53 protein-coding genes and 1 pseudogene (1 of these 54 only partly in view) are annotated in these 57,671 nt (G+C 50.3%); 30 read left to right on the top strand and 24 right to left on the bottom strand.

The annotated features are described in order from the left end of the window. Positions 1-796 precede the first annotated feature (796 nt). Entirely contained in the window at positions 797-1,372 is a 576-nt protein-coding gene (locus BM202_RS29190; protein ID WP_093832882.1) for a hypothetical protein, read from the top strand. 323 nt (positions 1,373-1,695) lie between these two features. Here the strand turns inward: BM202_RS29190 and BM202_RS29195 are convergent, their stop codons facing one another. The 5 genes from BM202_RS29195 to BM202_RS37485 form a co-directional block, all read right to left on the bottom strand. After that, positions 1,696-2,892, bottom strand: a complete 1,197-nt coding sequence (locus tag BM202_RS29195; RefSeq protein WP_093832884.1) for an alpha/beta hydrolase-fold protein — start codon at positions 2,890-2,892, stop codon at positions 1,696-1,698. A gap of 388 nt (positions 2,893-3,280) precedes the next feature. Beyond that, a complete protein-coding gene (locus tag BM202_RS29200) occupies positions 3,281-3,586 on the bottom strand; it encodes a hypothetical protein (RefSeq protein ID WP_143100781.1) in 306 nt (101 codons plus the stop codon). A gap of 66 nt (positions 3,587-3,652) precedes the next feature. Beyond that, complete coding sequence (locus tag BM202_RS29205) at positions 3,653-5,515, bottom strand: putative Ig domain-containing protein (protein ID WP_093832888.1); 1,863 nt, start codon at positions 5,513-5,515, stop codon at positions 3,653-3,655. Continuing rightward, the gene (locus tag BM202_RS37480) at positions 5,433-5,684 is read right to left on the bottom strand and encodes a hypothetical protein (RefSeq protein WP_177236724.1); all 252 of its coding nucleotides are present in this window, start codon (positions 5,682-5,684) and stop codon (positions 5,433-5,435) included. The genes BM202_RS29205 and BM202_RS37480 overlap by 83 nt, the downstream gene beginning before the upstream one ends. Positions 5,685-5,803: 119 nt before the next feature. Beyond that, complete coding sequence (locus BM202_RS37485; protein ID WP_177236725.1) at positions 5,804-6,742, bottom strand: collagen-like triple helix repeat-containing protein; 939 nt, start codon at positions 6,740-6,742, stop codon at positions 5,804-5,806. 206 nt (positions 6,743-6,948) lie between these two features. Between BM202_RS37485 and BM202_RS29220 the strand changes: the two genes are divergently transcribed. Next, positions 6,949-7,191 (top strand): D-alanine--D-alanine ligase, encoded by a 243-nt coding sequence (locus BM202_RS29220; RefSeq protein WP_093832894.1) that lies wholly within the window; start codon positions 6,949-6,951, stop codon positions 7,189-7,191. Positions 7,192-7,493: 302 nt separating this feature from the next. Next, positions 7,494-7,958: a hypothetical protein gene (locus BM202_RS29225; protein WP_093832896.1), complete on the top strand. Its 465-nt coding sequence runs from the start codon at positions 7,494-7,496 to the stop codon at positions 7,956-7,958. 82 nt (positions 7,959-8,040) lie between these two features. Here BM202_RS29225 and BM202_RS29230 read toward each other — a convergent pair whose 3' ends face one another. Next, positions 8,041-12,219, bottom strand: a complete 4,179-nt coding sequence (locus BM202_RS29230) for a hybrid sensor histidine kinase/response regulator transcription factor (protein ID WP_093832898.1) — start codon at positions 12,217-12,219, stop codon at positions 8,041-8,043. A 168-nt stretch (positions 12,220-12,387) separates the two neighbouring features. Here BM202_RS29230 and BM202_RS29235 point away from each other — a divergent pair, with 168 nt between their 5' ends. The 4 genes from BM202_RS29235 (at position 12,388) to BM202_RS29250 (ending at position 22,341) form a co-directional block, all read left to right on the top strand. Continuing rightward, on the top strand, positions 12,388-15,585 hold the full coding sequence (locus tag BM202_RS29235; protein WP_093832900.1) for a polysaccharide lyase family 8 super-sandwich domain-containing protein: 3,198 nt from the start codon (positions 12,388-12,390) through the stop codon (positions 15,583-15,585). Between the two features lie 186 nt (positions 15,586-15,771). Then, positions 15,772-19,128 carry a SusC/RagA family TonB-linked outer membrane protein gene (locus BM202_RS29240; protein WP_093832902.1) on the top strand — a complete coding sequence of 1,119 codons (3,357 nt, stop codon included), beginning with the start codon at positions 15,772-15,774 and terminating at the stop codon, positions 19,126-19,128. 17 nt (positions 19,129-19,145) lie between these two features. Continuing rightward, positions 19,146-20,933: a RagB/SusD family nutrient uptake outer membrane protein gene (locus BM202_RS29245; protein ID WP_218160617.1), complete on the top strand. Its 1,788-nt coding sequence runs from the start codon at positions 19,146-19,148 to the stop codon at positions 20,931-20,933. A gap of 160 nt (positions 20,934-21,093) precedes the next feature. Further along, a complete protein-coding gene (locus BM202_RS29250; RefSeq protein WP_093832904.1) occupies positions 21,094-22,341 on the top strand; it encodes a glycoside hydrolase family 88 protein in 1,248 nt (415 codons plus the stop codon). Between the two features lie 325 nt (positions 22,342-22,666). On the opposite strand, the gene BM202_RS29255 is transcribed toward BM202_RS29250, so the two are convergent. Continuing rightward, a complete protein-coding gene (locus BM202_RS29255; RefSeq protein ID WP_093832906.1) occupies positions 22,667-23,113 on the bottom strand; it encodes a helix-turn-helix domain-containing protein in 447 nt (148 codons plus the stop codon). A gap of 1 nt (position 23,114) precedes the next feature. Beyond that, positions 23,115-23,447, bottom strand: a complete 333-nt coding sequence (locus tag BM202_RS29260) for a type II toxin-antitoxin system HigB family toxin (protein WP_093832908.1) — start codon at positions 23,445-23,447, stop codon at positions 23,115-23,117. 158 nt (positions 23,448-23,605) lie between these two features. Here BM202_RS29260 and BM202_RS29265 point away from each other — a divergent pair, with 158 nt between their 5' ends. The 7 genes from BM202_RS29265 (at position 23,606) to BM202_RS29295 (ending at position 28,869) form a co-directional block, all read left to right on the top strand. After that, positions 23,606-24,184, top strand: coding sequence for a Crp/Fnr family transcriptional regulator (locus tag BM202_RS29265; protein ID WP_093832910.1), 579 nt, complete (start codon positions 23,606-23,608; stop codon positions 24,182-24,184). Between the two features lie 154 nt (positions 24,185-24,338). Then, on the top strand, positions 24,339-25,016 hold the full coding sequence (locus tag BM202_RS29270) for an NADPH-dependent F420 reductase (protein ID WP_093832912.1): 678 nt from the start codon (positions 24,339-24,341) through the stop codon (positions 25,014-25,016). A 104-nt stretch (positions 25,017-25,120) separates the two neighbouring features. After that, positions 25,121-25,984 carry an alpha/beta fold hydrolase gene (locus BM202_RS29275; protein ID WP_093832914.1) on the top strand — a complete coding sequence of 288 codons (864 nt, stop codon included), beginning with the start codon at positions 25,121-25,123 and terminating at the stop codon, positions 25,982-25,984. Between the two features lie 53 nt (positions 25,985-26,037). Next, on the top strand, positions 26,038-26,394 hold the full coding sequence (locus BM202_RS29280) for a nuclear transport factor 2 family protein (RefSeq protein WP_093832916.1): 357 nt from the start codon (positions 26,038-26,040) through the stop codon (positions 26,392-26,394). 52 nt (positions 26,395-26,446) lie between these two features. Next, on the top strand, positions 26,447-27,022 hold the full coding sequence (locus BM202_RS29285) for a PPC domain-containing DNA-binding protein (protein WP_218160618.1): 576 nt from the start codon (positions 26,447-26,449) through the stop codon (positions 27,020-27,022). Between the two features lie 150 nt (positions 27,023-27,172). Next, positions 27,173-28,141, top strand: coding sequence for a zinc-binding alcohol dehydrogenase family protein (locus tag BM202_RS29290; RefSeq protein ID WP_093832918.1), 969 nt, complete (start codon positions 27,173-27,175; stop codon positions 28,139-28,141). A gap of 38 nt (positions 28,142-28,179) precedes the next feature. Further along, positions 28,180-28,869, top strand: coding sequence for a hypothetical protein (locus BM202_RS29295; RefSeq protein WP_093832920.1), 690 nt, complete (start codon positions 28,180-28,182; stop codon positions 28,867-28,869). A 41-nt stretch (positions 28,870-28,910) separates the two neighbouring features. Here BM202_RS29295 and BM202_RS29300 read toward each other — a convergent pair whose 3' ends face one another. The 3 genes from BM202_RS29300 to BM202_RS29310 form a co-directional block, all read right to left on the bottom strand. Further along, entirely contained in the window at positions 28,911-29,606 is a 696-nt protein-coding gene (locus BM202_RS29300; protein ID WP_093832922.1) for a LamG domain-containing protein, read from the bottom strand. Between the two features lie 222 nt (positions 29,607-29,828). Continuing rightward, the gene (locus tag BM202_RS29305) at positions 29,829-31,250 is read right to left on the bottom strand and encodes a Gfo/Idh/MocA family oxidoreductase (RefSeq protein ID WP_093832924.1); all 1,422 of its coding nucleotides are present in this window, start codon (positions 31,248-31,250) and stop codon (positions 29,829-29,831) included. 26 nt (positions 31,251-31,276) lie between these two features. Beyond that, complete coding sequence (locus tag BM202_RS29310; protein WP_093832926.1) at positions 31,277-32,233, bottom strand: TolB family protein; 957 nt, start codon at positions 32,231-32,233, stop codon at positions 31,277-31,279. A gap of 168 nt (positions 32,234-32,401) precedes the next feature. On the opposite strand from BM202_RS29310, the gene BM202_RS29315 reads away from it, so the two are divergent. The 3 genes from BM202_RS29315 (at position 32,402) to BM202_RS29325 (ending at position 33,757) form a co-directional block, all read left to right on the top strand. Next, the gene (locus tag BM202_RS29315) at positions 32,402-33,127 is read left to right on the top strand and encodes an NUDIX hydrolase (RefSeq protein WP_093832928.1); all 726 of its coding nucleotides are present in this window, start codon (positions 32,402-32,404) and stop codon (positions 33,125-33,127) included. 6 nt (positions 33,128-33,133) lie between these two features. Next, positions 33,134-33,445: a hypothetical protein gene (locus BM202_RS29320; RefSeq protein WP_143100782.1), complete on the top strand. Its 312-nt coding sequence runs from the start codon at positions 33,134-33,136 to the stop codon at positions 33,443-33,445. Positions 33,446-33,532: 87 nt separating this feature from the next. Continuing rightward, positions 33,533-33,757 (top strand): hypothetical protein, encoded by a 225-nt coding sequence (locus BM202_RS29325; RefSeq protein WP_093833048.1) that lies wholly within the window; start codon positions 33,533-33,535, stop codon positions 33,755-33,757. 48 nt (positions 33,758-33,805) lie between these two features. Here the strand turns inward: BM202_RS29325 and BM202_RS29330 are convergent, their stop codons facing one another. The 8 genes from BM202_RS29330 to BM202_RS38950 form a co-directional block, all read right to left on the bottom strand. After that, positions 33,806-35,824, bottom strand: a complete 2,019-nt coding sequence (locus BM202_RS29330) for a heavy metal translocating P-type ATPase (RefSeq protein ID WP_093832932.1) — start codon at positions 35,822-35,824, stop codon at positions 33,806-33,808. Positions 35,825-35,830: 6 nt separating this feature from the next. Then, a complete protein-coding gene (locus BM202_RS38940) occupies positions 35,831-35,998 on the bottom strand; it encodes a hypothetical protein (RefSeq protein ID WP_317039726.1) in 168 nt (55 codons plus the stop codon). Between the two features lie 40 nt (positions 35,999-36,038). Next, positions 36,039-36,440 carry a hypothetical protein gene (locus BM202_RS38945; protein ID WP_317039727.1) on the bottom strand — a complete coding sequence of 134 codons (402 nt, stop codon included), beginning with the start codon at positions 36,438-36,440 and terminating at the stop codon, positions 36,039-36,041. 124 nt (positions 36,441-36,564) lie between these two features. Further along, a complete protein-coding gene (locus tag BM202_RS37490) occupies positions 36,565-36,795 on the bottom strand; it encodes a hypothetical protein (RefSeq protein ID WP_177236726.1) in 231 nt (76 codons plus the stop codon). Between the two features lie 107 nt (positions 36,796-36,902). Then, positions 36,903-37,670 carry a ZIP family metal transporter gene (locus tag BM202_RS29345; RefSeq protein ID WP_093832936.1) on the bottom strand — a complete coding sequence of 256 codons (768 nt, stop codon included), beginning with the start codon at positions 37,668-37,670 and terminating at the stop codon, positions 36,903-36,905. 52 nt (positions 37,671-37,722) lie between these two features. Next, positions 37,723-39,021: an efflux RND transporter periplasmic adaptor subunit gene (locus BM202_RS29350; RefSeq protein WP_093832938.1), complete on the bottom strand. Its 1,299-nt coding sequence runs from the start codon at positions 39,019-39,021 to the stop codon at positions 37,723-37,725. Between the two features lie 10 nt (positions 39,022-39,031). Beyond that, entirely contained in the window at positions 39,032-43,462 is a 4,431-nt protein-coding gene (locus tag BM202_RS29355; protein WP_093832940.1) for a CusA/CzcA family heavy metal efflux RND transporter, read from the bottom strand. A 99-nt stretch (positions 43,463-43,561) separates the two neighbouring features. After that, the gene (locus BM202_RS38950; protein ID WP_093832942.1) at positions 43,562-43,900 is read right to left on the bottom strand and encodes a DUF6660 family protein; all 339 of its coding nucleotides are present in this window, start codon (positions 43,898-43,900) and stop codon (positions 43,562-43,564) included. 167 nt (positions 43,901-44,067) lie between these two features. Here BM202_RS38950 and BM202_RS29365 point away from each other — a divergent pair, with 167 nt between their 5' ends. The 3 genes from BM202_RS29365 (at position 44,068) to BM202_RS29375 (ending at position 46,192) form a co-directional block, all read left to right on the top strand. After that, a complete protein-coding gene (locus BM202_RS29365) occupies positions 44,068-45,264 on the top strand; it encodes an MFS transporter (protein WP_093832944.1) in 1,197 nt (398 codons plus the stop codon). 15 nt (positions 45,265-45,279) lie between these two features. Next, positions 45,280-45,864, top strand: coding sequence for a Crp/Fnr family transcriptional regulator (locus BM202_RS29370; protein WP_093832946.1), 585 nt, complete (start codon positions 45,280-45,282; stop codon positions 45,862-45,864). An 82-nt stretch (positions 45,865-45,946) separates the two neighbouring features. Next, positions 45,947-46,192 (top strand): hypothetical protein, encoded by a 246-nt coding sequence (locus BM202_RS29375; RefSeq protein WP_093832948.1) that lies wholly within the window; start codon positions 45,947-45,949, stop codon positions 46,190-46,192. A gap of 57 nt (positions 46,193-46,249) precedes the next feature. On the opposite strand, the gene BM202_RS29380 is transcribed toward BM202_RS29375, so the two are convergent. Continuing rightward, entirely contained in the window at positions 46,250-46,576 is a 327-nt protein-coding gene (locus BM202_RS29380; RefSeq protein ID WP_093832950.1) for a hypothetical protein, read from the bottom strand. A gap of 25 nt (positions 46,577-46,601) precedes the next feature. Further along, a pseudogene (locus BM202_RS38415) lies at positions 46,602-46,720 on the bottom strand (biopolymer transporter ExbD); the annotation flags it as partial. A gap of 61 nt (positions 46,721-46,781) precedes the next feature. Between BM202_RS38415 and BM202_RS38420 the strand changes: the two are divergent. From BM202_RS38420 to BM202_RS29425, 10 genes are all read left to right on the top strand, one after another. Next, a complete protein-coding gene (locus BM202_RS38420; RefSeq protein ID WP_245776838.1) occupies positions 46,782-47,255 on the top strand; it encodes a helix-turn-helix domain-containing protein in 474 nt (157 codons plus the stop codon). A gap of 52 nt (positions 47,256-47,307) precedes the next feature. Next, positions 47,308-47,514, top strand: a complete 207-nt coding sequence (locus tag BM202_RS38425) for a hypothetical protein (protein ID WP_245776839.1) — start codon at positions 47,308-47,310, stop codon at positions 47,512-47,514. Positions 47,515-47,526: 12 nt separating this feature from the next. Continuing rightward, positions 47,527-47,790 carry a transposase gene (locus BM202_RS39125; protein ID WP_394333811.1) on the top strand — a complete coding sequence of 88 codons (264 nt, stop codon included), beginning with the start codon at positions 47,527-47,529 and terminating at the stop codon, positions 47,788-47,790. After that, the gene (locus BM202_RS29395; RefSeq protein WP_177236727.1) at positions 47,771-48,115 is read left to right on the top strand and encodes an Lrp/AsnC family transcriptional regulator; all 345 of its coding nucleotides are present in this window, start codon (positions 47,771-47,773) and stop codon (positions 48,113-48,115) included. Before BM202_RS39125 ends, BM202_RS29395 begins: the two co-directional genes overlap by 20 nt. A 329-nt stretch (positions 48,116-48,444) precedes the next feature. After that, on the top strand, positions 48,445-48,888 hold the full coding sequence (locus BM202_RS29400) for a hypothetical protein (protein WP_093832954.1): 444 nt from the start codon (positions 48,445-48,447) through the stop codon (positions 48,886-48,888). Further along, positions 48,867-49,250 (top strand): hypothetical protein, encoded by a 384-nt coding sequence (locus BM202_RS29405; RefSeq protein ID WP_093832956.1) that lies wholly within the window; start codon positions 48,867-48,869, stop codon positions 49,248-49,250. The genes BM202_RS29400 and BM202_RS29405 overlap by 22 nt, the downstream gene beginning before the upstream one ends. A 220-nt stretch (positions 49,251-49,470) precedes the next feature. Next, the gene (locus BM202_RS29410; RefSeq protein ID WP_093832958.1) at positions 49,471-49,872 is read left to right on the top strand and encodes a hypothetical protein; all 402 of its coding nucleotides are present in this window, start codon (positions 49,471-49,473) and stop codon (positions 49,870-49,872) included. A 379-nt stretch (positions 49,873-50,251) separates the two neighbouring features. After that, entirely contained in the window at positions 50,252-50,950 is a 699-nt protein-coding gene (locus tag BM202_RS29415) for a carbon-nitrogen hydrolase family protein (RefSeq protein ID WP_093832960.1), read from the top strand. Positions 50,951-51,272: 322 nt separating this feature from the next. After that, positions 51,273-51,794 (top strand): hypothetical protein, encoded by a 522-nt coding sequence (locus BM202_RS29420; protein WP_093832962.1) that lies wholly within the window; start codon positions 51,273-51,275, stop codon positions 51,792-51,794. A gap of 358 nt (positions 51,795-52,152) precedes the next feature. Next, positions 52,153-53,100, top strand: a complete 948-nt coding sequence (locus BM202_RS29425; RefSeq protein WP_143100784.1) for a polysaccharide deacetylase family protein — start codon at positions 52,153-52,155, stop codon at positions 53,098-53,100. A 154-nt stretch (positions 53,101-53,254) separates the two neighbouring features. Here the strand turns inward: BM202_RS29425 and BM202_RS29430 are convergent, their stop codons facing one another. From BM202_RS29430 to BM202_RS29440, 3 genes are all read right to left on the bottom strand, one after another. After that, positions 53,255-55,627 carry an ABC transporter permease gene (locus tag BM202_RS29430; protein ID WP_093832966.1) on the bottom strand — a complete coding sequence of 791 codons (2,373 nt, stop codon included), beginning with the start codon at positions 55,625-55,627 and terminating at the stop codon, positions 53,255-53,257. Positions 55,628-56,045: 418 nt separating this feature from the next. Continuing rightward, the gene (locus BM202_RS29435; RefSeq protein ID WP_093832968.1) at positions 56,046-57,221 is read right to left on the bottom strand and encodes an FAD-dependent oxidoreductase; all 1,176 of its coding nucleotides are present in this window, start codon (positions 57,219-57,221) and stop codon (positions 56,046-56,048) included. Positions 57,222-57,298: 77 nt separating this feature from the next. After that, positions 57,299-57,671 carry the 3' end of a helix-turn-helix domain-containing protein gene (locus BM202_RS29440; protein ID WP_093832970.1) on the bottom strand. It continues 485 nt past the right edge of the window, so 373 of the gene's 858 nt are visible here — the last part of the coding sequence; its start codon lies beyond the right edge, outside the window; the stop codon is at positions 57,299-57,301.

A 57,671-nucleotide genomic window follows, 5' to 3' on the forward strand; every position in this document is an offset into this window, starting at 1 on the left:
ATATCAAGCATACCATGTATCACTGTGGTCAGCTTGGGCTCATCAAGCGAGTGGTGGATACACGCCATGATTTCGGTCTAAGATTAGCGAAGTAACCCATTTAAGAAGTAGATCTATGAGGTTTCCTCCGTCTCAAACGGGAGGGTTTGAAGAGACGGAGAAAAGATGAGTATTTAGCCTAAAGCCCTACTTTAGCTAACATCTAACTTTTATATACTAAAGCGTTCAGGGTAAAAATGGAAATCAACTCTAGTATAGTGAACGTAGTATTGATGCTGCTGCTAAACGGATCCTGCACAAAAAAAACGGCAAATACTACCCAGGCTGTTTTGCCCGTTAAAACTACTTCAACCCTTGTGGCTATTGATTCCATTCCCACCAGTCTTGATTCAAACTGTCACATTTCAGGTCCAGTAGTTCTTCACGTGAAGGATAAAGAAGGGTACGTAACTTATCGAGGTAATGTTCCTCTATACAGTATTGTGACCACTCCGCCTTACGATTCGGACAGCCAGACAATTGGCTATGTCTGTAACATGCCTGATAAATTTAAACGGGCTACGCTAAAAGTTAAATTTAGTGGTAGATTTTACCATGCTTACAAATTCATTAAACGAAAAACGGCTGGGGAGACGAATTTATATCTTCAATTGGACTCCATACGAATTGCACCGCTCTAACAATAGCCAGGTCTGGAGAGATGCGCCCATAACCTAATCGGAGTTGTAAAACGGGTTTTGAAAGGATACAATAATCTTTTTGCCAATAAGTTAGTACTTTATTGACCTAGAAAGATATGAGTTGTAAGGTGTGGTGGAGGATTACTAGTTTACTATTGGTGCCTTTTTTCTCTTGGGGGCAGACATTGAAAATAGCTCCTTTACCTTATAGAGTCTGTGAGTTCAAACCTGTTTATGTTGCCGAGAAAGACTCACTTAGAAAGCAGGTTGTCCTTGACTCTATAGCGGTTCTTTTACCGGGTCGCTGGCAACTCGTTGAAGCTGGTGCGGGGGCTTGTTTCACTCCACCCTATGCCCCAGATCAGTATACGGAAATGATCCTAGATGGCCAAGGCTATGGGGTTGTCTATCAGGGAGGCAAACTGCTGACAAGTTTTCAGCTTCGACTTAGTTTCTATCAGGGGCAAGTTCATTTCATTTTGGACGAGACGCGTAATCCGGCCTATTTTAAGTTTTTCCCCTCTTCGCTGGACAAAAAGGCAGGCTTACGTTACAGACCTACTATTCCCTTTGCCTATGCGTATAAGAATAATCTTCAAGTCTGTGAGGAGACCCTGCATTTATATGGGCCAAGAACAGGACTAAGCTTCGTTTTTAAACGTTTACCCACCCGTTACGGTCCTGAACCTTGACCAAAAAATACCATTTATTAACGTGAACTCGGGATTAGATTTGAACTAGTTTGACCTAGATATAAGGCTTGGTCCGTCTTCAAAGAAGGGCAGTAAAGTTTTGAGAAAGTCAACGGCGTTGAAACTTGCTGTGGTCACTGTTAAGTCCATAGGACAAAACTAGTGATCGGAGTGATTACATAAATTTTATTTAAACGAACGCCCCCTATAGGCTCTAACCATTTTAGAGTTTTTCATGAAAGCTCCCCGTCTCATATGGGAGCGTATTTTGAGAAAATTGCTTTCTACATGTCTATGTCCCTTATGTCGTCGTATGATACTAGCTAGGGTTTGTTCCTCTGTTGTTGGATCGCTTTGTTGATTTTCTCGACATTATTCCGGTAAGCGGCTAGGTTGGGACTGTTGGACTGCTTCCCTAACGCATATGCTTTCTCATAACTTCTCTTCGCTAAATTTAAGTGACCCGCTCCCTGATAAGCGTCGCCTAAACTATCGTACACATTACTAGAAAGTGGAAACTGCTCGGCATTGCGCTTAAAGACGACGACTGCGTTCTCGGCTTGCCCTTTGAACAACAACTCGTAGCCTAAACTATTCAACTGCTCTTCCGGAATGGTAATCCGGTAGCCATAGTGAGTGGACAAACGGACATAGTGACTATCGAGTTTGGCTAAGCTCTCAATCTGGGGAAGTGACCAATCTTTATAGAGTGTTTTTAAGGCAAAATACAAGCCCAGATGCACCACTGAATTGTGCGTTTCATCGGCGATGAAGCGATAATCCCAGCTTAGCCCATCCGTGGCTCTTTTGGCTAACAGATCAATTAAGCGCTGAGTGCTTTGCTGAAGCGTGGGCGAGTCATCAGGGCATAAGGTTAAGTAGAGAAAGGTATTTCTAATAATTGACTGCTTGAGGATCGAATCGGCTAGGGAGGGAATAGCTTGCCCATCCCACCACAAGGCCGGACTAACACCAATATAGGCATTGAACGAAGCGGGTTGAGTCAAAAAAGCGTTGATCGAACAAAGTCCACTTAACGATGTCCCGGCCAAGATTTTATAAGGCTCGGTTCGGAAATGCTTCTGGATAAACGGTTTTAGCTCCTGATTGATGAAGGCTAAAAATTGGCTTACTCCTCCAGCCGTGGGATAGTCTTTATCCACGCCTTGTCGAGGCTTTGAAGTCATGTCGCGTACCCGGTCCGAGTTGGTAATGCCCACAATAATCATTTTAGGCATCAAGCCTAAGGTAGCTAAATAACTGATCATACCCCCAGTGTGCATGATGTGGGCATCCCCATCCAACAAGTAGAGGACGGGATAGCGCGCTATGGTTTCGCTGTAGCCGTCGGGTTTGTAAATCAGGATGGTCCGGTCCTCATGGAGAATGTTCGAATGTAGTAGAGTTGATTCGCCTACCGTGATGGGCCGGGGTTTATCTTGGCTACTGGCGAATGAAGTGGTGAGTAGAACAGCCCAAAGGACATGGCTAGCTTTGGTGAGTAGGTTTTTGATGGGCATAAGGGGTTGGGTTTCGCGATGAAACTGCCCTGTAGCGGAAAGGTTACAGCTTAGCCGATAAATATCTTTTTATGGCTATTAGTAGGGCTTGTACAAAAAAGGGGACAGCACAAGGCGCGTATAAAAAGCGGGCCGCTTAAGGGAGTGAGAGCCTAAAAATTCAGCCAGACCTTATTAGAAACGTCTTGCGAAACGCCCGAATTACAAATACTTAAAACTTACAGCGTCTCAGTTAGGAGCATTTTACACGCCGATTATTTTTTAATGACTGTCAACTCCCGTAAGTAGCATACAGCTCAGCCCCTCCTACGCATGCCTTAACTAAAACGCATCCTACTCCGTAATAAACTAGCGCTGATCCCCTCCTGCCCAGATGAATTCAGCGGATCTAACCCATCAGCTCACAGCAGGCCACCGCGGGCTGAGCCGCCAAATAGACTGCCAACTGCTGAATCACCCTCTGACAGGCATGGCTGCTTTCCGCCTCCTGACAGCAGCCCGCACTGGCCCACAGTGTCACCACCGGACACCGGTGATGGCCTGACTCAGTCAGAAACTGCGCTGCCAGAAAGCCCGGCTGGCAGCCCAGCACCGACAGGATCGAAGTCTCAAAGAAGCGGCTGACCGCCGACAAGGTGCCTGGCAGCAGCGGCAACCACAGCAACCAGCCATCGCTTAGACAGAAGCGAGCCATACCAAGGTAGTAGGGGGGGTAAACCAGGGGCCAGCCAAATCCATAAGCCCAGCTGGCCAACCGGCATCATTTCTTAAAATACTCGATCACCTCGGCGTCCTGGTTGTTGTTCAGTCGGGTTTCGGTCCCACTCGGATCGACCACCGTCGCACTCACACTCAGCCGGCCTTGGGTGGTCCCCGGTGTGAGCGGGCCACTCAGCCCAACGCTGAGTCGCCCCCCCGCCGGAAGAGGCTGGGTGGAGGTCAGCGTGTACATCCCATCCACCGGCCCACTGAATCGCCAGAGCGGGTTCTGCACGGGTTTGCCCCCCACGCTGGTGGCCGCTGGATCAAAGCCCAGCTTGAGCATCGTATCCTCGCTCAGCTTGACGCTCACCGGACCCGAAGTCGCCACCCCGTTGAGCTCATAGACACTCACCACCACGCTCACCGAGGTAGGGCCATACACCAGGGCCGGTTGGGCAAACAGCACTAGGGCCAGGTCCGAAGGGGTGCTTCCCACAGTGACGACAAAGGGAAGCCCTAGCCCACGGCAGCCGTTGGCATCGGTGGCCTGCACGATGGCGGTAAAGCTGCCCGCCTGGGTGGGGCTGCCCGATAGCCCCCCCGTGGTGGCCAGACTCAGCCCCGGCGGCAGGCTGCCACTAGATAGACTGTAGCTGTAGGGGCCACTGCCACCCGAAGCGGTGAAGGTCTGGCTGACGGACGCGTTGATGGTAGCCGTGGTGGTGACCGGGTTACTGACCGTCACCACAGCCGTATTGCTGATGACGGTAATAGTAGTGGTGCTCATGCAGCCAGCCGAACTTACTACGGTGACCGAGTAGGTGCCCGGACTGCTCACCGTGCGGGTCTCACCAGAACCGGCCAGCACGCTACCGTCGGGGTTGGTAAAGGTATAGTTGGTGCCTCCCCCAGCGGTGAGCGTCAGACTGATCTGTCCGCAGGTGAGCGTAGCCGAAGGACTGGCCGAGAGCGCAACGGTGAGCGGAGCAGTGACCGTCAGGTTCACGAAAGCGGTGTTGGTACCTGATCCGGCATCGGCCACCGTCAACGTCACCGTCTGAACACCCGACACGGTTGCACCCGGCGTTACGGATACGGTTGGGTTGTTGCCGCCTGACAGGGCAATGCCTTGGGGCGCGGTCCAGGTGTAGCTGTAGGGACCCGATCCGCCGGTGACCGTCACCGACAGCGTGGCCGTGCTACCGGCGCAGACGGGATTGGGACTCGATGAGGTGGTCAGCACCAGCGCCGAGGGGCCGGTGTAGGCCAGGAAGGCGGGCGGTGTGGTCTGGTCATAAGAGCTGTTGGTCGTCGTCAGACGACAGCGGTAGTAAGTGGAAACTGTCACGTTGGCCGTGTAGGTAGAACCGGTGGCATTGGGCACGTCGGTCCACTGACTGTTGTTAGGCGACGACTGCCACTGGTAACGCATGGCGCTGCCGTTGAGATTGACCGACAACTGACTGTTATAAGGCGCTGCTCCAGTAGTCAGGGTGGCTTTGGTCACCAGGCCCTGCACGGTGCCGGTCAGTACACCCTCGTTGACCATGTCGGCGCTGGGAAACAGGTCGGTGCGCAGGTAGAGCTGCCCGTTGGCATTAAGGGCGGTGTTGGCCGTCAGCGTGGCGTGGCTCGTTACCGACAGCAGGCTATTGAGCGTGCTGCTGCCGGTGCTGTGGCTGAAGCGGAGGTCGGCGACGGTAGCCGCCCCGGTCCCGCCGTAGGTGGTGGAACCGTTGGCCGCAAACTGCCCCGTGGTGAGGCTGAGCGAACCGTTGTTGGTCAATGACCCACCGCCGTAAACCAGCCGCACGGCCCCGCTGCCCACCACCCGGGTGTTACCACCAATGCGCAACGTGGGCTGAGCGAGTGCGCTGCCGACCAGCGTCAGCAGGCATAGAAGTGAAAGTAGTCTCGTCATAAAGGAAATGGAAATTCGTGAAATCGACGGGTTGATCAGAAGCGGCTTCGTACGGCAACCGGGCAGAGCCACTGCCCGTCTTGCTATGAGCCGACGTGATAGCGGTTGTACTGCCGAACCAAAACACGTCCTGGAACGGAACCGTACAACCCGCAGCGCACTTCAGCATGGACATCCTGTTGCTCTGTAGAGCTCAACCGCAGGTTGAACCGGTCAAAAAGGGTTAAGTGCTGATTCCGAAGAAGCTATTCTTATCGCCCAAAAGCTACGGACTACTCCGGTAACGTGTTATCGAATAGCAAGCGGCCGGGCAATCACAGTGGGCAGCCCCGCTGTTGCGCGGGTAACTGGCGTTAACGCATAGCCAAGCGTGGTCGGTTGAGTCGTAACAGCCGAACAGAGGCCGGTCGTGGGACTTTCGCTCGTGGCAATAGTTGGCATGGTTACGGTGGGCGATGTACCGTCCGAGTTCGGATTGCTCGCGCTGTATAAGCTGCCAGAGCTATATGAATAGGTTAGCACTTTCGCGGCGCGGTAGTTTGCGGTCGAACTTCCTGCGTTGAGATAAGGGGTACCGGAGCAATTAGCCCCTGTCCAGTAAATCTGGGTACCCAGCAAAAAATCGGAATTATTATTCCTGGTCAGATAGATCGTTACCACATACCCCGCGCTGGTCTGAACAGTGACGTAGTTTGAAGAGGCTATATTGGCGGCTGGCAAATCGATGAGGATACCGAGCTTTACGTTGTTGGCGTCGTATACCGCTAATCCCCCCCCCCCGGGCGTTGCCCACTGCGTGTTGTAGTTGGTGGCGTCCACCTTGGTCAGCACCTGCCCGGCCGTGCCGCCAGTAGGTACCCCCGGCCCGGCGGGACCTTGCGGGCCGGTAGCGCCAGTCGGCCCAGTCGGCCCTTGTGGGCCCGTTGTACCGGGGGTGCTCAACGAGGTCCAGGCCGTGCCGTTGTAGAAGTAGAAACCAGCCGTACCGTCGGTCTGGTAAACCAACAGGCCGGTGGCGGGGCTGCTGATGAGGCCCCGCTGCTGGGCGTTCATGCGGGGCACGAGCAGGCCCTGGGTGGTGCTTTTAACGTCAAGCAGTGCCGAGTTGTCGGCGGTTGAGCCGTCGGTATTGACGGCAACTGAGCCGGTTTGGGCTTGGGCCGTCGAGAGCAGCGTCAGTAGAGCGGCTCCCATCAACAAAGAGGTAGGTAAAAGTTTGATGCCCATACGTTTGGATAGCAGTTATAAGAAAAGTAAAGAAGTGAAGGTCATTTGGTTGTTCACCAGCCAAACAAAGGAAGGCATGTACTAAATATACTTTTCAACTCATAAATCATTCAATCACAGAACGACCGTGATTGAATGATTTATAAAGTGTGTCACTTGTCAGGCTTATATTGTTGGCTGAAGATTCACTAGCTGTCGTAACCCTGATGACCCAGTGCGAAAAAGCCGCTGGGTCAGTCAATGTCAGGTCTCTCCTTCGAATTGACTATCGGCAAGATCAGCAGGGACAGTATTTTTTATTTGATGAAAACCTGAAACCAAACATAACCGGAGCCGGTCGGCCAAGTCGAGACGATCAGGATAGTTTATCAACCATGGCGGCTCGCAGCATCGGCTGGCGTTATCAGGATTTACTTTTTACTATATTAGCCCAGCGTTGGTCTCTGTGATTGATGTCACTTAAAACGCCCATTTAAAGAAGCAGCTCATGAAGTTCTATTGGCTCAAATAGGAAGCTTTAAAGAGAACCTTGTAAGAGAGCCAGGGCAGCGGATCGCTATTTTTAAGGCTCTTCGGCCCTGGCTGCTATACTTGATGCTCAGCGCCACCTGGTTAGTTCGTTAATCACTTTATAGAAACCAACTTTAAATTAGAGAGTTTCATAAACTTGATCGCCCTAAAATCAAAACGGTTCCAGAACAGTACACGTCGGTGCTGTCTTTGAATTAAAAACCAACCCGCCAGAACAACCATGAAAAAGCGAGAAATTCAAAAAGCTCAAATTCCAAATCCGGCTCTAAAAGGATTGGCCAACTTGATTGGCGAATGGAAAACGGCCAGCACTCATCCCGCCGTCCCCAATAAGGTTTTGCCCGGTACATCATCCTTCGAATGGATCGAGGGCGGTGCTTTTCTGAAATATTATTTGGAGGTAGATGAAAAAGGGTTCCCAGTTGGCATTGGCATCTTCGGTAGTGACGATGCGACGGGAGAAATATTTATGCTCTTCTTTGACGAGCGGAAGGTTTCGAGAAAGTATGAGGTTTCCGTGGAAGACAACGTAGTGAAATGGTGGCGCAATGCCCCTGGTTTTTCGCAACGCTATAGTTGGACAATCACGGATAATGGCAATACCATTATCGGAAAAGGTGAACTATGTGAAGACGGCGAAACATGGGGAAACGATTTAGACCAGACATTTACTCGTGTCAATTAAAAGAGGGTATTTTGAGATGAGTCATCTTGCTAAAGATAGCCATCCTATTATTGCAGCGGCCCACTAATAGATTAGGAAATGATTACATATCAATAGCATATTCGCTTGGGGTTTTGCCGAATTGCTTTTTAAACTCCTTACTGAAATATTTACGATCGTTGAATCCTACAGCATAAGCTACTTCATTCACCGAAAGTTTTTTCTGCTGTAGCAACTGTGTAGCTTTCTGTAAGCGAAACGACTTAACAAAATCATTGACCGACATGTCCGTTAGGGCTTTGAGCTTCTTATATAAGACCGACCGGCTCATGCCTACCTCAAGGGCCAGTTGATCCACATCAAAACCGGTGTTGTCCAGATGCGTTTCAACGCTTTGCTTCACTTTGTTCAGAAATTGTTCATCTACACTGCTAACTTCGATATTCTGTGGTTGCAATGTAATCTGACGGCTAAATCGTTCCCGCATGATTTCGCGAGCAGCCAGCATATTCCGAATGTTCAGGGTCAATACCTGAAGGCTGAAGGGTTTCGTCAGATAACAGTCAGCACCCAACGCCAGGCCGCTAACCTGATCGCCAGTAGTGGTTTTGGCCGTCAACAGAATAACTGGAATGTGGCTGGTCCGTTCGTCGGCTTTTAGCTGATTACATAGGGTAAATCCATCCATTTCTGGCATGGTCACGTCGCTGATAATCAGGTCAGGAATCTGCTCAATGGCGGTTTCCCAACCCGCCTGGCCGTCCACACATTCGATAATCGTATAGCGTCCGGCCAGCGACCCGCTGACAAAAGACCGTACGGCCGGATTGTCCTCAACCAGAAGAATCGTGTACGTTTTACCCGTTGACTGATTGGGTATATCAGCCCCGTCCAGTGCATTTTGTTCCATAACCGCGGTTGATAGGAGTAGGTCGGTTTCTTCCAGCTTCGCGTCGTTGAGCAGAGCAGAATTCGGTAGAAAGTCTGATGAAAATGACTCCTCTAGCGCATTGGGGGCTGGTCGGGAGGTCAGTTTACTATAGTTTTCCAGATGCTTATGCCCCGCCCGTAACATTATGGTGAAGCAGGTTCGATTCTGGTGGGCATTGGGTGCGATTTGGCTCTCAACCGTCAGCGTTCCTTTATGCAGTTCTACGATGGTTTTTGAGAAAGCCAAGCCAATGCCGTAGCCGGTGTTTTGAATGCCGTGATCCGTTACCTGGTAGTAATTTGTAAACAACTTACTGATATGATTCGGGGCAATACCCCGTCCGTTGTCAATCACCCGAATATAGATTTTATCGGCCTGCTGTTCCAACATTAGGCTAATCTGTCCGCCATCGAGTGTGAATTTAAAGGCATTTGACAGCAGATTGAACAGCACCTTTTCCAACTGCTCCCGGTCAAACCAGGCCGTTAAGGTATCCATCTCGTGCCGAAAGGACGCCATGATGTGTTTAGCGTATGCTACTTCGTTGAAAAACAGAAAAATATCGTTCAGAAACTCAACGAGATCATGCTCAGCCACGTGCAGATTGAGTTGATTGGTTTCGGCTTTGCGAAAGTCCATCAGCTCGGTAACTAAGCGCAGCAACCGTTCGGCATCTTTCTGGATGTAGCCTAACTGTTGCTGCACAAGGGGGTCCTCCCGTCGGGCCAGCATGAGCCGTTCGATAGGGCCGGAAATCAGCGTTAGGTGGGTGCGGATTTCGTGTGAGATGTTCGTAAAGAAATTCAGCTTCAACTGATTCAACTCGTGGTCGCGCCGGAGCAATGCCCGAAGCACGAAGAACCGAATCAGGAAGATGATAATCCCCACCACAAGGGCGGTATACAGCGCATAGGCCCACCAGGTTTTCCAGAATGGGGGTAATACTCTGATGTGTAACGACGTGGGCTTGCTCCAGATGCCATCGTTGTTAGCCCCTTTTATCCAGAAAACGTATTCGCCGGATGGCAGGTTAGTGTACGTAGCAGAGGGTGACCGCTTGTACGTCCAGTCCGGATCGAAGCCCTCCAGCTTATAGCCGTATTGATTTTTACCGGATTTGATATAGCTCAACAGGGCAAAATCAAGGCTGAATACATTCTGGTCGTGGCGGAACGTGATGGTGCGGGTCAGGCTGATATCGCGGTTCAGCAGATGATCGGGTCCATTGATGGCTACGGGCTGATTAAACAGCCGCAACGCCGTAACGACAACCGGGCTATGTTGGTGGCTTACGCCTATCTGTTGCGGGTAAAAGGCAGTAATACCCTGATAGCCACCAAAAAACAATTCGCCCGAACTGCTTTTGCAAGCCGCATTGTAGTTGAAATCATTTCCGGCTAACCCATCACGGGTGGTGTAATTGATAAACCGGCGGGTTTTCGGGTCGAACTGCGATAGCCCATTGGCGGTGCTAACCCAGATCGAACCATTGTCACCATCCAGTACGCCTACCACTTCATTATGGGGTAGACCGTCGACGGTGGTAAAGGTTTCCATCGTTTTTGTCCGGGTATCGTACACACTTAGCCCCTGTTGAGCCGTGCCAATCCAGACCCGACCGGCGCGGTCTTCCCAAAGGCAGTTGATAACGGTTGCGTCTAAGTGGGGGCTCTGCATACGTGCAACGGCAGGAGCGTCGGGACCATCAACGTACAGTCCGGCGTTGGTACCAACCCACAAATTGGTTTTCGAATCTTCCAGCAGGGTTTTCACCTGATTCTTTCCAACCCGTTGTTGAATCGCCGAGACAAACGAAGCCGACACAGGAGATTGTGTACTAATAAAACTCTGAAGGCCCTGATTGGTGCCCACCCAGAATTTTCCGTCGCGGGTTTCCAGCAAGGCCAGCACTTCGGCACTCAGTGATTCGGCGTCGCCCTCCTTAAACAAAAAATGCTGAAAGGTACTGTTCGCCGGATTAAGCCGATTCAGGCCACCCCCATGCGTACCAACCCAAATCGTTTCATGCCGGTCGCGGTACACGACCTTCACTAAATTAGACCCCAAACTGGCCGGGTTAGCCGGGTTATGCTTATAGACCGTAAACCCGCCCGTTTTTCGGTCGAACAAATTCAGACCCCCGCCTTCGGTGCCAATCCACAGGTTATGAGCTGAAGTCCGGCCGGGAGCGGTCGGTCCGGGGTCAGCTTCGGCAATCGAGCTGATGACATCGTCGCTAAGGCTAAATCGGTCGGCGCTGTTCCGATAGACGGTAAAATCCGTATGGTGCGGGTAGATGACGTTAATGCCCCCGTAATACGTGCCAATCCAGATTGACCCCTGGCTATCTTCAAAAATACTGTAGATTGAATTTCGGCTCAGGCTTTTCGGGTTAGCCGCATCGTGCCGGTACGATGCGGCCGTCTCCGTTTTGGGGTTAAACAGGCTTAGCCCTTCCTGCGTTCCGATCCACAATCGCCCTAGTTTATCGACGTTGATTTGACGGATGTTGTTGTGAATCAGGCCTGACGGACTACCGGGCACGAATCGTGTGAAGGTATTCGTCGTTTTATTATAGCGGTTTAGCCCCCCATTCAGTGTACCAACCCAAAGGTTATGCTGGTGATCTTCCGCAATGGCCGTAACGTAGTTATCGCTTATACTCTCCGGTTCTGCTGGTCCATGCCGGAAGGTTTGAACACGGTAGCCACCCGTTTTCGGGGTCATCCTGACTAAGCCATCGGCTGTACCAACCCAAAGAATACCTCCAGCGCCTTCAAAAACAGCCCGAATGTTATGATTGGACTGCTCTACCCCTGGTGTAGTGAAATAGCTTCTGAAACGTAGTGCCCGTCGGTCAATCAGTTGGTTGAGACCGTTACTGGTGCCCACCCAGAGTGTTCCTTTCCGGTCTTCATACAAACAATTTATTTGACTCTGGCTAAGCGCACCGGGCTGGTTGGGATGAGCCAGTAGGCGCTCAAACGCATCAGTACGCGGATTATATCGGTTCAGTCCGTTTTGAGTACCCACCCATAGGTCTTTCTGCGAGTCGCTTAACAGCGAGATAATGTAATTCCCGCTTAAGCTGCTGCTGTCGACGGGTTCGTATCGGTAGGTTCGAAACTGGTGCCCATCGTAGCGACTCACGCCCAGCCGGGTGCCAAACCACATAAACCCGCGACTGTCCTGTGCGATAGCCAGGACGGAGTTTTGCAACAGTCCACTCTCAGTATTGAGATGCTCGAACGCTGGTGCCTGACTGACCGCCCGGACTACGGCCAGCAGTATCAGACTGATGACCAAACCCATGCGAATGACTAAGGCCTCTGCCAACAAAAAGTAACGCATAAATGAAGATGAGCAGATTATGGCCTTGAAAAACAGCTCTAAAGTTAAAGAAAACCTAAAATTTACCCTAGAACAGACTGATTTTACACCCTTGTTTCCAAGCGTCTTCCTCAATTTTGTTCCACCCACAACCAGCGATGTACAGTAAAACCCATCCCTCAATCTGCCATGAAAAAGAATGTACGTTACCTCCTGATCATTACGGCCCTGGCTGGCTCTGTATCTGTTTTCGCACAGTCAAATATCGAAAAGGTTCGATCGGCCATGTTGGCGGGTTATGATTTAAATTCCCGGTTTGTACTCCCGGCTTCGGCTCCGCCCGCCAGTACGATTCTCGCCAGTATCAACACCGATGGGAGTTTTAACCGGGCAAATCCCACGCCGACTATCGCTGATTTGACAACGAGTATCTTCAAATTGATGTATGTGTTCGAGAAACCCGATTCAATAGCGTATTATCAGACTACGGCAGTCAAAGACAAACTCTATAAATCGCTGAACTACTGGCTTGGTCAGTACCCGGCCTTTGCCTGGACCACCTCCGCCATGGAACAGCCTTCGGCGCTGGGCGTGATTCTGCTGAAACTATCGGATAACTTTCTGGCCGACCAGGCAAACCCGACCTACGCCAGTCTAATTGCGGGCATTCGCGCCCGGTCAAACGGATTCATTCGCTATAGCTGGAGCAACGGGGCCACAAAAACCACGCTGACCAACCCAAACCTGGGCACTATTCTTACTGACGATTGGCACCGGATGGGTAACCTGGGCTACCGGCTCTTTGGGTACGCAGGTATCCTGGCTGCCACCGGCGACAGCACCTCGATGGATACGCTGTCGACGATGGTGGCTAACCAGTTTGCCTTCCAGATTAATAAGCCTAACACGCCTGTGATAGCCGCTCTATACGACGGTTCGATGCACCAGCATGGCCCGCAAACGTTCAATGTCGGCTACGGGAGCGACTGGCTGACGGCGCTGGGGCGGTTTGCCGGAGCCGTGAAAAACTCAAGATGGAAATTAACTACCGTCCAGCAGCAAACCTGGGGCGATCTACTGTTGAACGGTATGCTCTGGATGTACTATAAAGGTCGAACGGCTCATAACATCGTCGGGAGGCACACGTCTAAAACAGGGTCGTTGTCGGGCAATGCCTACTCCTTATTCAATGACTTTGTTAACGTAGCGGATGCAAGCTTACCGCAATACGCCCGAATTAATGCACTGAAAGCAAACCTCATCAACCCAAATTTCCAGCTCGATTCAAGCAAATATCTTTGGAATTCGCACCTAATTCTACACCATTCACCTCGCTATTTTGCTTCCATTAAAATGCTCTCGAGCCGGACAGTTGGCGCTGAATCGTCGGATGCGGCTTCGGGTCAGGGCTTAATGAATTTCCACGTAGCCGATGGCTCTACGATGATTTACCGAACCCGCAACGAGTATACCAACGCGCGCGTAGGCTGGAACTGGCGGGCCATTCCTGGGGCCACCATTAAGCAGAAAACGGGTAACCTCCCTTTAGTACCCTGGTCAACAGGCTACGAAAGCGATAACGTATTAGCGGGTGGCGTTTCAGACGGCGATGTTTCTATGGGGATGTTCAGCCTGAGTCGCACTAACACCTACCATACAACCAAAGCGATTAAGTCCTATTTCACCTTCAACGATATGTTGCTGTGCCTGGGTAATTCCATCAACGATACCGATGCCGCTTCGGGCGACGTGCATACAACCCTGAACCAGTGCGAGCGCGTAACCGACGTAGTCTACAAAGTGAATGGCGGGTCCGAACAGACGATTTCTTTGAGCAGCAGTGCTGACCTGAATTTTTCGATTACCAGTCCTTCGTGGTTCTGGCACGACAGCATAGGTTACGTCATTATTCCTTCAACAACGATAGCGACCAGCGCCATTCTGAAAGCCGAAACCCGCACGGGCAATTGGTATGATCTGGACAAACGAAATCCCAATGCCTCCGTGAGTGTCAATGTCTTCCAGTTAAGCATCAACCATGGGTCGAGTGTCGGCTGGAATGACCGAACCTATCGTTACGTAGTCGTGCCCGCCGTGTCGAAAGCGGAGTTGATTGCTTTCGTTGCGAATAAGATTGTGACTCAGGATTCACTATCCCTTTATATCAATTATAACGACAGCCGAATTATTTCAGCCAGTTATAACGGCTACACGGGCGTGTTCTTTTCGGGAGCGGGTGTCAGTCAGGCGAAGAATCTGGGGCCCGATAATGTATCCGTTTCGACCACCAATTACGCGGCTGTTCTTATGAAACGAAGTCCCGGCGGTTTGACTATGCAAGTAAGTGATATCCGCAATGGATTTTACACGAACAACAGCATTCAGTTGGGCATCAACCGCCGGTTGCAGGCCAGTTCGTTTACGCCACCCCGCGCCAATAGGTTCTGCTCCATTACCCCGGCATCCGATACCACCCGACTTTCGGTACCGCTTTCCAAAACCAATTCGGTTTACGAAGGCGAACCGGTACAGATTAGCGCGCTCTACGCGGCAACCACGCAGGACAGCCTGCCGACGGTTGCCGATGCGTACGTGCGCGATGGCACGTACGGTACCACCAATTATGGTACCGCCACGACGCTGGTCGTTAAAAAAGATGGCTCGTCCTACGCGCGTGAAACGTACCTTAAATTCAACGTTAACACGCTATCAATGCCCGTTGTCAATGCAAAAGTACGTCTGTATGGCAGTGCCGGGGCCGATGCCTCTACCACGCAGTGGCAGTTGTACAAAGTAGCCGACAATACCTGGACTGAAACGGGCATTACCTGGAACAACAAACCAGCCACTACAACACTGGTCGCTACGCAAACCGGAAAGTCGGCTTTAGGCTATACAGAATGGGACGTTACGAGCCAGTTGCAGAGTCAGCCTTCGGATGGGCTGCTGTCGTTTAAGCTGATTTCGACCGTTACCGGTTCGGCGACCGATGCCTCGTTCTACTCAAAAGAGTCCGGTACGGCTTCTTACCGCCCCTGCCTTATTTTTACGACAAACCAAGAAAGCAGTCCGAATGGTCGCCGGGGAAGCACCAGCACTGGTTGGCAGGACGAAGGTCAGCCCAACGAGGCCCAGCCTGACGCGGTCCGGCCAGTACGAGTGATCGTTTTTCCAAATCCTGTCAATACGGTCTGCGAAATTCAGGCCGACAGACCCATTCGCGCGATTAGTCTTGTAAACACCGACGGATCTGTTTTGACTCAGCTGTTGGGGCTCGATACCCGGCAGGCAACCCTGCCGCTCACCGGCCTGGCCAGCGGTGTATATGTGGTGCGGGTTATGGGGGCGGACTTTCATACAGCCCAAAAAATTGTTAAAACGAACTGATACACCCACGGGCTTTAATCCATAAAAAACGGGGATAAAATCAAGAAAAATCAAAATACCCCCTATTTCAACACGATTGCCCCCCCTTGTTTTTTCCGCTCTACGCCAATTTTGCTCCCATCCATCGGGCCGCAGGCTACCCTATATCAGAAGCCTGACTACTCAATAAACTTTATATCTAAAATTATGAAGCAACTTGTACGTGCGCTGTTTAATACGCCATACCGATGTTTCGCGCTATTGCTACAACTCGTCAGTTTTTGTCTGACGACCGGGTTGGTCGAAGCGACGCCAACAACCAGCGATCCATCGGCAACTCGTCATTTGTTGGCCGACGAAACCATCGCTGGAACCATTATCGACGAAACAGGCAAAGGATTACCCGGTGTGAGTATTCAGGTCAAGAATACCACACGCGGTGCATCGTCGGACGCGGATGGGAATTATCGGATTGTTGCCGAAAAGGGCGCTACGCTGGTGTTCTCGTTTATCGGCTATGTAAAACAGGAAGTTGCCATTGGCAATCAGACTACCGTTAACGTAACGATGGCCCCCGATGCGCAGGCCCTGAGCGAAGTAGTCGTAGTGGGGTATGGGACGCAGAAGAAAGTAAACCTGACCGGGTCCGTGGCGACGGTTACGGCCAAAAACATCGAAAATCGGCCCGTCACCAACGTATCGTCATCACTGGCGGGTCTGGCTCCCGGTGTATCGGTGCGGCAGGCGTCCGGTAAGCCGGGCTCCGACGGAGCTACTATTCGGATTCGGGGCACGGGTACGCTCAATAACAGCGATGCGCTGGTGATTATCGACGGCGTGCAGGGGTCAATGGATTCCGTCAACCCCAACGATATTGAGTCCATCTCGATCCTGAAAGATGCCGCGTCGGCTTCGATTTACGGTTCGCTGGCGGCCAATGGCGTTATTCTGATTACGACCAAAAAAGGCTCAGCCCGTAAAACAACCGTTACGTACACGGGTCTGATGTCGTCGGCGCGGCCCAGTAGTGTGCCCAATTTTGTGTCGGATTACGTGCGCTACATGCGGTTGTTTAACGAAAGCAATCGCAACATTGGCGTGGCTGAAACCTATTCGGATAATACCATCAAGACCTGGGAGGAGGCTAATAAAAACCCGGATGCCATGAGCGCCGGGGGCGTACCCAACTACGTAGCTTACCCCAACACCGACTGGGCAAAGTGGGTGTTTCGGAACGAGATTGTGCAGAACCACAACATTGCCGTGAATGGCGGCAGCGACAAAGTATTGTATAACGTATCGCTGGGGTATTTGGACAATCGGGGGGTGATGCAGAACACCGGCCTTAAACGGTATCAGCTCCGGGCTAACATCGAGTCGAAGGTGACGAAGTTTCTGACGCTGGGTACCCAGACGTTTGCCTCGACGCAGTCGGCGGGTAAAGCCAATACCGATAACGCCTTTAATTTTCTCTGGCAGACCAATCCGGGTATTTATCCCTACTACAACGGGCGCTATGGTTTCCCGGTGGCGGTGGAGGAGCCAACCACGGTCAATAATATTCTGGGGTACCTGGATGGTACGGGTGGCCTGGACCGCACGACCCGCTTCAACACCACTCTGTATGGTGTGCTGACGCTGGCTAAGGGCCTGACGCTAGAGCCAAAAGTGAACTACCAGACCCGCTTCAACGAAGGCAATTCGTTTTCGCTGCCCGGCCCCGGCGAACGCTGGGATTTTTCGACCAATACCCAGAAAGTGCAGCTCACCACGCCCGACCAGCTCAGTACCGGCTACTCGTTCAACCGCGATTACCTGCTGACGTTCGATAACGTGCTACGTTATAGCACCACTTTCGGGCGCGACCATGACTTCGGCGCGTTGGTTGGGTACAACCAGTTTTATTTCCGCTACTATGACTTCAGCGCTTCTAAACGCGGTTTGATTGATTACAACACCACCACGCTGGGTTCAGCCGGAGAAACCTCCAACACGGCGGGCGGCCAGGAGTACGACCGGGCCTTACGCTCGTTCTTTGGCCGCGTCAATTATGCCTATCAGTCGAAATATCTGGTTGAGGCTAATCTGCGGTACGATGGGTCATCCAAATTTTCTCCAGAGAGCCGTTGGGGGGTATTTCCATCGTTTTCAGCGGGTTGGCGTATTTCGGAAGAGCCGTTTATGCGGGGGCTAAACAATAAAATTCAGAACCTGAAGCTGCGGGCATCCTGGGGGAAACTGGGTAACAATGCCTCCGGCGATTACGACTATCAGGCTACCTACGGCAAAGTACCCTACTCATTCAATAACATTGCCACCACGGGCTTAGTGCAGGCCAAATTCGCCAATCCACTTCTGCAATGGGAATCCACAACCGTTACAGATATCGGGCTGGAAGGTGTCCTGTTCAAGGGGCGTATGAACGTTGAGATTGACCTCTACCGCAGACTGACGGATGGGATTCTGACGACTCCCCCGGTTTACCTTACGGCGGGCACGAAAACGGCCCCCACCCAGAACACGGCTTCGGTACTCAACAAGGGCATTGAACTCACGCTGGGCTGGCGCGACAAAATCGGTCCCGTCGATTTCTCGGTCAGTGGCAACGTGGCGTATAACCTTAACCGGGTTACTAACTACCGGGGAACCCTCAGCGAAGGCTATACCACCGATGCGACTGGTAGCAAAGCGTATAACTCCAACGTTGGACAGGTATCCAGCGGTGGCGACACGCGCGTCCTCGAAGGACACGGCATCAACGAATACTATCTGCTCGACGTGTATCGTGGCGACGGCAGCCATTCCAATACCGACGGAACCCCGAACATCAACGGGGGCCCAACGGATGGGATGATTCGTACGCCCGAAGATATGGCCTGGGTACAGGCGATGATTACCAAAGGCTACAAATTTCAGCCGGTGAGCACGGTCGGGAAGGGACAGCTTTACTACGGCGATCTGATTTACGCCGACCTCAACGGCGACGGTATCTACGGCAATAATTTCGACAAGAAGTTTACCGGCACGAACCCCAATCCGAAGTACACCGTGGGTCTGACCCTCAGTGCTGCCTGGAAAGGATTTGATTTTTCGATGCTTTGGGCGGGTAACTTAGGGATGCAGTACCTCTACAATCAGTCGGGTGTGAACAATACCCGCACGACGTTGACCAACTCGATTAGTACCCGCATTGCCGACGACCACTATTATTACAACGATGCCAATACCAGTGATCCCGCCAATAACACAAATGGCAAATTTCCCCGTTTGAAAAACGGCACGGATAATCAGACCAATATTTCCAGTACGTACTGGCTGTATGATGCCTCGTACGTGAAACTGAAAAACCTCCAGCTTGGCTACACGATTCCGGGAACGTGGGGAAGCCGCGTGGGTCTTAGCCGGGCGCGTGTGTTCGTATCGGGTGAGAATATACTGACCCTGACTTCGTACCCAGGCCTTGATCCGGAAAGCGTAAACATATCGACCATAACGAATCAGAATTTCAATCTGTCCTACCCGACCATGAAGCAGTATGCGGTGGGCCTTAACCTGACATTCTAATCGACATCAAGACGACCATGAAACGAAATTCACTAATAGACAAACTTCATCCGATCAGCCTCCAGAAAATGGGGTTGCTCCTGCTGGCCCTGTGCAGCCTGAACAGTTGCCGGCAAGACTTGCTGGATACCGTGCCGTATGGCTCCATTAGTTCGGCCAATATGTGGACGAGTGACGCCCTGACCGATTTAGGGGTGGCTGGCGTCTACAACGCGCTTCGGCTGGGCATTGTTACCACCTCAGCCTCCGAGCGTGAACTATACCAGATGGACGGCCTCGGCTTCACCTCCCTGACGCGGGGCGGCAACGATCTGATTAACGGTACGGCTACCACATCGAGTGGCCGGTTCAGCAACACCTGGAAAGAACTCTACGAAGGCGTTCACCGCGCCAATGATGCCATTGCCAACATTGGTACCCGGTCACCTTCGGCCGCCGACAAGAAAGCCCGGTTGGTAGCGGAGTCCAAAGTGCTGCGGGCCTATTTTTACCTGCGCCTAAATCAGCTGTTCAAAGGCGTGCCGGTCTATCTGGAGCCCGTAGAAGTAATCGAGATGAACAAAGCCCGCGAAACCGAAAGTGCGGTTTGGGAGGTAGTGTTGAAGGATTTAACCGAAGCGATCAACGAACCGGCCCTGCCCCAGAAGTACGCAGCCAAAGCGGCCAACTACGGCCACATCACGAAAGGAGCGGCTTACGCGTTGCGGGGAAAAGTGTACCTCTACCAGAAAAAATACGCCGAAGCAGCCGCCGATTTTGCTAAAGTGAAAGAAGCGGGTTACAAACTCTTTGCCGATTATAGCAAGCTGTTTAAGGAAGCCAATGAGCAGAGCGACGAAATGATTTTTTCGCTGCAACATACCGGTGTCGATACCTACGGGTCAACGACCCAATTTTTCTGCGGCACGCGTTCCTCGTTTGGCTCCTGCTGGAACAGCTATTACGTGTCGAACAAAGTGGTTGATCTGTACGAAAACAAAGATGGCAGCAAATTCAACTGGGACGACGTGCTGCCGGGCTATAGCGCCATGCCGGTCGATAAGCGGGAAGTGTTTTTTTTTCGCAATAATTTGACCGCTGCGGAAATCAGCACGGCAACCGCCCGAGGACTGGATATGAAGCTGTACCTGCCGACCGGCAACGAAGAGCGTATTGCCAAAGCCTATCAGAACCGCGACCCCCGCCTGCAACTCAACGTGATTGTGCCCTACGCTACGTACCTGGGCCGTCCGCAAAACAACGCCGACCAGATTTACACGAATCGCTGGCCCTCGCGTAGCGAAACGCCCCCGGTACTCGACCTGTTCACCGACTCACGCAGTCAGCTTTTTTACCTGCACCGCAAGTTCGTATACGAAGGCTCGACCGAATTGCTGAGCCGACAGTACGGTCCCATCGATTTGCCCATCATTCGCTATGCCGACGTACTGCTGATGTGGGCCGAAGCTCTGAACGAACAGGGTAAAACCGCCGAAGCCGTAGCCCTGGTGAATGAAGTACGGGCCCGGGCGGGGGTGGGTCTGCTCAACTCCTCAGCGGCTACGACCGTAGGGGGCCAGGCTGATCTGCGCGAGCGCGTCCGTAACGAACGCCGGGTGGAATTTGTGAACGAAGGTATCAATTACTTCGACGAATTGCGCTGGGGTTCGCTCAAAGAAAAAGTGTTCTCGCCGGGAAGTGGCGTTAATCAGATATGGGGTAGCGTAACTGTTTCCTACACCTGGAAGGATAATATCACCACCTGGCCCATCCCCCAGACCGAAATCGAGATGAATCCTAACCTGACGCAGAATCCGGGCTGGTAGATCAATTCATAGTGGTTATAGCTGGTCATCAGATCGGGTTACGACCAGTGACCAGGTAGGACGCACAGGCTTTCATTATAGGTTTAGGTTAAGTTTCGAAAGGCTGGTGTGGTTTTCCTGCCAGCCTTTTTTGAGCTCGCAAACGTAACGCACAAAGTCAATGAAAAGATTTCTTCTGCCGCTGGCTTTAACGGCCGGCCTGCTAGTCTATTGCCTGCTAACCGCCATGACGGTTTCTCCCAGGGAAGAGGCTTTCATCCAGAACAACTTTGCCCACGCCGATACGCTGTTAAAAAACATGCTCAATGAGGCTTCCGGGCTGGCTTTCCCGCGCACCGCCGATGAGTCGAGCCAGCTAAAATCAACCACTATGTACGACTGGACGTCGGGCTTTTTTCCGGGTAGCCTCTGGTACGCCTACGAAGCGGGCGGGGATGAATCGCTAAAACGGGCAGCTATCCAATGGACCGAAAAACTGGAGCCCCTCAAGACGTTCACCGAACACCATGATCTGGGATTTATGATGTACTGCAGCTACGGAAACGCCTATCGACTCACGAATAACCCGGCTTATAAAGACATTCTGGTACAGTCGGCCCGTTCGCTCAGTACGCGTTTTAGCCCGAAAACGGGTAGTATTAAATCGTGGAATAAATTCGTTTCGTGGCATGGGCAGCCTACGTACACCTATCCGGTCATTATCGACAACATGATGAATCTGGAGTTGCTGTTTTTTGCCTCGAAAGTCACCGGCGACTCGTCATTCCGGCAAATTGCCATTACTCACGCCGACAACGTTATCAAACATCAGCTACGCCCCGATTATAGCTGCTATCACGTCGTTTGCTACGATCCTGAAACGGGTCGGGTTCAGGGTCGGGAAACGGCTCAGGGATACGCCGACAATTCGACCTGGTCACGGGGGCAGGCCTGGGGTATTTATGGGTTTTCAGCGATGTATCGTGAAACGAAAGATCCTAAATACCTGCATACTGCGCAGAAAATGGCCGATTATTACCTCAACCATAAGAATCTACCTGCCGACAAAGTACCCTTATGGGACTTTAACGTAAACCAGGAAGGATACACGCCTGGCGTGAACGCACATACCCGCGAAGTTACGGTGCCCTTGCGCGATGCATCAGCCGCCGCCATTACAGCTTCCGCATTGCTGGAACTGAGTGGGTTTCTGGGTAAGACTGGAGCGAGCTATCGCACGGCTGCCATTACGATGCTGCATTCGCTGGCTGGTGCTGCTTACCGGGCCAACCCTGGCGAAAATGCGAATTTTATCCTGAAACATAGTGTAGGTAGCATTCCGCATGGCGTTGAAAAAGATGTACCGCTGGTCTATGCCGATTATTATTTTCTAGAGGCTTTGTTGCGGTATAAAAAACTGACTACTTGATTGGCAACTATGCCCCTGAAAAACAGCCGCTTTATACCTTTTAAAAAATAGAATTATATTGTTATGTCAACTTCTGGATATCAACATAACCCTCTTTTAACCCTCTGAATGTAAAAGGACTAATCGCACCAGCGAACCAGCTGTTTTAACAATTTTGTCCTTTTACATTTAGAGGGTTAAGACACGTATGCTACGGATAATAGTTGACCGTTATTAAAAAACGCCCATTTTTAGATACACTTAGATGGTTAGATAGTGTATAATGAGGAGGACAGATTTTACCAGTAAAGCAGCAGTTGCAGCTGGATGCTATTGTAAATTGATGCTAAGCCAGTTGTAGATCTTTTCGAGTGTTCATAACACTGGCATTTTTGAAGTGGCTATTTTCGGGCACCCTTAATTTATAAGGCCGATTGAACGCTTCTTGAGAAACGCTAAAGTAGCTTGAAAGTGTCCTGATGATCTCTTTGGACAACCCTTTCTTATAATGCAAAATATCGGAAACAAGGCCTTTACTTACGCCTAAAATCTGAGTTATATCTTTCGCTTTAAGCGATTTCTCACTCATCAGGGCTGTGAGTAACTCGATGGGATCTACATCCTCGAATGAGTTATGCTCAGCGTCCCACTTTTCAATTAGATAAGTGAGCAGCTCGATTTCATCCTGCGTATTTTCGCCTTGATCGCTTCCAGTCACTAGCTCTTCTAAAGCAGTACAGTAGTCATTATATTGTTTCTCGGATTTGATTACCTTATATCTGAGTGTTTCCATTTCAATAATGATTTACAGTATACTGTTCATTATGCTTACAAAGCTTATCATACTCGGCATGGGTTCCTATCCAGCAGACAAACAGATGAACCTGGTTCTTCCCAAAGGCGTATTTGCAGATCATTCTGTAGTTATTGCCGCCGATATTAAATACAACACGGTTGGTGCCATTACCCAGCAAATCGGCTGCCCCAAAGGTATCTTTAATAGCTTCTGGCGTCTGCCAATCGGCAAATTTGATAACGGTGAGCCAAACCTTAAACGAACTTTTACTACGAGCGTTCTTTTGGGTATAAGCCTCAATCGTTTCCTTTCTGATTAGATGGACTTTCATAAGCTACTGTAAAGATACAGAAAAAGTTCACAAAATGTGAACTTTCAAGATGCGTACGTAAGAATATGTCTCAGGTGGGAGCATTATTTGAGACAATTAATACAGCACCATTATTAGTGAATAGATTTTTAGATTTGTAGGAAAGTACCCTTCATCCAATGTCTATACAGCCCCTAATTGCTCATTTTGAACGCTACATTCCATTAAAAGAAACGGAAGAACAGTTGCTAGAAGGTCGGGTAACCCATCGGCAAATTAAACGAAAACAAGCCATCTTACAGGAGGGCTTTCCCTGTAGACACTACACATTCGTTGTTGAGGGTTGCTTTCGGATGTATGCCGTCGATAAGAAAGGAACCGAGCATAATCTACAGTTTTCTGCTGAACAGGACTGGATCGCTGATATAGGAAGCTTTCATGCCGGAAGGCCCAGTGCTTTGTTTATTGAAGCCATCGAACCAGCGGTTGTACTACAAATCGAAAAGCAGGATCTTTACTTTTTATACACCAATATTCCCAAGCTGGATCGGATCTTCAAAGTCATCGTTGAGAACAAGTACGTCGAGTTGCAAAACCGGGTTTTGCAGAGCATCAGCTCAACGGCTCAGGAACGCTATCTTACCTTTTTAGACCAATATCCCAAGCTTGCCTTACGGCTACCCAATACTCAAATTGCTTCTTATCTGGGTATAACGCCTGAATTTCTGAGCAAAATCAGGAAAGACATTGCTTCCTGACGCCGTCACCGGAGCGCCGGTCCGACGAAGCACCAAGTATCAACCCAGCAGTCTGATCTTAATCTAGTTTAAGCCTATTTCTTAAGATACCTTATTGGCGTACCTGGGCCGTTGGACGGACCTTTGTCTGGTTATTATTTAACCAACAAAGACCATGTCAAAAGCCCAGGAATTAAAAGTCGCTATTATTGGTCTAGGCGCTATTGGCCGTACACTAGCCATCAATCTAACGAAAGGTTTTCGGGCGGTTATGCTAGCCTCCCGCGATTATACAGCGGCACAAAATTTGGCTAACAAGTTAGGAGACTTCGCACAACCGAGGGAACTATCGGCGGCTGTTGACGAAGCTGACATTATTGTTTTAGCCATCTGGTTCGATGCCATTGGCGAGTTTTTACAGCAGTACGCCACTCAGCTAGATGGCAAAATCATTATTGATCCGTCTAACCCAATTGCACCGGACCCCAAAGGTGGTTTTGTCAAAATTATTGGCGAAACCGAGTCCGCCGGTCAGATCAACGCTTCTTTACTCCCCAAAGGGGCGACGCTCGCTAAAGCTTTCGGCACATTAGGGGCGGCATCGCTGGCTCAGACTTCCGGGCAAACGCCGGAGCAGGCAGTTCTATTTTACGCCACGGATGACCACTCTATTCAGTCAGCCATCGAGGAATTGATTATCGATGCTGGGTTTGAACCCCTGCATGTTGGTGGTCTGGATCAATCCATTCGCCTGGAAGTCTTCGGTGATCTTCATGAATTTGGGACGTTAAGCAAAACGGTCCTTTTAGACGAGGTTAAAGAAAAGCTCCTGAACCCTGACTTGGCTACGTAGAACAAAGGGAATTTCCTCTACGTAGCCATCCGGCCTTATTCTTAAAAAAGCGTACTCCTCATAAAGTTTGCAAGACCCAGCTCTGCCTGGTTTTCAATACCAAAATGAAACACCTATTTTTCTTTTTATGGCTGCTCACCAACGCAGCCGCATTCAGCCAAAGTCCCAATCGACTGCGTGCTTTCATGCAGCAGGCTCCTTCACCGGCACAGGCGATTCCCTATGGAAACAATCCGAAAGCGGGCCATTATGCGCAGACGAAAGACGCCAGGATTTATTACGAAGTCTATGGACAAGGAAAACCCCTGGTGGTCCTGCATGGTGGTATCGTGGGGTCAACCTACGAGATGGCCCAATTTATTGATAGCCTGGCCAAAACCCATCAGGTCATCGCCATTTCTACCCGCGGACATGGTAAATCAGAAATGGGTTCTGGCGTACCTTCTTACGAGCGTAAAGCGGAGGATGTCAACGCCATCATTGAAGCGGTAACCAAAGACAGCGTGCTTGTTTTAGGCTTCAGTGATGGCGCTTACACGGGTTATTATCTTGCCGGCTCGCACCCGGATAAAGTTAAAAAGCTGATTGCCATCGGTGCCGGGGAGTGGAAAACCGGTTGGCGAACATTCGACAATACGCGCCAATCACTTTTCGGCCTGGACAGCCTCTACGTCAACCAGCAATTGGCCCTACTGCCCCAGCCCGAACGCTTTGATGAGTGGCTTCTGTCGGTTAACCACTACTATAATGCCGTCAGTGTCGGCAAGTCCATACTGGGCCAGATTCAATGCCCCGTGTTGGTGATGGCGGGAGAAAAAGATCAAAACGCCCCCCTGAAAACGGTCATAGCAGCCTATGAGATGATGCCAAAGGCACAGCTAAGCATTATTCCCAATGCCCCTCATCCTGCGTTCCTGACGAATTTTTCGGCGGTCTGGGCCAGTATGCTGCCTTTTTTGCCGCGCTAGTTTCCCGACTAAGACAGCCTAGTAAACGCTAATTCACAAACATTTTTTTAGCAATGAACACAAACGAAGCAATAACGAACGAAGTACTTAGCCATCACCTGACGGCCTTTGGCAACAACGACCTGGCGGAGATTCTGAAAGACTATACCGAAGAATCCCAGGTATGGACCCCAAACGGCCCCTTGAAAGGATTAGCGGCTATCAGCCAGTTTTTTGCTGATTACTTTCTGACTATACCAACGGGTTCGGCCTTTACCATGAAACAATTGACGGTTAGCCATCAGGTCGGGTATGTTGCCTGGGCTAGTGATTCGGCCATTGCTCAAATCCCGATGGGAACCGATACGTTCTTTTTGGAGGGCGATAAAATAATCGTTCACACCGTCGCCGACTACCGGATAATGAAATAGCGGTTTTTGGGCAGCAGAAACGTTTCTGCTGCCCAAAAACCAACCCGATCTCATGAAGAAAACTAGCTTATTTAGCTATACACTAACCGTCATCATGGCGATGCTTGGCATCCCGGTGACTGTCTATTCACAAGAATATATCTCGCCCACGCAACCCGTTGACGTGGGCAAAGCACCCGGCGTCAAGGTCAAGTTATTGAGCACCAATGGACCCCTCAAAAATTACGTGTTGATTTTCGCTATGGGGGATGAAATACGGTCGGGCTTGACGGAATTTGCTCAACAGTACCAGGTAAAGACGGCGCACTTTACCGCCATCGGCGATGCCACCTCGGCTACGTTTGGTTTCTTTGATTACGGTCGTAAACTCTTCAAAAGCATCCCCATTAGCGAACCCAGTGAAGTGTCCTCGTTAACGGGTAACATTGCCGTACTCAATGGTAAACCCATCGTTCATATTCACGCGACTGTGGCCGCCGAGGATGGCACCGTTCGGGGCGGGCATCTGCTTGAACTAGTTACCGGCCCTACCCTGGAAGTGTTTCTCACCGTTGAGCCAACAACGCTCTACAAAAAGGTAAACCCTCAGTTTGGGGCTGGCCTGATTGACCCCTCGTTGACCAAGTAATTAATACGGGTAAATATCGCAGTAAGATTAAACGAACCAGCCAGTACGTCGTTGATTGGTGGGTGGATCAACGACCCTGAAAAATGGATTGCCAACTGTTTACCAACGTGAAGCAGCGACAATCCTTTCTGTAGCACATACCGACCCCTTATGAAAGTAGCCGCATTATATCAAGCCGGAGGCCCTGAGCGCTTTGTTCTGGAGGAACGCCCCCTGCCCACGCCAACGGGTGAATGGGTACTGATAAACGTGAAAGCGATTGGCCTGAACCGCTCGGAACTGATGACGCGCAAAGGTTACTCACCTGGGGTTCAGCTTCCTCGTGTGCTCGGTATCGAGTGCGTCGGCGAAGTAGAAAATGACCCCTCTGGCCAGTATGATAAAGGTCAGCCGGTAATGGCCTTAATGGGTGGTATGGGCCGGGATTTCGACGGTAGCTATGCTGAGTATACGCTGTTACCGAGGAGCCTGCTCCATCCATTTGAGAGCACGCTTCCCTGGGAAACGTTGGGAGCAATCCCCGAAATGTTTCAAACGGTCTACGGCTCGTTGTATCCAGCCTTGGGTATTCAGTCCGGAGAAACATTGTTGATTCGGGGGGGCACTTCATCGGTGGGTATGCTGGCGGCACAACTCGCTAGCCTGGTGGGGCTGACGATACTAGCGACCACTCGGAATCCCCAGAAAGAGAATGCACTGCTGGAAAATGGGGCCACGCATGTGCTGATCGATTCGGGTCAGGTAACCGAATCGGTCCGGGCTATTTTTCCGCAGGGTGTCGATAAGGTGCTGGAACTGGTTGGCACGGCCACGCTGCATGACTCATTAGGTTGTCTTAAACCCGGCGGCACCGCTTGCATGAGCGGTATGCTGGCTGAAAGCTGGACGATTTCTGATTTCGCTCCCATGGAGTTTATTCCCGCCACGGTTCGACTGACAACCTATGACAGCGGTCAGATCACCAGCCCGACCAGCGTGTTTCAGGACTTTATTCGTCAAGTCGAAGCGGGTTGGGTGAAACTCCCCGTTAGCCGAACCTTTACGCTGGGGCAGATCGTAGAGGCCCACCAATTTATGGATAGTAATTTGGCCACTGGTAAACTTGTCGTAATACCTTGATTGACTCATAATCAATTAACCCACCTGCATTTCAGTATATGAAACAGATCTTATCGGCGCTGATAAGTAGCCTGCTGCTAGGCTCAATGAATGTGAACGCTCAAGCCATAAAGCTGAATAAAGCTAAACTGGCTCCCAACCTGGTATCGATATCGTTTGAGCGAATAAGGGGCAAAGATGCGCTCCGGGTCATCAAGGATTCGACCATGCAACAGGTGGACGAGCCTACGTTTGTTCGAATCAGTGACATTGATTTTATGAACGGTACCATCGAAGTCAAGGTGCTGAGTCGACTCTTGAAAAACGCACCGGAAACAGCCCGTGGTTTTGTTGGGGTTGCGTTTCGGATCAACGAAATCAATTCGAGCTTCGAGAGTATCTACATCCGCCCCACCAATGGCCGGGCCGACGATCAGGTACGTCGTAATCACGCCATCCAGTACTTTTCCTACCCTGACTACAAATTTGATCGCCTGCGGAAAGAAACACCGGAGCGGTACGAGTCGTATGCCGATATGACCCTGAACGAATGGATCACAATGAGAATTGTCGTAAATGGGCAGGAAGCGGAACTCTACCTGAATGACACAAAGCAACCCGCCCTGCTGGTCAAGGATCTAAAGCATGGCGAAGGCGTTGCAACAGCGGGACGGTCAGGGGGCATTGGCTTGTGGGTTGACGTAGGCACCGAAGGCTATTTTGCTGATCTGAAAGTTAACAGTCAATAGAGGTCGTTACCCAGTTCAATTCACATTGGGCCTATCCAAATTTACTTTTTCGTAATCCTCAAGTCTTTGAAATAGCCTTCGGTTCCGATGTCTACCCACAAGCCAACGGCCCCGGATTTTAGGTTACCTTTCAGCTGTTTTATGGAAAGAGAAGGTTCTTTTTTATCATTGATATACAGGGATGCCTGCTGACCCTCCACTTCGATACGTAGGGTTATCCATTCATCAAGACCAATATCAGCACTTGCTTCAAAGGGGCCGCCCGGCGACCGGCCAATATTATCCATTTTATAGTTGGGGTAGGAGTAATACTGAATCGCCTGATTTCGAACAACTGGGTTTTTTACCCGGCCCACTTTAGGCCGTATATACATCGACTCAAATGCTGAATTGTCACTGTTGATTCTGAATGCAAGTCCGATAAATCCCCAGGAGTCGCGATAGGGGGTGTTCTTCTGTATCCGGCTCAGCACTTTCACTTCAATCGTTCCGTTTTCAAAATCGGAATTTTTTAGTCTTGTATAAAGCGGACCATTCACTGTAGCCCCTAAATGTTTCTCATCAAACGGCAGTACTTCTAAATCCCGTTCTACTTTCAGAACCTCCTCGCCGTCAAGCTCAACGACAGACCCTTTAACGTTTACAAACTCGAATGACTGGTCTTTAAGTTTGGTTTCCTGATTACAGGCTGTCAGTAAAGTAAGGCAAAGAATAACTAACAGGTTGATTGCTTTCATTGTCAAAGTGGTTAAGTGACAATGCAAAGTTGGGGCGGCAGGAAAGGAGAGCCAATAAACTAGCTTAAGAAATAAGCTTAAGCTAGATTAAGTCGGCCCGGCGTCCCGGTCGGACCGCTGGGCCGACACTCGGCGCTCCGTCGGACCGGCGCTCCAGTTGCGCTTTCAGGAAGTCAGGTCTTTGACCCGTCCTAAATCAGACTAAGTCACAATTGCCAAAAATTACGTCGTTTTCGGGGTGTTCAATTTCATATTGACGGGGTCCCAATGCACGATATTTTTGCTAAAGTAACTGGCGTTGCAAGCCAGGGCCGGTGCGGCTGCCCGAAAGCCAAACTCGGCATTTTCAATAACGGGTTTCCCCGTTCGGATTGAATCAAAGAAATTAGTCAAGTGGTCTAAATGATCATCATAGCCCGTAGGGGCTTTAAAGACAATATCTTCCTTCGTTGGCCTTTTTCGTTGATCGGCTGTCCATTTGGCATCATAGTCGGTTTGCATATCATCCTGCATCGCTTTTGAGAACGTGAACAGGGAATCATACCCGCCAAAGCCGGGGGATTCGGGCATCAGGCTATGTTTAAGCGTAATGTTATTGCCAATCACATCAATGACACCTTCCGAACCAACCAGCCGGATTACCTCCTGACCACCTGTACCACTGATAAAATTCACCTGTAAGGTTAATTGAAAGGCAGCGTGCTCGGGGCTGTCGGGGTATTGCATCACACCTGACATCACATCGGGCAGATTACGTCCATCCTTCCAGTAGCTGAACTGGCCGGTACTGTAAATGCTTTTGGGGCCTTTGGAGTTGGTGATAAAATGCGTACCACTTAGCAGGTGGATAAACAAGTCGCCCGCTACCCCTGTACCCACTTCTTTAAAGGCTCGCCACCAGAAAAACTTCTTGGCATCAAACGGCATTTTGGGCGTCGCCGTAACGGCAATGAAGCGTTCCCAATCGGTCGTCATGGCATCCGCATCTTTGGGAATCGTGTATTCCCAGGCACCAATAGAGCTTTGTCGGTCATATACGGCATTGACCATGTTGAGTTTGCCAATTTCGCCAGCCGCCAACAATTCTTTTGCTTTGGCATAGCCGATACTACTGACTCGTTGGCTGCCTACCTGCAACACCTTACCTGCTTTTTCGGCGGCTGCTATCACCGGATAGCCCTGACTAATTTTGTAGACCATCGGTTTTTCACAGTACACGTGCTTGCCTTTCGCTAATGCGTCCAGGGTGATGCGGGAATGCCAGACATCATGCGTGGCAATAATCACCGCGTCGATGTCTTTTCGGTCTAACAGTTCTTTATAGTTTCGGGTCGTGTATAACTCATTGCCAAATTTTTCTTTAGCGTTTTCTAGCCGGCCTGGGTACAAATCGCAAATGCCAGCCAGTTCAACCCCCGGCACTTTAAGGGCCGTATTGGAATCAAAATGGCCTTGCACCCCATACCCAATAACCCCCAATCGGATGGTGTCATTTGACGAAACCGGTCTTTCATACTGCAGGATGCGTTCTTCGGCTTTTGCCTGGGCGGCTAGTGACGACAAGGGTGAGGACGCGGCCACCAGACTAGTCGCCCCAATTTGCTGCAAAAATCGCCTTCTGGAGGAGGAGTTGTCTTTTTTCATGAGAACTATTGGTTAAGGATTGATGGCTATTTCACTAAGTAGCTGACAAAGGCAATTTTTCTACTATCGGGGCTCCACGAAGGCACATTGATCGTACCCTGACCGCCGTAAAAGACGGGGGTGATGTCTTTGATAGCCTTGGTTTTGGTATTCATCAGGCGTAGTTTAACGTTTTTACCAAACAAATGGGCTTGCTTTTCATCACTCATGTAGGCGATGTACACAATCCAGTTATTGTCGGGCGAGGGGTGAGCAAACCAGTTCGACTGTTCATCAAAGGTCAATTGTTCGGGTTTCGACCCATCGGCTAGCATCCGCCAGATTTGCATATGCCCAGTCCGGTAGGAGTTAAAATAAATGTATTTCCCATCGGGTGAATAATCGGGTCCATCATCCAATCCCTCGGTGCTGGTCAATCGTTTTTCAATACCCCCGTCAATTCCAATGGTATAAATATCAAAGTTGCCGTTGCGTTCAGCACAATAGGCGACTGTCTTACTATCCGGGGTCCAGCCATGCCAAAAAGAAGGCACTTCAGACGTAATTTTTCTGGGTTCTCCGCCCGCAATAGGCAATATATACAGGGCGGATTTGTAGGATTTCGTCGATGGGTCGCTTTTGTCATTATGGCTGACGACCAACCAGTTGTGGTCGGGCGAAATGCCGTGGTCGTTATTGCACTGGGTGACAGAGCCCGTATTGAGTTCGGCTACTTTTTTAGACGCCAAATTCAAGGTATAAATTTTGCCTTTGCTGTTGAGAATCAGGTAATTATTGGGGTGCCAGTTGGGGGCTTCAAAATGGGTATTGATAGCCAGGATGGTATCGATCTTCCCCGTTATGATGTCGAGCGTTTGGATATAACTCGTGGTATCTTTTTTGACTTGTGCCACTGAACATAACGAACAGAGGATACAAAAGGCAAACATGCCAAGCCAGCTGAAACGAGCCAGAGTAATTCGTACTGGAAGCGAATTTTTCATGAAATATGGTTTTAGGGAACGACTAGAAATATGGACATGGACAAAAGTAATCAGATTTTTTATATTATAAAAAATATAAAATAGTTAGTATATTTACTATTGTGTGTTTAAATAGTCATATTTGAAGAAAAGATTAATTAGGCGGATGAGCCCTATTTTTGCAAAACGATGAAGAAGTTTGGCGATGCCGATTATATAGCACATCTGTCGATTGACTGTGTGATTTTTGGCTACGAGGCTAAAGAGTTAAAAGTGCTGATTGGCAGATTCAAATTTGGTAAGGGTGTCTGGTCGCTGCCGGGCGGATTTGTCCTCAAAACCGAAGGCATCGATAAAGCGGCTACCCGAATTTTGAAAGAACGTACTGGTTTAGAAAATATCTATCTGGAGCAGTTCCGCGTGTTTGGCGACGAAAATCGGATTGTCGACAGCCCCCATAAGGAAACTATGAAGGCAGAACTGCAAGCGTTCGATGCCCAACAGTTCGATGCGGTAGCGACCGACTGGTTGACCAGCCGCTTTGTCTGCATCGGGTATTATGCTCTTGTCGATATTCATAAAGTTAATCCGCAGGCAGGCGAGTTTGACGACTGCCTCGAATGGCGCAGTGTCAGTGATATTCCCGACATGATTCATGACCATAGCGAAATTCTGGCCGTTGCGCTTGATGCCCTGCGGCAGAACCTTAATCAGAAACTAATCGGCTTCAACCTGCTACCCGACAAGTTCACGATGCGGGAGGTTCAGGAGTTATACGAGGCTGTTTATAACCGACCTTTTGTCATCACCAATTTTCAAAAGAAAATTCTGGATTTGAACGTGTTAGAGCGTTTGGAGAAGAAATTCACGGGTGCCGCCAACAAAGCACCCTATTTATACAAGTTTAAAAAGTAGTGTTTTTTGATTTGGATTACCCATTGGTGTGTACGGCCCGTGGGTAACATCCGCTGGCTGAACTGGCCCATCCCTGACGCGCAAATGGGCCTTCCCTATCCGAATGGTTGGGAAGTTTACTCGGGTCGGTACTGGGTCTATGAGCTGTTCTTAGTGCACCTGTACCGGCCCGGAGGCTTAAGCCGGGAATGTTTTCTTTACAATCATTCCGTTTATCTCCTCAACACCGCTGAACGGGCTGACACCATTCAGTTGACCGGTATCATCCGGGTTCGGGTGCTGGCTGCCAGTCCCGGACTGATGAAGACAAACCGGTAGGTGATTCACTTGTAGAGTGGTGGATAGTCAAACATTCGGGATAGGCGTGGGTTGATAATGGACCAGTTTAGCCCAAAACCTACAATCATGGCACACGAACATCATAAAGAAGCCGCTTATCACTTCCGCAAAGCGGCTGAATACCACGAGAACGCCCAGCAACTGCATGAAGCAGGCGATCATGAGAAAGAAGCCCACGAGGCTTACGTGGCCTACGGTCATCACAATTTAGCCGACCAGCACGCGCAGGCGGCTGCGGAACACCACGCTGAGAAGCATGACACCAGCGGCCACAGCGACCCAGTAGCCTGACTGTCGTCAGCAACCTATATGGCCGATAATAGAACATCACCCCACAGTTTATAAATTGCGGGGTGATGTTCTGTTATCGGCTTCTTTGAACGTCAGATTTTGCACCCGCACGGCGTTCAGGATGGCCAGCATTGCTACGCCTACATCGGCAAAAACCGCTTCCCACATGGTGGCCAGCCCACCCGCGCCAAGAATCAACACAATCGCTTTTACCACCATCGACAGGGTGATATTTTGCCAGACGATTCGGCGCGTGGCCCGGCCAATTTCCACGGCGGTGGCGATTTTGGCCGGTTCATCGTTCTGAATAATGACATCGGCGGTTTCGACGGTGGCATCCGAGCCAAGCCCACCCATCGCCATGCCCACATCGGCCAGGGCAACTACCGGGGCATCGTTTACCCCATCGCCAACGAATGCTAACTTAGATTTTGGATTGGAAGCCAGTTCTGCTTTGAGTCGTTCGACCTGGGCTACTTTGTCTTCGGGCAACAGATCGCCGTGCCACTCATCCACCCCCACCTGTTTAGCCACGATCTCCACTACGGCTGACTTATCACCCGATAGCATCACCGTTCGGATGCCATCGGCTTTCAGGCGTTTCACCGCGTCGGCGGCATCGGGTTTCACCGCGTCGGCAATGGTGAAATAGCCCGCAAACTGCCCGTCGATGGCAGTCATGACGATGGTGTACGGGATTTGGGTCAGGGCTTCATCGAAGGTGACGTTGAACTTACGTAGCAGCTTAGCGTTTCCGGCCAGTACTTCTTTCCCCTCTACCCGTCCTTTCAGGCCGTGACCAGCAATTTCTTCCACGCTTTCCACCGACATCGTCTCGTGCCCCCGATCAGAGTGTTCCAAAATAGCCGTAGCCACCGGATGGGTTGATTTGCTTTCCAATGCCGCCGTTAATCGGGTCAGTTCAGCCGCATCAACACCAACGGGTTTGACTTCCTGCACCTTGAAAACACCCTTGGTCAGCGTACCGGTCTTGTCCATGACGACCGTTTTTAGCTGCGTCATCAAATCCAGAAACACTGACCCCTTAAATAGAATACCCTGTTTAGACCCGGCCCCGATGCCGCCGAAATAGCCCAGTGGAATCGAGATCACCAGCGCACAGGGGCAGCCAATGACTAAGAACACCAGACCCCGGTAGAGCCAGTCTCGAAACTCATAATTTTGAGTAAAAAAATAGGGCACGATCGTAATCAGAAGGGCCAACCCACAAATAGTTGGGGTATAGATTTTGGCGAACCGGGCGATAAATTCCTGCGTCTGGGCTTTACGACCGGTGGCCTGCTGCACCAGTTTGAGAATCCGGGACAGCTTGGAATCCTGATAGAGCGTTGTCACGTCCATTTCGACCAGAGCCTGCCGGTTAATCATCCCAGCGAGCACGGCTTCTCCCTTTTGGATCGTTCGCGGAACGCTTTCTCCCGTTAAAGCAGCAGTATCAAACGAGCCACTTTCAGTACGCATGGTACCATCTAAACCGACTTTTTCTCCGGGTTTAACCTGCACAACATCCCCTATGGCGACAGAAGATGCTTTTACGCTTTGTGCTTGTCCATTGCGCAAAACGGTGACTTCATCGGGTCGCACATCCAGCAGAGCCTTAATACTACGACGTGCCCGCAGCACAGCCGCATCCTGAAACAGTTCACCGATAGTATAAAACAGCATCACCGCCACCCCTTCGGGATACTCGCGAATACCAAACGCTCCCAGCGTCGCGACGCCCATCAAAAAGAATTCAGTGAACACGTTCCCACTCACAATTCCTTTCCAGGCCCGCTTCAGCACGGGCCAGCCAACGGGCAAATAAGCGATGACACACCCTATAAACCGGATGGGATCGTTGAACCACTGAAATGAAGGGACGGTTTTAGCGAAATGATCCAGGGCTATGCCGCTTAGTAGTAGCACTAAGCTACTGATCGCTGGTGCATAGGTGCGCCAAGTTTGGTCTGGGCCTTTTTTAGCAGGAGCGGCATCCGCTGCCGGTGTTGTACCTTCCTCAATCAGATCCACGTCGTCGTGGTCATGATCGTGGTCGTGTGCCATAGTCTATTAGAATTCAATAAAAAAGTTAAGTACTGCCAGTCCGACCAGTGTCAGGCCGGTAAGTATATTCTCGTTATGTTCGAACCGGGCCACGCCAGGCCAATGCGGGTTTACCCGGCTCAGGCCCTGTTGCCCTACGCTTACCATCAGCAGCATCCCCGATAAGGTAATCACATTATAGATCAAAGCAACCAGCAGGACCGCCTGCCAGCCCTTAGCTCCTGCACTCAGAAAATAGGTTCGCTCCGGCGACCCGGTCGATCTCCAGACAGGGAGACAGGAACATAGCGACACCCAACGATAAAAGTAGCGTGCCAAACGAACGAGCTTTTTGAATGGCTCCAGCATCGATGTGGTCATGAACGTACCGGTGCCGCAGGTGCTGCCGTGCGACGGTCCGAATCAGATACCACAGCCCTAGGGCCAGCAGCAATAAAGGAATCGCCCACTCCGACAACTCGTGATAATTGGCGGCCAACTGCCAACCGGCCAGACTGACCAGCACTCCCAGCAGCGTCGTGCTGAGCGTATGGGCGAGTCCTGCCAGGGCAGTGACTAACAGCGTTTGCCGCTGACTCCAGTATTCGCTTTGCCGATGGTCACAAATGGGAGCCAATGGCTGGGAATCAGCGCGTGCAGTAGGCTAAGCGTAAGACTCCCCATCAGGAGTTCATTCATTGCATGGACTGGTCTCTGGTTAGAGCCAAGTTAGGTTGAGCCACTTAAACTTAAAAAAAGCTTTAATTGTGTCGTTTGGCACAGTAATAGGCTTGTTTAGATAGGTTGCCCGGCGACTTTTTCGGCCCTTTCCCCACCGGCGCATTTCCCGGTTTTTCAGACGGCTTTCGCTTTATTATCTTCCTGGCAATAAGGCCAGTCCAACACGCTAAGCGCCAGAGGCACCAGCCCACCATGATGACCAGGATAACTAATCCGAAAATTGCCTGTACCGTACGAATTGTATAAACCATCGGTTGGGTCGTTTAGCAAATGATCAAGCTTACTAAAATTGTCCTCTCGCCGGATTAGCCAACCAGGTTTGTCACGCAAAACCACTCCGTCAATATTGAACACCCCATCAGGCAGTCATACCCAAGATTAAAAACAGTAAGAAACCGGCAAAGAACGTAGCCGTCATCCAGGACTTTTCCGGTCCCTCATGGGCTTCGACCAGTAATTCCTCCGTGACTAAAAACAGGAGTGCCGCCAGGCCAAACGACAGCACGATATCAAGCCCGGTTTCGGGAAGATTGTGAAGCAGGGTAGCTCCGACTACGGTGCTGGCGAAAAACAAGGCCGATAAACTTAGCAGCATGCGAATGATTCGGGCGCGCGACACGCCTTCATCAGCCAGTGACGTGGCGGTGGCCAGGCCCAGTGACAGCACCTCGACGCCCAAAGCCAGCGCCAGTAGAATACCCTCTTTGGCACCAGCCGCAAAGCCAATGCCCAGCAGTAGTCCGTCGATAAACAGATCCACGCCAATGGCTAGTAGAAAAGCCACCGGAAACGTCCCTGCTGGCTGACTTGTCGGTGTAGCGGAACCTGGATTTAATTCACCACTCGAAGACGAATCCTCCGGCGATTCCGTAAACCTGCGAATAAGCAGCATCAGGCCAATCCCCAAACTAAACCCCAGGATGGTTAGCCACGGGTTATGCAACCGGACTACATCCGGCAGTATTTCGACGGCCACCACCGAAAAAACGACGCCCGCGGCAAAATGCAGAATCGCCGAGCGGGCTTCAACCCCCAATCGAATCGACAAGGCTAGTAAACCTCCGCCCGTCAGGGCCAGGGTTGGCAGCAGGGCATACGTGATAATCTGTTGGAAAAGGGGCGTCATGGTAAGTTGGTTGCCGGTTACGTAGGTGAGTGATACGGATTAAGCGTTCGAGTTAATGAGCGTGTCCTTCTTCTTCGCCACCCGCGGCCTGTAGTTGCGACAGCACCGCGTAAGCGCCCTTGACAACCACCTGTGCTTTTTTGAGGTCAAGGGAAGCAGGAAGAGTCACCTGCGAGTAGCCTCCTTCCGTAACCCCCCTTCGCACGGGAATCTGTTTAAAGGTCGTGCCGTGTTGTTCCCCTTCGCCTGCTTCATGATTGTGTTCTTCTTTCTCAGAGTGGCCAGCCTCACCTTCCTTATGTTCATGTTCTTCGGGCGCTTTCTCGTCGGTTACCACAAAGATGTAGTCCTTACCCTCCGCTGAGACGATGGCCTCTTCGGGCAGGGCGGTTACCCGACTGTCTCCCAGATCCAGGCTTGCTTTCAGGAATGTGTTGGGTGCCAGTCGGACGTCTGGCTGGTCAAGGCGGGCCACTACCCGTACCGAGCGATCCGCATCAATGGCCCGGTTGATGTAGGTAATCCGGCCCGACCGTTCTTTGCCGGACTCGTTGTTGAGCCGCAGACTCACCCGCTGGCCTTCGCGAATCTGGGGCAGATCTTTTTCAAACACGGTCAGTTCGGCGTATAGCCCCTGGCTGCTGGTCAACTGGGCCATCATGTCGGCGGGTTGAACGTATTGGCCCACCGTCACCGCGACATTGGTGACCACCCCATTCAGGGGAGCAGTTATTACGTAATACGAACTGAATTTGCCGTCTAACGCAGCCTGCGCCGATAACCCGACCAGTCGAAGCCGGTAGGCCAGGCCACCCAGCCGGGACCGGATTAGATTGCGCTCGGAAGACGTTTGCTGAAATACTTTCAGGGCGCTTACATTCTGCTCACTCAGTTCTTTCTGCCGCGCGTATTCCGCATCCAGATACGTCAGGCGGCTCTGATTTTCGGCATACTCCTGCTGAATAGCCACTAAATCCGGGTTTTCGATGCGCGCCAGCACTTGACCTTTGCGCACCGGCTGACCCGGCAGTAGCGGAAGACTCCGGACGAAACCACCTTGCAGGGCGGTAATGGCCACCTGGCTTTGGGCCGGTACGGCCAGTCGTCCATTCAACTGGAGTAACTGACCCAGATTGCGGTACTCGACAGAGCCCAGTCCGATGGCACCGATGCGGAGCTGGTCATTGGATAGTTCTACGACATCGGCCGGCCCCTCATCATGGTGGGGCTGTCCCTCAGCGGCTTCGGCGGTGGGTTTAACGTCCGTTGCGGTGGTCGTTTCTTTATCGCTGGCTTCACGGCAGGCGACAGTCAGCCATAAAAGGCCGATACTGCAAAGAATTCGTTTCATGATACGTTTATCAGGGTAAGCCCAGTAGTTGCTCCAAGCGAATGATGGATTGATTGAATTGGGCCAGCACATCGACGTAGCTGGCACGGGTCTGGTAGGCCTGCGTGAGGGCCAGTGAGTACTGGAGATAGGCAATCTCACCCGCCCGAAAGGCTATGCCCGCTTTTTCCGCCAGTAGCCGGGCCGTCGGCAGCCCGGTTTGTTCGTAGTAGGTCAGACTGCTCTGTAACTTGCGGATTTCCCCGATCGTCGTGGTTAGATCACCCTGTAAATTGCGCTGAGTCAGCGCCAGTGTAGCTTCTCCCAGTTGCTGACCAAGCCGGGCGGCTTCGATGCGGGCCCGCTGCGGTTTGGTAAACAGGGGAACGGCCACCCCCGCCGTAATGCCCTGGAACCGCCTGCCCCCCCTGTAGGTCACTTCGGTATTGTCCACTGTGTAGGTGCCGATGAGCGATTGATTGAAATAACCCAGCGAAAAGCTGGGTAGTAGCCGGGCCTGCTCCACGTCGGTTTGCCGGGTAGCTACCTCGATTTGCTGCCGTAAAAAGGCTAGTTCAGGCGTCTGAGCCAGCGTTGCCGAGTCCGTGATTACCGGTAGGGACCGACGCGTCAGGGTGCTATCCGATAAGTTGACGGGCTGATTGGTATTCAATAGGGTTTGTAGCCGACTCATCGCAATGTGTCGATCCGCTTCAGTTTGGGCTAGTGTATTCCGCAGTTCGCCCAACTGATTGGTAGCCGTGGCTACCTCGACGGCCGTACCTTCTCCCGTTTTCAGTCGAAGCTCCGTCGCCGACCGAAAGGCTACTAACAGGCTGTCCTGACTCCTGAGCAGCCGACGCCGTTCGACCAGGTACAGAAGATCATAATAAGCCGCCTTTACCTGAGCGCGTAGTCCATTCTGGCTAATACGAGCCTGCTGCTGGCTACCCGCGACGTTGGCATCCGCCAGTCGGCCCAATTGCCGAATCAGTTTAGGATTGGGCAGGTTTTGTGAAATGGTAAAATTGTTATCGAAGTGAGGGCCATTATAATGGCCCCCCATCCAGGAGAAGTTGGTCGTCCCGATGTCGCGGGCGGTCCGGCGTCCGGTTTGCTGCTGGCTGATGCTCAGCGCGCTGATGCGAGCGGTTCCGTTGTTGGTGGAAGCCTGTTGCAGGGCTGCATCCAGCGACAGGGCCCCGGACCCTGGAGAGCCCGTCGTTAATTGCGGCACCTGAGCCCGAACAGGCTGAGCTAAACTCGCCCCCAGTACCCCAATCAGCAGCCAACCAGCTACTTTACTCGCGATGGTGGGTGCCAGGGTTTCTTTTTTCTTTCTCAAGGCACCGGCGGTTGTCTGTTCCCACCAGTACAGGCAGGGCAGCACCAATAGGGTTAGTAACGTAGCCGACACCAGTCCACCAATGACCACGGTGGCTAGCGGTCGCTGTACCTCAGCTCCGGCCGTGGTCGCCAGGGCCATCGGTAAAAATCCCAGTGAGGCCACCAAGGCGGTCATCATCACCGGCCTGAGCCGCGTGGCGGTCCCCTGAAGAATGCGCTCCGGTAAACTCAAATCGGTTTCATCCCTGAGGTGATTGAATTCCCCGATCAGCACGATGCCGTTGAGCACCGCCACCCCGAACAGCGCAATAAAGCCCACACCCGCCGAAATGCTGAACGGCATATCCCGAAGCCAGAGGGCAATGATACCCCCAATAGCCGACAGCGGTATGGCCGAGAAAATCAGCAGGCTCTGGCGGATCGACCGGAAGGTGAAGAAGAGAAGCAGAAAAATTAGCCCCAGGGCAACCGGTACGGCGACACTAAGCCGGTCTTTGGCTTCCTGTAGATTTTGGAACTGGCCGCCATAGGTGACATAGTATCCCACAGGTAATTTAATCTGGGTGTCCAGCTTACCCCGTACGTCATTCACCACACTTTCCACGTCGCGCCCCCGAACGTTGAAGGCGACAGTAATGCGTCGTTTCGCATCTTCCCGTTGAATCTGGTTAATGCTGTTTTGAAACGAAACATCGGCAATTTGACTGAGGGGCACATTCTGACCGTCTACCGTCGTTACCATTAGATTCTGGACGTCTTCCAAGCGCTGGCGGCTTTGCTGCTGCAGGCGAATTACCAGATCATACCGTCGTTCGCCTTCGTAGACTAAACCCGCCGACGTGCCCGCAAAGGCAGCCTCCAAATACCGGTTGGCTTCCTCAACCGACAACCCAAAGCGGGCCAGTGCATCCCGGTCGAACTTAACCACGATCTGGGGCAGGCCCGATACCTGTTCGACGTAGAGATCCTCCGCGCCTGGAACCTGGCTCACGAGTCGGCCAATGCGAGCGGCATAATCGGCTAATACCCCAAGATCTTCCCCATACAGTTTTATCGCAATATCCTGCTTGACGCCCGAGATTAACTCACTAAACCGCATCTGAATGGGTTGCAGAAAACCATAACTGACCCCCGGTATTTGAGCCAGTTTTGCCTGCATCTTTTCGGCCAGTTCCTCCCGACTGCTGGCCGAGGTCCAGTCTTTCCGATCCTTTAGGATCACCATCAGATCGGTCGCTTCAATGGGCATGGGATCGGTTGGAATCTCACTAGCGCCCGTTTTGCCAATCGTTTCAATGACTTCAGGAAAATTTTCTTTGAGCACCCGGCCCGCCTGAAGCGAGGCATCACTGGATTGAGAAAGGGACGAGCCGGTCATCACCCGGGTCTCCACCGCGAAATCACCCTCGTCCAACTGCGGGATAAACTCACCGCCTAACCGGCTAAAAATAAATAGTGCCCCGGCCAGCAAGACGAGCGACAACCCAACCACCAGCCCTTTATGGTTCAGCGTCCAGCGAATGGCCGGGTCGTAACCCCAGTGAAAAAAGGCCATGATCCGGTCCGAGATCGTCTTACGCCCTTCCCGAATGGGCTTCTTGCTCAGCAGCAGCGCCGAAGCCATGGGAACGTAGGTGAGCGATAAAATAAATGCGCCTAGAATAGCGAAGGCGACCGTCTGGGCCATGGGTCTAAACATTTTACCTTCAATACCAACCAGCGCCAGAATGGGCAGATAGACGATCAGAATGATAATTTCACCAAAAGCCGCCGACGAACGAATGCGGCTGGCCGATTCAAAGACTTCCTCGTCCAGTTGGTCCTGGGAAAGGTGGTGCCGGTAGTTTTTCAACGCGATGTGATGCAGCGTGGCCTCCACGATGATCACGGCTCCGTCCACGATCAGACCAAAGTCAATCGCCCCCAGACTCATTAAATTACCCGATACGCCGAATAAATTCATCAGACTGACGGCAAATAACATCGCCAGTGGAATAACCGAGGCCACCACCAGACCTGCCCGCCAGTTGCCCAGCAGCAGAACCAGGACAAAGATGACGATGAGTGCGCCTTCGGTGAGGTTTTTTTCAACCGTACCAATGGCCCGGTTGACGAGTTTGGTGCGGTCCAGAAAGGCATGAATCTCCACGCCTTCCGGTAATGATTTTTTTATCTGCTCAATGCGCTGTTTGACGTTATCGATCACCTGGGATGAATTAGCCCCCTTGAGCATCATCACGATGGCCCCCACCACTTCGCCTTCCCCGTTTCGGGTCATGGCTCCGTACCGCACGGCCTGTCCGAGTTGAACCTGGGCTACGTCACGCACCAGTACCGGGATACCGCCCGAGGTTCGGTGAACGACAATCTTACCAATATCCTGCAGGGTACCAATGAGTCCTTCAGAACGAATGAAATACGCGTTTGGTCGGCGGTCAATGTAAGCTCCACCCGCATTCTGGTTGTTGCGTTGAAGGGCGGTGAACAGTTCATCCATCGTTACGCCCGATGCCCTTAACCGCTGCGGATCGACAGCGACTTCGTATTGTTTGAGAAATCCCCCGAAACTACTGACATCGGCTACGCCCTTGGTACCCAATAATTGCCGCCGGACGATCCAGTCCTGAATCGAACGCAGTTCCATCGTCTGATACCGTTTCTCATAGCCAGGCTTCGCCCGCAGGACATATTGATAGATTTCTCCTAGTCCCGTAGTCATGGGTGACAATTCGGGGGTACCGGCGTCGAGAGGAATCTGAGCGCGGGCCTGTTGCAGCCGCTCAAATACCTGCTGGCGGGCGAGATTAACATCAACGTCATCGTCCATGACAATGGTGACAACCGACAGACCAAAGCGAGAAATAGACCGAACTTCAATCAGGTCGGGCAGGGTGGCCATTGTCTGCTCGATCGGAAAACTAATAAGCCGCTCGACATCCAGGGCCGACAAAGCCGGGCTTTGGGTAATGACCTGTACCTGGTTATTGGTAATATCGGGCAGGGCGTCGATGGGCAGCCGAGTTAATGAATAACTCCCCCAACTAACTAGGGCGAGGGTGAAAAGCCCAATAATGAGTTTATTTTGGATGGAAAATCGAATAATACGATCCAGCATAATCGAATCTGAACAAGTGAGAAAAGAGAAGATGCTGTTATAGCTATTCAGCACACGCTTTTTGGAAAAGGTGCGATAAAGGCATTAACAGCATGGGGATCAGACCCGGAGTTTGGGAGGTTGCCAAATGGCCGTGAGGGGATCGGCCCAGTGAATCAGCGTGTAGTCAAAGCTAGTTACACTAGCTGGTATGCTCTGAAATACAGGCTTTATAACATAGCTGAAGCAGCCTATAACTGTAATTGTAACGGCACAGCAGGCACAGCTACAAAACGGCGTACACTGATCGTGTTCGTGATGGGAAGTACCCGGCTCAGAAGCGGCAGAAGTCAATACAGCCACACTACTCTGCTCCGGGAGAGAGTCCATTTCATCCGCACAGGGCCACAAGGAGAGACCGAGCAGATATAAGGCCAGTAGGGTCGTCCACCATTTCACAAACGCAAAGGTACGCTAAAGCTTTGTGCAACAGGTAGTCAAAAAGAAATGGCAGGCTTCCTGGACGTTATAATCGACTACCCGGAAAATCTGTTGATCCACATCAATGACAGTCGATGACTGGCTCCCTAATTTTGCCCTAACAACTTGGTCAGATCCCTATCAATATGGTCGAACGCACTCAGGCAGAACGAACCCCCCTTACCCGTATCCTTTTACTTATTTTCGGTACAATTTCGTTTGAATTCCTGATTATGGGTATCTCCCTGGGTCTCTTGCCCGGATTTGTTCATACTACGCTTCATTTTAATAATGTGATGGTGGGCGTAGTTGTCGGGTTACAATACGTAGCCACTTTGTTGACCCGTCATCTGGCGGGAAAATCCGCGGATATGAAAGGGGGGAAAGTGACGGTCACGATTGGTCTGGCGCTCTCTGCCTTATCGGGCCTTTGTTGCCTGATCGCCATTTTTTTTACGGCCAATGCGATCCTCTGCCTGATTATTCTGATGCTGGCCCGTATTTTGTTAGGGGTTGGTGAGAGTTATCTGGTGGTGGGGATGTTTGCTTGGGGATTTGTGTTGGTTGGCTCGAAAAATACCGGTAAAGTGATGGTATGGACGGGATTAGGCATGCACGGCGGTATGGCCCTGGGTGCTCCGGCAGGCCTGTTCCTGCTCACCTCATTTGGTAATGAAACCGCGTTTGCCACGATGGTCGGGATGCCTTTTCTGGGTTATTTGCTCACGCTATTGTTGCCCAGCATTCCCCTACCCCAATTGGAAAAGAGGCTGCCATTTTACCATGCTATAAAATTGGTTTGGAAAGCCGGTACCGGCTTAGCGATGGCCAGTATTGGTTTTAGTGGGATAGCCTCGTTTATAACCCTGTATTTTGCGCAAAAAGGATGGGACAATGCCCCCTTAGCGTTAAGTGCATTCGGAACGGGTTACCTGGTGATGCGCCTATTTTTTGCTCACTTCCCCGATAAATTTGGCGGAGCCAAAGTGGCCATCGTCTGTTTAGTCGTTGAAAGTATAGGGCAGACTTGTATTTGGCAGGCCCCCAATGGATTGGTGGCCATCCTGGGAGCGATTTTAACCGGTTGCGGTATGTCATTGGTATTCCCATCCTTTGGCCAATTAGCGATTAAAGCGATCTCCCCGTCGAACAGAGGCATGGCCATGGCGGCTTACAATGCCTTCTTTGATTTAGGCATGGGCTTAACGGCTCCCTTAGCCGGATTGATAGCCGGTGGCGTCCATTATGAATACATTTATCTTTTTGGAGCGGTAGCGGCTATTGTTGGTTTAGTGATCGCGTATCAGGAATTAAGTAGTGAGAAAGCAAACTGGGCTACTTGAGTAGTTCTTTAACCTGTGGTAGACAAACAAAATTTAGCCGCCTACATCCGCCAAACGGTTCAGCTTACCGATGAGCAGTTGGCGTTTGTATTGGGTTATTTCAAGCCATCGAAGCACCCTAAAAATAAAATTATTGTCGATGTGGGTGAGGTAAACCAGTACATGAATTTCATTGATAGCGGTTGTGTACGCTTATTTTTCAGTAGTGAAGAGGGCCAAGAAATCACTCGTCACATCGTATTCGATCATCAATTTGCCACCGGCCTGGCCAGTTTTATTTTACAAAGCCCCTCCCAGGAAGCCTTACAAGCATTAGAGCCCACGACACTTTTACGCATTAGCCGACCCGATTTCTATTATTTACTAAACATCATTCCCGCCTGGGAGACGTTCTTCAGGAAGTACCTGGAGTTTGCTTATCTAAATAACCTGACCATTTTTCAACGGGAAATCATGAAGGATGCCACCGAACGATATAAGGACTTGCTGGCTGTTAATCCTCATCTTGTCAAGCGATTACCCAACAAAATTGTCGCATCGTATTTGAACATGTCACCCGAAACGCTGAGTCGCTTGAAATCAAAAATTCAATTGGATTAGCTAATTTCTTCCTGAAAAGCGATCTCCTTCACGGCATTAGATAGTTTAGTTTTCAACTAGCCTTTCCTGATCGTATACCTCCATGCCCTATGCGCCTAGCTCCTCTGGAAATACTCCACGTGCGCTAACCTACGCAGCGGCTGATGCCGTAGCTGCTCTACAGCTTGGGGATGAGGTGACCGCCTTATTGCTGGAATTCAACGCTACCCTGCTTGACGAAATAACGCAGGCCAGTAAACCGCACCCATACAAATTTGGTTTCGGGTTGGTCTCTACCCTGACTATGCGGCCCCATGCGGACACATGGTCAGTGATAAAACTCGGCTAGTCCAGTTGAAGGATTAGTATTGTAGTGAGGAATAGAGGGATCTGGCAGTTGTAGCGACTAGACATTGATACCGCCTTTCAACCCAACCTGGAGGGGTCGGTATTGAGCTAATAAATTTAAACCCTGGAGAATGAACAGGTGGCTGGTAAAGACAAATAACTGGTAGACAGGAATAAAAGGCCTGACTGAACCATCGTCAATACCCAGCCACCAGGCCCTTTGCGCAGGCCCGTATTGATAGCCAAGCCACTGGCAATCAGTGAGGAAAAAGGCAATGGATGACGAGATTCCCAGCGTCAGCACCACCAGTAGACTTCGATTAAATGTAAAACCCAAGTTCCTGATCAGGGTAGCGTTATTTTTTAACCAAATAGGTAGGTTCATAAAGCGGATAAGTAGAGGTAATCGATCAGTTCTTATCTGGTAGCCAACTCACTGGTGGGGCTCCGTACCGGTGATCAGATTAAACTTGTTTATATTTTGAACTTGTAGCGTAGCCAACACATCTTTGAATTTAGGAAAAGTGGCCGCCGAAGGCTACATTATTGATCAGTGAGTAAGTTTATTAACGTTTGTGCCTTGGCTTTTTATGGCTACCTACAAACAGGCAGATTACGAAGCGCTGCGGCATCGCTGCGTCGAACTCAACCAGGCAGGCTGGAAGCAGGCCGATATTGCCCGAGCCTTCGGCCTGACACCCGCCTGGGTTAGTCAGACGCTTAAAACCTTCCGCCAACAGGGGGAGGCCGGCCTAATAACCGGCAAACGCACCGGAGCACCACCCCGGCTGACGATGGAGCAACTCGACCAGCTAACCATGGAACTGGCTAAAGGCGCTCAGCACCACGGCTTTTCAGGCCAGGTCTGGACCCGGCCGCGCATCAACCAGGTTATCAATCAGCTCTTTGGCGTCAGCTACGATCCGTCTCAAATCGGGCGACTACTCAAGAAAGTAGGTTGGAGCCGACAAAAACCCGCCCGGATAGCCCGACAACAGGATACTCAGGCTGTTCTCAATTGGCAGGAAGAACGTTTACCCGCTCTCAAAAAAAGCCCAAACTGAAGGGCGAACGATTCTGTACGTGGACGAAGCGGCTTGTTATTTATTACCTTTTGTGGCTCATAGCTGGGCTCCGCGTGGTCAAACGCCCTTGTTGGTAGAGCAGGCTGGACGGGCGCACCTCAATCTAATTGCCGCTATTGCTCCCAATGGTCGCTTGTATCTAGCGGGTCAAGATCAGGCATTTGACAGCGAAGCGATTTGCTGGTTTCTGGGTAAGCTCTGTTGGCATTACCGACGTCAAAACCTGTTGGTTATTTAGGATGGGGCGGCCATCCACCGTTCGCAAACCGTTAGAGACTGGCTTCACCATCGACCTGGTCGAGTGCATTTGGAGCGTTTACCGGCTTACAGTCCCATGCTCAATCCGGTCGAGTTAGTCTGGAGCCAACTTAAGCGATCGCTGAAAAATCGGGTCTTTACAAGCCTGGAATCGCTCCAAGCCGCCGTGCTGGAAGAGGTTGATTACTTACAGGCGGATCACCAACGAATCCGTTGCTTTTTTCGCAAAAAAGAGGTTGCCTTCTTCACGGACTAATTCACGGGTCTATAAGGAGTATGTAGCCCTGGTTGATCCCTATAAAGTAGGTTTGACGTTTACGGTCATTGTCGCGGTGTCGCTTAACAGTCAGCGTCTTAACTACGTGGAGGAATTTTCCAGGCAGATAGCGGCTCTGGATGAGGTGGTAGAGGCTTATGTGACGGGAGGCATCTTTGATTATGTGCTCAAAGTGGTTGTCAAAGATCCGGCGACCTATAATACCTTTATCGCCACGAAACTATCGGTCATTCCCAATATCAGCAAGATTCAAAGCTCGTTCGTAATGAGCTATATCAAGCAATCGACTCGACTGCACTTTTAACCCACTCACGCACAAACACCCATTTCTAGGTAGCCACGACATATTTACGATGTATGGCCAGCATCAAAAACTGATCTGTTAACAGACTCACAAAACGCCCGAATAAAGAAGCAGATTCATGAAAGATCCTCGCTTCACTTCTGGAAGCGATTTACACGACGATTATCTTCTAACCAACTATTAACTTCGGTTGGTAGCATACGAATTGGAGTGTTCAGCGCGATTTCTTGTAACGTCAGCACTATTTTTAGTGTTGACTACTTATAATTGTTATAAGTTTGTTACAAATGGCGCAAGGTGTGGGGTCGTTTTTCATTACGAAGTAAGTTATGCCCAGTGGAGTAGACTTTCAGAACCTATCAACAAAGAGACTGGATGAAGCCAAGGCATTATTAGCTGTCGGAATGAGTGAAGGGGCGTTTTATTTAGCTGGCTATGCCGTTGAATGCGCCCTAAAGGCTGTAGCCTGCAAGACGTTAGATATTGAAATATTTAATCAAAACGCAGAGATTAACAAAGGCTTTAAAACGCACAGAATAGATCACTTGATCGTTCTGGCTGGGCTATCTAATAAGCTGAGTGCTTATTGCAGTCTAAATGGGCCATTTCAGGTTACGGTTAACGAGTTTGTTAACCCACCAACGAACGTACAGACTTGGGGCGCTTGGACAGAAGAAGCTCGCTATAACATGAATCCTTGCAACCCTGCGGTTGCTACAACATTTGTTTCAAACGTAGAAACCTTCATCACATGGTTAAAGAATCATTGGTAAATGCGCTAAAGGCACTCTTTGTTAGCCTAAGAGAACAGAAGGGGGCTATTGTTGACCGCGCAGCGCTGGTGCCTGCCTACGATGGTGCGGTCGCTGGATTATACATACTGACCGTAAGTATGCCCGACAATAATACCTGCTCGAATAAGATCGAGTGTTTAATTTTAGGGGTACATGAGTACATGGAAGTTGAGGATAGAAAATCAATCGCTGGTGTACGTGTCTTTAATACTGCTGACGAGTTTGATTATTACATACGGACGGGATATGGTTACGAACACTGTGAGCCTTGTATGCAATACATGCAGACGCCTAGAGCTGAATTGAGGCCGGAAATTATTTCTGTTGCTGAGTATGCTTGATTACTGCAAATAAAAAGCCCCCTGTAAATTACAGGGGGCTTTTTATTTGCCTTACAGTTACGTGTACCTACATAAGTTAGTTTGGTCGGCGTAGTTTTTACGTTTGGGCACGTTAATGAAAGGGTACAGAAACCGGCAAGACTCGCAAATAAGGGTCTTGCGAAATGGAGCGTTTAATGAGAATAAAAAAGACAGTTTCTAATTTGTGCTAACTTTCGGTATGAATAGAGCCGAAACAATCCTAGCTGAGCTTGTCCAGTCGGTAGCGGGTACCACTGATGCATCATCCATTCCATACGTGATGAAAGGATGCCAAGGGCCTGCTTATGCCATCGAGCACCAAGCTGGGGGTACTAACCGCGCAAACGACGCGACAGTTTTAGTGGTGGATGCTTTGAGGCAGCAAATGCCCACTTCAAAACTAATTCGGCCAGTCATTCTTCGCATTCGTACCCATTCCAAGTTCCCTTTGCTAATGCGGGAGTTGGGAACAATCACAGAAGGCATTCAGGCAATTGTTGGCCGCAAACCAAGTCAGTTTCTGTACCTTCAAGACGACAAAGGCCAATCTGGCGATCAACTCATGCTTTCCCTAGTCTACTGGTTGAAAGACATTGAATAGAAATTGGCATTGTCTAGTATAGGTTATAAGCTTTAAGTAGCCAGTGTTTGAATGGTCTCTCTATGAGGATTTTATTAGAATATTATAAACGTGAGTTACTTAAGCTAGTATGGATTAGCTAACTTGTGACAAGCAAACCAATGCACTTAACGAGCCCTAGCCTTGGCAAAAGAGTTTCCTTACTGGCTGACCATTTTAATATTCCTTCTAGTGCAAACCTACATCTTTTGACAAAAAGTACGGACCGCTATGATGCTGAGAAGCAGCGGCTGACCGTTTGAGCCCTAAAACCACTAATAAACTTTCGACAAAAGTTGTACACTCAGTTAAGCTACGACGATCTTTGTCTATCTTGATAGCTGGATCCCCTTTACTAGTCATGAAGCTTTGTGTGGCACAAACTAAGCCCATTCGAGGCGACATCCCTCGCAACATTAGGCAGCATATCCAGCTGATTAAACAAGCAATTGATGTAGGAGCCGATGTCATCATCTTCCCCGAATTGTCGTTGACAGGCTATGAACCGGAGTTAGCGGCCGAGCTAATCATGGAATTGAAGGATGATCGGTTACAGCCGTTCCAGGAATTAAGTGACACTCATGGCCTGGTTATAGGCGTTGGCTTACCCACTCATGGCCAGGGGGGTATCCTGATCAGCTTGCTCCTATTTATTCCTCATCAGCCCAGACAGGTGTACTCTAAACAGTATCTTCATCCGGATGAAGAACCTTATTTCGTACCAGGGACAAAGCCAGTTTTATTGACTTGGAAGGAGAAAACGATCGCTCTTGCCATCTGCTATGAAGTATTTGTGGCTGAACACGCCTCCATCGCCAACCAAAACAGGGCTGGTATTTATCTGGCGAGCGTTGCCAAAAGTGCTACTGGGGTGGAGCGGGCAAACAAACGGCTGTCCCAGATCGCTTCTGAGTTTGGCATGACCGTTTTAATGGCCAACAGTGTGGGCTATCAAGACAACTTCTTGAGTGCTGGCGGCTCGGCTGCCTGGAATAGCGATGGTAAATTGATCGACCAACTGGCCGATGAGGCTGATGCACTGTTGGTTATAACTGTATAGATTGGCGTATCCTACATTCGCTCGTTAGTTTCCTAGAAAAGCACCACCTCCGAATCGTACTCTTTTTATGGCTGGTTTTCATGTTTTAGCAAGGGCTAGGGCTATTTTATCAAACGCCCTATTTTATTCACAGACAGGAGAAATTTTCGTGTCTCAAGATGGAGCGTTTATATAAGACAGTACAGTTTTTAATATCTGTGAAATATAATCTGTCGCATACGGACTCCTGATCAGTGAAACTCATTACACCACTTCCTAAAAGAGTTGAGAGCAGAATACTATTTCTTCGTTCATTAGCCTACCCTTTATAACTCTAACTCCTATGAAGCTATTTGTACTCCTGCTGGCCTTGTTGAGTAGCTTATACGCGAACGCCCAATCCGTTGAAGCGAGACTAAAAATGAAGGTTTTAAAAATAGAAACTGATAAGGCCAAGAAAGACGGACGGCTCATAACAGAGGCTCAGTTTACCTCTTTCCAATACCGATTGATTCCCATTAAGGACTGGTGGAAGATGTTTTATGACATCCATAGAAAGTTCAAGACCGATATGAGTCGGGTGCTAGAGGTATCCGTGGTTGATCGACAAAAGCAGGATAGCCTTGCTGGCACTCATCAAGCCGATTCACTGGCTACTTTATTAAGCCGAATGCAGCAAGACACGAGTGTTTCAAAAGAAGAAACTTATTTTAAAGCGAAATATGAAAATGCGAGCCCCACTCAGCAGGTGTACGAAGTATTGTATGAATTGAGATACAAGCATTCGGGGCAAGTGATACAGGCTAGCAAGCTACGTAAAGCTTTCTACCAACATGACCTATCCGAAGTTCATTCCTTTAATTAAGTAAAATGGCTGCTTGAATAGAATTGGATTAGTACAAAAAATTGTCCCACAGTAAGTTAGCACTATCCTGAGCACAGTTGAATAACTTATGTGGCTGTTGCAAAAGTTAGGAAGAAGGTACTTCGTATACGACGGATAGTCGTTGACAGGTATTAAAAAAACAAGCCATACCATTAAACTCCCATTTTAGAAGCATATACATGAACATTCCTTTGTCTCATTCGGGAGCCTTTCGTGAGAAGTTACACAACTGGTTTAAAAAAAAGACAAATTGCGGCTTTTTCACTCGTAGTGAAGGGTAAGGAGTTAACCTGCCTCAATCAATTACCTTTCTTTGAAACAGCAAAACCGCATCGTTATGACAAAACCCTTCATGCTCCTGCTGCTGGCGACGGCTTGTGGCCTGATCAATCCGGTCGATCTTAAGCTCCAGGCTCAACCAGCACAAGCCATCAAGCCCACGTTAGCCCTTACCTTTGACGACGGCTCAATCAGTGATGTTGGTGAGTACAAATTGGAAACCTGGAATCAACGGCTGCTGGACCAGCTGAAAAAAAACAAGCTCAAGGCCATCTTATTTTCGGCGGGCGCCAACAAGTCTGGCCCCAAAGGGAAATACGTGCTAAGCTCCTGGAACGACGCGGGGCATCTGATCGCCAATCATACCTTCTCGCATGTCAACTTTAACAGTAAACAGGTCAGTCTGGACGATTTCAAGCTTGAACTAGCTAAAAATGACAGCCTCATCAAGCCCTACTCGAATTATGCCCCTTACTTTCGATTTCCCTACCTCAAGGAAGGCAACACGAAAGAAAAAGTGGAGGGGTTCAGAGCCTTTATGAAGCAGCAAGGGTATAAAAATGGCCACGTTACGATTGACGCTTCCGATTGGTACATCGACGCTCGCTTAAACGAGCGACTAAAAGAAAATCCGAAAGCTGATCTTTCCGGTTTTAAAAACTACTATAAAAACCACTTATTGAACCGGGCGCTTTACTATGATTCGCTGGCCTATCAGCTCATCAAGCGGCGCATCCATCACGTACTGCTGCTGCATCATAATCTAGCGGCCGCCCTTTTCCTGGACGATTTGATCGCCCATTTTAAAGCCAACGGGTGGGACGTTATTGACGCCGATCAAGCGTATAAGGATATCATTTATGATGAAGTACCCACCCCGATTCCCGCCGGTGAAAGTTTAATCTGGGCTTTAGCCAAACAATCCGGCCGGTTTGACAAGAGGCTGCGTTACCCCGCCGAGGACGGCGAGTATGAAAAACCGGTGATGGACAAGTTAGGGCTTTGAGCTAACATGCCCCGATTAAGATGCACTTGGTTAAACGCCCCTTTATCTCACTTAGGAGCATTTTGTGAGATTAAGCAAGGCGATCATTACATAATTTATATAGGTTAACTTCAGGAGTCAGTTCAGGTGCTGCCGTTTATAGATTGGCTACCCATTAATCGCTTCTCAGCGAGTTGACTGGATTCATCAGTGCCGCTTTTACACTCTGGAAACTCACGGTCAACAGGGCAATACTAACCCCTAGTAAACCGGCCAGGGCAAACACCCACCACTCAATCGTGATTTTGTACTCGTAGTCTTTTAAAAACTGGCTCATAGCGTAATACGCAATCGGGCTGGCAATCATAAAAGCGATCAGGACTAGTTTCAGAAAGTCTTTAGAGAGCAGAGCGACAATACCCGCAACGCTCGCGCCGAGCACTTTGCGAACGCCGATTTCTTTTGTCCGTTGTGTTACCACAAACGACACCAAACCAAATAAACCAAGGCAGCCGATGAAAATACCAACGATGGCAAACAGCGTTAGAAAGTTGGCCAGTTTACGTTCGTCATCGTAAAAAGCTCGCAGGTCCTGGTCCAGAAAGGTCGGCCTAAAATAAGCATTGGGGAACAGGGCCTTCCAGTATTGCTCAATGTGGGCAATGGCTTTTGTGGTTTGCTGTGGGTCGATACGGATACTAGCCGTCTGAAGATTCCCGTCGGTGTATAGAAATATGTGGGGTACGATAGACGACCGCAGGCTCTGCGAGTGGTAATCTTTCACCACCCCCAGTATGGTGAAGGGTTTGTCATAATAAAGATTGATCCGTTCGCCAATGGCCCGTTCCGGCGTTTGGAAGCCCAGATCGCGGGCGGCTTTCTCGTTGATGATAGCCACCGTGTTCGTGTCGGCGCGGTTCCACGACCGACCAGCGACCAGTGGAATCTTAAAGAATTGAAAATAATTGGTGTCTACGTGCTGAAACCGGAATGTGTATTCGCCGTTTGGCAGATTACGATGACGTACCGTATTCCACCACCAGTTGTGACTGCTCGACGGCGTGGTTAGTCCGAACGCTACGTCCTTGATTTCCGGATGCTGGCGCAGCTGTTGCCGGAATCGTTCGCGCAGAACGACATTGTCTCGTTCCGGCATGTCGACGGTCACGACGGCCTGTTTATCGAACCCTAAGTCTTCCTGGTACAAATACCGAATCTGCTTAATACCCAACAGCGTACAGATAACCAGTACCTGGGCAATCACGAATTGCACGACGACCAATGTTTGCCGAAGCGATATGCCCCGGCGAGGTCCTGAAAAACGCCCGCGCAGCACGCGCACTGGCTGGAACCCCGATAAGACTAGGGCTGGGTAGCTACCTGCCAGTAAAGTTACCAACGTGCCCAGACTCAGCAGAAAGAGAAGGGTGCTGCCATTCCAGATCGTCGACTGTCCGACCTGGGTATTCAACAAGCGGTCAGCGAACGGGATCAACTGCGTCGCCAGTAAACTACCTAAGCCAATGGCCAGGAAAACCAACAAGGCCGTTTCCCCGAGGAACTGCGAGATGAGCTGTGAACGACTGCTGCCTAGCACTTTCCGTACAGCAATCTCGCGGCTGCGCTGCGTCGCCTGCACGGTAGCCAGGTTGATAAAATTGATACCGGCCAGGCCAATGAGCAGCACGCCAATGCCCGCCAGTGTATACACCATCCAGCCTGCGATGGTATAATTGAAGGCATCTATGTCCGTATCGAAATGAGCATCCGGTAATGGCATTAGATCGTAGGATATATAATCCGATTCTTTTCTGTGGCGGGCCGCCAGCCGGTTCAGCCCCGTTTCAATCGTTGTTGGCAACGCACCCGGTTCGAGTAGTACGTACCCATGAAATTTTGAATCGCCCCCGCCCCAGTGATTCTCGTTTTTGTACATCGCCTGCACAATGGGTAGGGTCGCGTAAGAGACAAGGACCCGAATCGGCAACATTGAATTTGGTTTGACGTTTCGAATAATGCCCGAAACTGTCAGCGTAGCTACATTATCCAATCGTAGTGTTTTACCCAACGCATTATGCCCAAACCAGTCCTGGGCGGTTTTTTCGTCCAGCACCACCTGATTGGGAGCCGTCAGTGATTGCTTGGGCGAACCGCTTAACCAGACTAGGTCAATCATGTCGGCCAGTGTCGGCGGTGCATAGAAAAAGCCGGTTGCGTTCACTACCTGCTGGCCAATCTTTACGCTCACCGTATTGCCGGTGCCTTTTACACTAACCGCTTTTGCCACGCCAGGAAACTGCGTCTGCAACGCCTTGATTATACCCTGTGGCACATGGGAGTTTGCTTCGCCGTATTTGTCGTGGCTACGAACTTGGTATAATCGGCCGGTATTTCGGTGATACCGGTCAAAACTGTACTCGAACCTAACAATCCAAAACAGCATAATCGCTACGCCCAGCCCCAGCGCTAACCCGATTAGGTTAATAAGCGTATAGCTTCGGTTACGTACCAGATTTCTCCAGGTTGTAATCAAATAATTTCGTAGCATACTCGTCCAGGTTTATTCTGATCGTACTGACTATACGGGGTTGACCTACGTAGTCCAGATGAAGTCATGATCCTCGTCGGCCAAATATCATACCAAGTCTATGAAAAATCGCTGGTGAGTAATATAGGCTAATTAGCCCGACGAATACTGTACGATTACGGACACAATTGTCCGGTTTACACGTACCGAAACAATTTAGACTGGAGCAAGATATAGGCTAAAGTAGGGTGCAGTAACCCTATTTCAAGATAAGTCATTACGAAAGGAAGTGAAGCGTCTCTTAGCGTCTTCTTAGATTATATACCTTATCAAAAGCTGATTCGTGAAATGCTTAACTGATGAAGCAAGCACATGAACGTTCCTGTGTCTCACTTAGGAGCCATTTATGAGATAAGCCCTGATTTGTGCTTTCCCCAAATTATTCGTTAAACAACGCTACCAGCTTATCATTGGCCGATTCGGTATGCATCCACTCCACCCCCTCCATCGAAACTTTGGCTTCTTCAGTTCCTCGTTCTAGCATCGGTTTCTCATAAGCGGCTAGGGCCAATTGGGTAGTGGCAAACTGCTCACTCGTCAGACACTCGCTTAGCTCCAATGCATCCAGCATGGCCAAATTAACGCCTTCACCAGAAGGCGGCATTAGATGAGCCGCATCACCTAATAGAGTAATGCTTGGCTGAGAGGCCCAGCTTTGGTCGAAGGGCACGCAATATTGCGGGCGAATCAAAAGGGGCAGGCTTACTGACTCAAACAGCTCAAACCAAACTGGGGCCCATCCGCTAAATTCTTGCTTTAACCAGGCCCGCAACTGCTGCTGATCAGCAAAATCAATCCCATTGGTTTGTAGCCAGTCTTCATCGACTCGACAACTCACGTAAAAATCAATACTACCATCCCCTTTAGCGGATACATGTAAAAATTTCCCCGTCGTATGTGTATAGAGTTTGCCGCCTTGGAGTAGTTGATGAATGGTTGGTGCTGCCGTGGCCGCATCGGCTACATTTCCCTGCACAATGGTCGTACCCGCATAAAAAGGCTGGATCGACGTCAGTAACGGACGGACTTTGGAATGAGCACCATCGGCGCCAACGACAAGATCGGCGACAACGGTGGTACCATTTTTAAACGTTAGTTGCCAGGCATCAAGCCTTGGTGAGATCTGGACGAGCTGACTGTCCCAAACGACGGTGTCAGCCTGAAGAGACGCTAATAATAGACTCCGCAAATCGCCACGGTCGATTTCAGGCCGAAACGATTCGTTGTCAAAATCGTTGCACTCGTCCTTGCCGTGATCGTCATAGAGGATGTTCGCCTGCGTATCGACCACCCGCCCTTTGTCGGCCCCTGGCCGGTAGGCGTGCTTAAAAGCGTCCAGCAATCCCGCATTGTCCAGGGCTTTTAGGCCCGATTCATAATGCAGGTCAAGGGTGGCCCCTTGCACCCGTGTGCTTGGGCTATAATCCCGCTCATAGACGGTCACATCCGCTCCTTTGAGTTGTAATAGACGGGCCAGAGTTAGGCCACCAGGGCCACCTCCAACGATAGCTATCCGTTTGTTTTCTAATAAATTTACGCCTTCCTGTGTGTTCATTAGTTGAGCTATTTAGTGGCTACAAAGGAACAGGCTAGTGAACGCGCAGGCAATATCGATACGTGGTAAGTATAGGACTAATCGAGGTTTTTGCTCCGAAACGCCAGGGGGCTCATACCCGCCACTTTACGAAACAGCCGGACAAAATACGAGTAATCCTCATAGCCCAGAGCGGCAGCTATCTCCTTGACCGATTGATCTGAATGATGAAGCTGGCGCTTGGCTTCTAAGACGATCCGTTGCTGGATGTGATACGAAACCGACTGACCCGTCGCTGTTTTGACACATTCATTCAAATACGGCGTCGATAAGTTTAGGCGTTCGGCGTAGCTGGCTGGACTTTTAATGGTGGTAAATTCACGTTCCAGTTCGGATTTGAACGCTTTGGTAATCCCGTCAAACCGGGTGAAGTTGTGGGTTGGTTTAGCCTGGGCCAGATACTGCGAAGCC

It is taken from the genome of Spirosoma endophyticum (genome assembly GCF_900112365.1).
GTDB classification, from domain to species: Bacteria; Bacteroidota; Bacteroidia; order Cytophagales; family Spirosomataceae; genus Spirosoma; species Spirosoma endophyticum.

What these genes read in the sequence shown, in the direction of transcription:
- BM202_RS29190 (WP_093832882.1), top strand. Translation starts at nt 797, where the DNA reads ATGAGTTGTAAGGTGTGGTGGAGGATTACTAGTTTACTATTGGTGCCT.
- BM202_RS29195 (WP_093832884.1), bottom strand. Translation starts at nt 2,892, where the DNA reads ATGCCCATCAAAAACCTACTCACCAAAGCTAGCCATGTCCTTTGGGCT.
- BM202_RS29200 (WP_143100781.1), bottom strand. Translation starts at nt 3,586, where the DNA reads ATGGCTCGCTTCTGTCTAAGCGATGGCTGGTTGCTGTGGTTGCCGCTG.
- BM202_RS29205 (WP_093832888.1), bottom strand. Translation starts at nt 5,515, where the DNA reads ATGACGAGACTACTTTCACTTCTATGCCTGCTGACGCTGGTCGGCAGC.
- BM202_RS37480 (WP_177236724.1), bottom strand. Translation starts at nt 5,684, where the DNA reads ATGCTGAAGTGCGCTGCGGGTTGTACGGTTCCGTTCCAGGACGTGTTT.
- BM202_RS37485 (WP_177236725.1), bottom strand. Translation starts at nt 6,742, where the DNA reads ATGGGCATCAAACTTTTACCTACCTCTTTGTTGATGGGAGCCGCTCTA.
- BM202_RS29220 (WP_093832894.1), top strand. Translation starts at nt 6,949, where the DNA reads ATGACCCAGTGCGAAAAAGCCGCTGGGTCAGTCAATGTCAGGTCTCTC.
- BM202_RS29225 (WP_093832896.1), top strand. Translation starts at nt 7,494, where the DNA reads ATGAAAAAGCGAGAAATTCAAAAAGCTCAAATTCCAAATCCGGCTCTA.
- BM202_RS29230 (WP_093832898.1), bottom strand. Translation starts at nt 12,219, where the DNA reads ATGCGTTACTTTTTGTTGGCAGAGGCCTTAGTCATTCGCATGGGTTTG.
- BM202_RS29235 (WP_093832900.1), top strand. Translation starts at nt 12,388, where the DNA reads ATGAAAAAGAATGTACGTTACCTCCTGATCATTACGGCCCTGGCTGGC.
- BM202_RS29240 (WP_093832902.1), top strand. Translation starts at nt 15,772, where the DNA reads ATGAAGCAACTTGTACGTGCGCTGTTTAATACGCCATACCGATGTTTC.
- BM202_RS29245 (WP_218160617.1), top strand. Translation starts at nt 19,146, where the DNA reads ATGAAACGAAATTCACTAATAGACAAACTTCATCCGATCAGCCTCCAG.
- BM202_RS29250 (WP_093832904.1), top strand. Translation starts at nt 21,094, where the DNA reads ATGAAAAGATTTCTTCTGCCGCTGGCTTTAACGGCCGGCCTGCTAGTC.
- BM202_RS29255 (WP_093832906.1), bottom strand. Translation starts at nt 23,113, where the DNA reads ATGGAAACACTCAGATATAAGGTAATCAAATCCGAGAAACAATATAAT.
- BM202_RS29260 (WP_093832908.1), bottom strand. Translation starts at nt 23,447, where the DNA reads ATGAAAGTCCATCTAATCAGAAAGGAAACGATTGAGGCTTATACCCAA.
- BM202_RS29265 (WP_093832910.1), top strand. Translation starts at nt 23,606, where the DNA reads ATGTCTATACAGCCCCTAATTGCTCATTTTGAACGCTACATTCCATTA.
- BM202_RS29270 (WP_093832912.1), top strand. Translation starts at nt 24,339, where the DNA reads ATGTCAAAAGCCCAGGAATTAAAAGTCGCTATTATTGGTCTAGGCGCT.
- BM202_RS29275 (WP_093832914.1), top strand. Translation starts at nt 25,121, where the DNA reads ATGAAACACCTATTTTTCTTTTTATGGCTGCTCACCAACGCAGCCGCA.
- BM202_RS29280 (WP_093832916.1), top strand. Translation starts at nt 26,038, where the DNA reads ATGAACACAAACGAAGCAATAACGAACGAAGTACTTAGCCATCACCTG.
- BM202_RS29285 (WP_218160618.1), top strand. Translation starts at nt 26,447, where the DNA reads ATGAAGAAAACTAGCTTATTTAGCTATACACTAACCGTCATCATGGCG.
- BM202_RS29290 (WP_093832918.1), top strand. Translation starts at nt 27,173, where the DNA reads ATGAAAGTAGCCGCATTATATCAAGCCGGAGGCCCTGAGCGCTTTGTT.
- BM202_RS29295 (WP_093832920.1), top strand. Translation starts at nt 28,180, where the DNA reads ATGAAACAGATCTTATCGGCGCTGATAAGTAGCCTGCTGCTAGGCTCA.
- BM202_RS29300 (WP_093832922.1), bottom strand. Translation starts at nt 29,606, where the DNA reads ATGAAAGCAATCAACCTGTTAGTTATTCTTTGCCTTACTTTACTGACA.
- BM202_RS29305 (WP_093832924.1), bottom strand. Translation starts at nt 31,250, where the DNA reads ATGAAAAAAGACAACTCCTCCTCCAGAAGGCGATTTTTGCAGCAAATT.
- BM202_RS29310 (WP_093832926.1), bottom strand. Translation starts at nt 32,233, where the DNA reads ATGAAAAATTCGCTTCCAGTACGAATTACTCTGGCTCGTTTCAGCTGG.
- BM202_RS29315 (WP_093832928.1), top strand. Translation starts at nt 32,402, where the DNA reads ATGAAGAAGTTTGGCGATGCCGATTATATAGCACATCTGTCGATTGAC.
- BM202_RS29325 (WP_093833048.1), top strand. Translation starts at nt 33,533, where the DNA reads ATGGCACACGAACATCATAAAGAAGCCGCTTATCACTTCCGCAAAGCG.
- BM202_RS29330 (WP_093832932.1), bottom strand. Translation starts at nt 35,824, where the DNA reads ATGGCACACGACCACGATCATGACCACGACGACGTGGATCTGATTGAG.
- BM202_RS37490 (WP_177236726.1), bottom strand. Translation starts at nt 36,795, where the DNA reads ATGGTTTATACAATTCGTACGGTACAGGCAATTTTCGGATTAGTTATC.
- BM202_RS29345 (WP_093832936.1), bottom strand. Translation starts at nt 37,670, where the DNA reads ATGACGCCCCTTTTCCAACAGATTATCACGTATGCCCTGCTGCCAACC.
- BM202_RS29350 (WP_093832938.1), bottom strand. Translation starts at nt 39,021, where the DNA reads ATGAAACGAATTCTTTGCAGTATCGGCCTTTTATGGCTGACTGTCGCC.
- BM202_RS29355 (WP_093832940.1), bottom strand. Translation starts at nt 43,462, where the DNA reads ATGCTGGATCGTATTATTCGATTTTCCATCCAAAATAAACTCATTATT.
- BM202_RS29365 (WP_093832944.1), top strand. Translation starts at nt 44,068, where the DNA reads ATGGTCGAACGCACTCAGGCAGAACGAACCCCCCTTACCCGTATCCTT.
- BM202_RS29375 (WP_093832948.1), top strand. Translation starts at nt 45,947, where the DNA reads ATGCCCTATGCGCCTAGCTCCTCTGGAAATACTCCACGTGCGCTAACC.
- BM202_RS29380 (WP_093832950.1), bottom strand. Translation starts at nt 46,576, where the DNA reads ATGAACCTACCTATTTGGTTAAAAAATAACGCTACCCTGATCAGGAAC.
- BM202_RS38420 (WP_245776838.1), top strand. Translation starts at nt 46,782, where the DNA reads ATGGCTACCTACAAACAGGCAGATTACGAAGCGCTGCGGCATCGCTGC.
- BM202_RS29400 (WP_093832954.1), top strand. Translation starts at nt 48,445, where the DNA reads ATGCCCAGTGGAGTAGACTTTCAGAACCTATCAACAAAGAGACTGGAT.
- BM202_RS29405 (WP_093832956.1), top strand. Translation starts at nt 48,867, where the DNA reads ATGGTTAAAGAATCATTGGTAAATGCGCTAAAGGCACTCTTTGTTAGC.
- BM202_RS29410 (WP_093832958.1), top strand. Translation starts at nt 49,471, where the DNA reads ATGAATAGAGCCGAAACAATCCTAGCTGAGCTTGTCCAGTCGGTAGCG.
- BM202_RS29415 (WP_093832960.1), top strand. Translation starts at nt 50,252, where the DNA reads ATGAAGCTTTGTGTGGCACAAACTAAGCCCATTCGAGGCGACATCCCT.
- BM202_RS29420 (WP_093832962.1), top strand. Translation starts at nt 51,273, where the DNA reads ATGAAGCTATTTGTACTCCTGCTGGCCTTGTTGAGTAGCTTATACGCG.
- BM202_RS29425 (WP_143100784.1), top strand. Translation starts at nt 52,153, where the DNA reads ATGACAAAACCCTTCATGCTCCTGCTGCTGGCGACGGCTTGTGGCCTG.
- BM202_RS29430 (WP_093832966.1), bottom strand. Translation starts at nt 55,627, where the DNA reads ATGCTACGAAATTATTTGATTACAACCTGGAGAAATCTGGTACGTAAC.
- BM202_RS29435 (WP_093832968.1), bottom strand. Translation starts at nt 57,221, where the DNA reads ATGAACACACAGGAAGGCGTAAATTTATTAGAAAACAAACGGATAGCT.